At 70.7% G+C, this 57,671-nt stretch carries 47 protein-coding genes, 3 tRNA genes and 1 pseudogene (1 of these 51 running past the window's edge); 34 read left to right on the top strand and 17 right to left on the bottom strand.

Going from position 1 to position 57,671, the window contains the following annotated elements; genetic code table 11:
- The 4 genes and pseudogenes from CW362_RS22915 to CW362_RS22895 form a co-directional block, all read right to left on the bottom strand.
- Positions 1–715, bottom strand: a pseudogene (locus CW362_RS22915) (ABC transporter ATP-binding protein); its annotated part reaches 20 nt to the left of the window's first position; the annotation flags it as partial.
- Positions 691–1,743 (bottom strand): ABC transporter permease, encoded by a 1,053-nt coding sequence (locus tag CW362_RS22910; protein ID WP_240657978.1) that lies wholly within the window; start codon positions 1,741–1,743, stop codon positions 691–693. The pseudogene CW362_RS22915 and the gene CW362_RS22910, both read right to left, overlap by 25 nt.
- A 5-nt stretch (positions 1,744–1,748) precedes the next feature.
- Entirely contained in the window at positions 1,749–2,867 is a 1,119-nt protein-coding gene (locus CW362_RS22900; RefSeq protein WP_103551395.1) for an ABC transporter substrate-binding protein, read from the bottom strand.
- 485 nt (positions 2,868–3,352) lie between these two features.
- Entirely contained in the window at positions 3,353–4,555 is a 1,203-nt protein-coding gene (locus CW362_RS22895; protein ID WP_103551394.1) for an ROK family transcriptional regulator, read from the bottom strand.
- 577 nt (positions 4,556–5,132) lie between these two features.
- Here CW362_RS22895 and CW362_RS22890 point away from each other — a divergent pair.
- Positions 5,133–5,717, top strand: a complete 585-nt coding sequence (locus CW362_RS22890) for a biotin transporter BioY (protein ID WP_103551393.1) — start codon at positions 5,133–5,135, stop codon at positions 5,715–5,717.
- Positions 5,718–6,220: 503 nt separating this feature from the next.
- On the opposite strand, the gene CW362_RS22880 is transcribed toward CW362_RS22890, so the two are convergent.
- Positions 6,221–7,699 (bottom strand): amino acid permease, encoded by a 1,479-nt coding sequence (locus CW362_RS22880; protein WP_240657977.1) that lies wholly within the window; start codon positions 7,697–7,699, stop codon positions 6,221–6,223.
- Between the two features lie 260 nt (positions 7,700–7,959).
- Here CW362_RS22880 and CW362_RS22875 point away from each other — a divergent pair, with 260 nt between their 5' ends.
- Complete coding sequence (locus tag CW362_RS22875; RefSeq protein WP_103551391.1) at positions 7,960–8,448, top strand: ribose-5-phosphate isomerase; 489 nt, start codon at positions 7,960–7,962, stop codon at positions 8,446–8,448.
- 137 nt (positions 8,449–8,585) lie between these two features.
- Positions 8,586–9,395: an Fpg/Nei family DNA glycosylase gene (locus CW362_RS22870; RefSeq protein WP_103551390.1), complete on the top strand. Its 810-nt coding sequence runs from the start codon at positions 8,586–8,588 to the stop codon at positions 9,393–9,395.
- A 53-nt stretch (positions 9,396–9,448) separates the two neighbouring features.
- On the opposite strand, the gene CW362_RS22865 is transcribed toward CW362_RS22870, so the two are convergent.
- Entirely contained in the window at positions 9,449–10,678 is a 1,230-nt protein-coding gene (locus tag CW362_RS22865) for a GNAT family N-acetyltransferase (RefSeq protein ID WP_103551389.1), read from the bottom strand.
- A 170-nt stretch (positions 10,679–10,848) separates the two neighbouring features.
- On the opposite strand from CW362_RS22865, the gene CW362_RS22860 reads away from it, so the two are divergent.
- Entirely contained in the window at positions 10,849–12,021 is a 1,173-nt protein-coding gene (locus tag CW362_RS22860) for a PP2C family protein-serine/threonine phosphatase (RefSeq protein ID WP_103551388.1), read from the top strand.
- 60 nt (positions 12,022–12,081) lie between these two features.
- Entirely contained in the window at positions 12,082–12,537 is a 456-nt protein-coding gene (locus tag CW362_RS22855; RefSeq protein WP_240657976.1) for an HD domain-containing protein, read from the top strand.
- Between the two features lie 153 nt (positions 12,538–12,690).
- Here the strand turns inward: CW362_RS22855 and CW362_RS22850 are convergent, their stop codons facing one another.
- Positions 12,691–13,953 carry an acyltransferase family protein gene (locus CW362_RS22850; RefSeq protein WP_103551387.1) on the bottom strand — a complete coding sequence of 421 codons (1,263 nt, stop codon included), beginning with the start codon at positions 13,951–13,953 and terminating at the stop codon, positions 12,691–12,693.
- 644 nt (positions 13,954–14,597) lie between these two features.
- Here CW362_RS22850 and CW362_RS22845 point away from each other — a divergent pair.
- The gene (locus tag CW362_RS22845; RefSeq protein WP_103551386.1) at positions 14,598–14,792 is read left to right on the top strand and encodes a hypothetical protein; all 195 of its coding nucleotides are present in this window, start codon (positions 14,598–14,600) and stop codon (positions 14,790–14,792) included.
- A gap of 267 nt (positions 14,793–15,059) precedes the next feature.
- Here the strand turns inward: CW362_RS22845 and CW362_RS22840 are convergent.
- Positions 15,060–15,133: transfer RNA gene (locus CW362_RS22840), tRNA-Gly, on the bottom strand.
- Positions 15,134–15,284: 151 nt separating this feature from the next.
- On the opposite strand from CW362_RS22840, the gene CW362_RS22835 reads away from it, so the two are divergent.
- From CW362_RS22835 to clpX, 5 genes are all read left to right on the top strand, one after another.
- Positions 15,285–15,361: transfer RNA gene (locus tag CW362_RS22835), tRNA-Pro, on the top strand.
- A gap of 210 nt (positions 15,362–15,571) precedes the next feature.
- Entirely contained in the window at positions 15,572–16,948 is a 1,377-nt protein-coding gene (gene tig, locus CW362_RS22830) for a trigger factor (RefSeq protein WP_103551385.1), read from the top strand.
- A gap of 463 nt (positions 16,949–17,411) precedes the next feature.
- Complete coding sequence (locus tag CW362_RS22825) at positions 17,412–18,017, top strand: ATP-dependent Clp protease proteolytic subunit (RefSeq protein ID WP_162684185.1); 606 nt, start codon at positions 17,412–17,414, stop codon at positions 18,015–18,017.
- Between the two features lie 116 nt (positions 18,018–18,133).
- Entirely contained in the window at positions 18,134–18,814 is a 681-nt protein-coding gene (locus tag CW362_RS22820) for an ATP-dependent Clp protease proteolytic subunit (RefSeq protein WP_037618822.1), read from the top strand.
- Positions 18,815–18,974: 160 nt separating this feature from the next.
- Complete coding sequence (clpX, locus tag CW362_RS22815; protein WP_103551406.1) at positions 18,975–20,261, top strand: ATP-dependent Clp protease ATP-binding subunit ClpX; 1,287 nt, start codon at positions 18,975–18,977, stop codon at positions 20,259–20,261.
- 168 nt (positions 20,262–20,429) lie between these two features.
- Here clpX and CW362_RS22810 read toward each other — a convergent pair whose 3' ends face one another.
- Positions 20,430–21,398, bottom strand: coding sequence for a hypothetical protein (locus CW362_RS22810; RefSeq protein WP_103551383.1), 969 nt, complete (start codon positions 21,396–21,398; stop codon positions 20,430–20,432).
- 137 nt (positions 21,399–21,535) lie between these two features.
- Between CW362_RS22810 and CW362_RS22805 the strand changes: the two genes are divergently transcribed.
- The 11 genes from CW362_RS22805 (at position 21,536) to CW362_RS22755 (ending at position 37,711) form a co-directional block, all read left to right on the top strand.
- Complete coding sequence (locus CW362_RS22805; protein ID WP_103551382.1) at positions 21,536–24,160, top strand: valine--tRNA ligase; 2,625 nt, start codon at positions 21,536–21,538, stop codon at positions 24,158–24,160.
- 219 nt (positions 24,161–24,379) lie between these two features.
- A complete protein-coding gene (folC, locus tag CW362_RS22800; RefSeq protein ID WP_206301024.1) occupies positions 24,380–25,918 on the top strand; it encodes a bifunctional tetrahydrofolate synthase/dihydrofolate synthase in 1,539 nt (512 codons plus the stop codon).
- Positions 25,919–25,923: 5 nt separating this feature from the next.
- The gene (locus CW362_RS22795) at positions 25,924–26,289 is read left to right on the top strand and encodes a DUF4233 domain-containing protein (RefSeq protein ID WP_103551381.1); all 366 of its coding nucleotides are present in this window, start codon (positions 25,924–25,926) and stop codon (positions 26,287–26,289) included.
- Between the two features lie 229 nt (positions 26,290–26,518).
- Positions 26,519–26,932: a nucleoside-diphosphate kinase gene (gene ndk / locus CW362_RS22790; protein WP_045557536.1), complete on the top strand. Its 414-nt coding sequence runs from the start codon at positions 26,519–26,521 to the stop codon at positions 26,930–26,932.
- 440 nt (positions 26,933–27,372) lie between these two features.
- The gene (locus CW362_RS22785; protein ID WP_103551380.1) at positions 27,373–28,392 is read left to right on the top strand and encodes a rod shape-determining protein; all 1,020 of its coding nucleotides are present in this window, start codon (positions 27,373–27,375) and stop codon (positions 28,390–28,392) included.
- A 217-nt stretch (positions 28,393–28,609) separates the two neighbouring features.
- Positions 28,610–29,548: a rod shape-determining protein MreC gene (mreC, locus tag CW362_RS22780; protein ID WP_103551379.1), complete on the top strand. Its 939-nt coding sequence runs from the start codon at positions 28,610–28,612 to the stop codon at positions 29,546–29,548.
- 19 nt (positions 29,549–29,567) lie between these two features.
- Complete coding sequence (mreD, locus tag CW362_RS22775; RefSeq protein WP_103551378.1) at positions 29,568–30,239, top strand: rod shape-determining protein MreD; 672 nt, start codon at positions 29,568–29,570, stop codon at positions 30,237–30,239.
- A gap of 193 nt (positions 30,240–30,432) precedes the next feature.
- Positions 30,433–32,691 (top strand): penicillin-binding protein 2, encoded by a 2,259-nt coding sequence (mrdA, locus tag CW362_RS22770; RefSeq protein ID WP_103551377.1) that lies wholly within the window; start codon positions 30,433–30,435, stop codon positions 32,689–32,691.
- Positions 32,688–33,884 (top strand): rod shape-determining protein RodA, encoded by a 1,197-nt coding sequence (gene rodA / locus CW362_RS22765; protein ID WP_103551376.1) that lies wholly within the window; start codon positions 32,688–32,690, stop codon positions 33,882–33,884. The genes mrdA and rodA overlap by 4 nt, the downstream gene beginning before the upstream one ends.
- Before the next feature lie 138 nt (positions 33,885–34,022).
- Positions 34,023–35,564, top strand: coding sequence for a CYTH and CHAD domain-containing protein (locus CW362_RS22760; RefSeq protein ID WP_103551375.1), 1,542 nt, complete (start codon positions 34,023–34,025; stop codon positions 35,562–35,564).
- A 176-nt stretch (positions 35,565–35,740) separates the two neighbouring features.
- Entirely contained in the window at positions 35,741–37,711 is a 1,971-nt protein-coding gene (locus CW362_RS22755) for a TIGR03960 family B12-binding radical SAM protein (RefSeq protein ID WP_103551374.1), read from the top strand.
- Between the two features lie 487 nt (positions 37,712–38,198).
- Here CW362_RS22755 and CW362_RS43420 read toward each other — a convergent pair whose 3' ends face one another.
- The 3 genes from CW362_RS43420 to CW362_RS22740 form a co-directional block, all read right to left on the bottom strand.
- Positions 38,199–38,729, bottom strand: a complete 531-nt coding sequence (locus CW362_RS43420; RefSeq protein WP_162684184.1) for a hypothetical protein — start codon at positions 38,727–38,729, stop codon at positions 38,199–38,201.
- 20 nt (positions 38,730–38,749) lie between these two features.
- Positions 38,750–39,091 carry a PadR family transcriptional regulator gene (locus CW362_RS22745; protein ID WP_103551372.1) on the bottom strand — a complete coding sequence of 114 codons (342 nt, stop codon included), beginning with the start codon at positions 39,089–39,091 and terminating at the stop codon, positions 38,750–38,752.
- 187 nt (positions 39,092–39,278) lie between these two features.
- The gene (locus tag CW362_RS22740) at positions 39,279–40,667 is read right to left on the bottom strand and encodes an NAD(P)-binding domain-containing protein (RefSeq protein WP_103551371.1); all 1,389 of its coding nucleotides are present in this window, start codon (positions 40,665–40,667) and stop codon (positions 39,279–39,281) included.
- 228 nt (positions 40,668–40,895) lie between these two features.
- Between CW362_RS22740 and CW362_RS22735 the strand changes: the two genes are divergently transcribed.
- Positions 40,896–41,273 (top strand): ArsR/SmtB family transcription factor, encoded by a 378-nt coding sequence (locus CW362_RS22735; protein WP_103551370.1) that lies wholly within the window; start codon positions 40,896–40,898, stop codon positions 41,271–41,273.
- Positions 41,274–41,342: 69 nt separating this feature from the next.
- Here CW362_RS22735 and CW362_RS22730 read toward each other — a convergent pair whose 3' ends face one another.
- Together CW362_RS22730 and CW362_RS22725 are read right to left on the bottom strand one after the other, a co-directional pair.
- Positions 41,343–42,128: an aquaporin gene (locus CW362_RS22730; RefSeq protein WP_103551369.1), complete on the bottom strand. Its 786-nt coding sequence runs from the start codon at positions 42,126–42,128 to the stop codon at positions 41,343–41,345.
- Positions 42,129–42,171: 43 nt separating this feature from the next.
- Positions 42,172–42,486, bottom strand: coding sequence for an ArsR/SmtB family transcription factor (locus CW362_RS22725; RefSeq protein ID WP_103551368.1), 315 nt, complete (start codon positions 42,484–42,486; stop codon positions 42,172–42,174).
- Between the two features lie 135 nt (positions 42,487–42,621).
- Here CW362_RS22725 and CW362_RS22720 point away from each other — a divergent pair, with 135 nt between their 5' ends.
- Both CW362_RS22720 and CW362_RS22710 read left to right on the top strand, forming a co-directional pair.
- The gene (locus CW362_RS22720) at positions 42,622–43,047 is read left to right on the top strand and encodes an arsenate reductase ArsC (RefSeq protein ID WP_103551367.1); all 426 of its coding nucleotides are present in this window, start codon (positions 42,622–42,624) and stop codon (positions 43,045–43,047) included.
- A 286-nt stretch (positions 43,048–43,333) separates the two neighbouring features.
- Complete coding sequence (locus CW362_RS22710) at positions 43,334–43,777, top strand: GNAT family N-acetyltransferase (RefSeq protein ID WP_103551365.1); 444 nt, start codon at positions 43,334–43,336, stop codon at positions 43,775–43,777.
- 338 nt (positions 43,778–44,115) lie between these two features.
- On the opposite strand, the gene CW362_RS22705 is transcribed toward CW362_RS22710, so the two are convergent.
- Positions 44,116–44,586, bottom strand: a complete 471-nt coding sequence (locus tag CW362_RS22705; RefSeq protein WP_206301023.1) for a VOC family protein — start codon at positions 44,584–44,586, stop codon at positions 44,116–44,118.
- 300 nt (positions 44,587–44,886) lie between these two features.
- Positions 44,887–45,060: a hypothetical protein gene (locus CW362_RS43820; RefSeq protein ID WP_167455633.1), complete on the bottom strand. Its 174-nt coding sequence runs from the start codon at positions 45,058–45,060 to the stop codon at positions 44,887–44,889.
- Between the two features lie 149 nt (positions 45,061–45,209).
- On the opposite strand from CW362_RS43820, the gene CW362_RS22695 reads away from it, so the two are divergent.
- Positions 45,210–45,743, top strand: coding sequence for an amino acid permease (locus tag CW362_RS22695; RefSeq protein ID WP_240657975.1), 534 nt, complete (start codon positions 45,210–45,212; stop codon positions 45,741–45,743).
- 87 nt (positions 45,744–45,830) lie between these two features.
- Positions 45,831–45,907 (top strand) — tRNA-Cys (locus tag CW362_RS43415).
- A gap of 195 nt (positions 45,908–46,102) precedes the next feature.
- Here CW362_RS43415 and CW362_RS22690 read toward each other — a convergent pair.
- Complete coding sequence (locus CW362_RS22690; protein WP_103551363.1) at positions 46,103–46,852, bottom strand: collagen-like protein; 750 nt, start codon at positions 46,850–46,852, stop codon at positions 46,103–46,105.
- Positions 46,853–47,466: 614 nt separating this feature from the next.
- Between CW362_RS22690 and CW362_RS22685 the strand changes: the two genes are divergently transcribed.
- From CW362_RS22685 to obgE, 7 genes are all read left to right on the top strand, one after another.
- Positions 47,467–48,636, top strand: coding sequence for a tetratricopeptide repeat protein (locus CW362_RS22685; protein ID WP_240657974.1), 1,170 nt, complete (start codon positions 47,467–47,469; stop codon positions 48,634–48,636).
- Between the two features lie 86 nt (positions 48,637–48,722).
- Positions 48,723–49,940, top strand: a complete 1,218-nt coding sequence (locus tag CW362_RS22680; protein WP_103551362.1) for a hypothetical protein — start codon at positions 48,723–48,725, stop codon at positions 49,938–49,940.
- Positions 49,941–49,988: 48 nt separating this feature from the next.
- Positions 49,989–50,777, top strand: coding sequence for a TIGR03936 family radical SAM-associated protein (locus tag CW362_RS22675; RefSeq protein WP_103551361.1), 789 nt, complete (start codon positions 49,989–49,991; stop codon positions 50,775–50,777).
- A gap of 261 nt (positions 50,778–51,038) precedes the next feature.
- Positions 51,039–55,076, top strand: coding sequence for an Rne/Rng family ribonuclease (locus CW362_RS22670; protein ID WP_103551360.1), 4,038 nt, complete (start codon positions 51,039–51,041; stop codon positions 55,074–55,076).
- Positions 55,077–55,334: 258 nt separating this feature from the next.
- Positions 55,335–55,655 (top strand): 50S ribosomal protein L21, encoded by a 321-nt coding sequence (gene rplU / locus CW362_RS22665; protein ID WP_103551359.1) that lies wholly within the window; start codon positions 55,335–55,337, stop codon positions 55,653–55,655.
- Positions 55,656–55,671: 16 nt separating this feature from the next.
- Entirely contained in the window at positions 55,672–55,926 is a 255-nt protein-coding gene (gene rpmA / locus CW362_RS22660) for a 50S ribosomal protein L27 (RefSeq protein WP_030362615.1), read from the top strand.
- A 208-nt stretch (positions 55,927–56,134) separates the two neighbouring features.
- The gene (gene obgE, locus CW362_RS22655) at positions 56,135–57,571 is read left to right on the top strand and encodes a GTPase ObgE (RefSeq protein WP_103551358.1); all 1,437 of its coding nucleotides are present in this window, start codon (positions 56,135–56,137) and stop codon (positions 57,569–57,571) included.
- Positions 57,572–57,671 lie beyond the last annotated feature (100 nt).

The raw sequence follows: 57,671 nt of genomic DNA, 5'->3' as shown, positions 1-57,671 counted from the left end.
CGAGGGCGTTCAGCAGCCGTTCGCGGTATTCGCCGAGCAGGGGATCGCGGTACGAGCGCGGGTGCGGACGGTCGATGGACAGGTCGAGGCCGATGCGGCCGTGGTCGAGCACGAGCACCCGGTCGGCCAGCACGATCGCCTCGTCCACGTCGTGCGTGACGAGCAGCACGGACGGCCGGTGGCGTTCCCACAGTTCGCGCAGCAGCACGTGCATCCGGATCCGGGTGAGCGCGTCCAGCGCCCCGAACGGTTCGTCGGCCAGGAGCAGTTCGGGCTCGCGGACGAGGGAGCGGGCCAGGGCGGCGCGTTGTGCCTCGCCGCCGGACAGTTCATTGGGCCAGGCCCGTTCGCGCCCCGCGAGTCCCACCTCGGCGAGGGCGGAGCGGCCCCTCTCCGCGGCGTCCCGGCCGTCGGTGCCGAGCAGGACGTTGTCGAGGACGCGGCGCCAGGGGAGCAGCCGGGAGTCCTGGAAGACGACGGACACCCTTTCCGGGGCGGTGAGCTCCCCGCTGCCGGCGACGTCGTGATCGAGGCCGGCGATGGCGCGCAGCAGCGTGCTCTTGCCGGAGCCGCTGTGCCCCAGCAGGGCGGTGAACTGGCCCGCCGGAAGGTCGAGGTCGATGCCGTCGAGCACCGTGCGGCCCTCGAACGACCTGGTGAGCCCGCGCAGGCGGACCGTGTGGGAGCGGGTCAGCTGCTGAGTGTGCGTCGCCACGACAGCACCTTTCGTTCGACGAGACGAACCGCGCTGTCGGAGACGAGCCCGAAGATGCCGTAGACCAGCAGGCCGACGAGGATGATGTCGGTCCGGCCGTAGTTCTGGGCCTGGAACATCATGTAGCCGAGGCCGCTGGTGGCGTTGATCTGCTCCAGGACGACCAGGGAGAGCCAGGAGCCGGTCACCCCGAGCCGCAGTCCGACGAAGAAGCCGGGCAGCGCGCCGGGGATCACGATCTGACGGATGAAGCGGATCCTCGACAACCCCTGGACCTCGGCGAGTTCCACGAACCGGTTGTCGATGCCGGACAGGGCGGAGTGCAGGTTCAGGTAGATCGGGATGTAGACGACGATGGCGATGATCGCGATCTTGAAGGTCTCGCCGATGCCGAGCCAGAGGATGAACAGCGGGATCAGGCCGAGGGTCGGGATCGCCCGGTTGAGCTGTACGGTCCCGTCGATCAGCGCCTCCCCGACCCGGCTGAGCCCGGAGGCGAGGGCGAGGACGACACCGGCGGTCAGGCCGAACGCGAACCCGTACCCCGCGCGTTCCAGCGACGTCAGCACATCGGTGGGCAGGGTGCCGTCGGTCCACAGGTCACCGGTGGTCCTCAGCACCGTCCAGGGCGCGGGGATCGCGCCGGGATCCAGCTGTCCGGCGGCGGACGCGACGGCCCACAGGGCCAGGAACAGGGCCGGACCGACGATCCGGGAGGCGGGCAGCCGCCTGCCGGGCGCGAGGGTGCGGCGCCGGGTCCGGGGAGCCCGCCGGAACGGGCGGCCGCCGGCTCCGGCCCCGCCGGCCGTTCCCGCGCCGACCGCCTCCGCCGCGACCGGTACGGCCGGGGGCGGCTCGGTGCCGACGCCGGCGGGTGACGCGGCGGCGGAGGCCGGGGCGGTGTCGGCCGTGGTCGAGGTCGTGGTCGAGGTCGTGGCCGAGGCCGACGGGGGCGTGGTCCCGGCCGGGGGAGAGGCGGGCGCGGACCCGGTCGTGGACCGGTCCTCGGTCGAAGTCCTGCTCGTCACGGCCGTCACCTCCGGTATTCCGCGGGGACGGCCCTGGCCGCGATGGCCTCGAAGCGCCGGTCGAAGAGCGAGCCGACCTTGAACCTCTTCACGAAGCCGCCCTCCGCCAGCAGATCGGCGGTCTCCTGCTCCCACTTGACGGCCTCGTCCCAACTCGGCGGGAAGAGGGGCTTGTTGGCGAGCGCGGTGATCGACCGGGCCTGCGCGAGGGTCAGGTTCTGCGTCTTGACGTAGAACTCCTCGTTCCACTCGTCGGGGTGCTCGTACGCCCACACCTGGCCCTTCGCCCAGCGCGGGATGTACGCGGCGACCGCGGCCGCCTTCGCCCGGTCGGCCAGCACCGAGGTGGGCGCCCAGAGCAGGTTGAGCAGGTCCACCACGTCGGTGTCGATGGTGTGGGCGCCCTTGGACCCGTACTGCTTGAGATAGGCGGGTGCCTGGCTGTTGGCGAGCGGGGCTATGTCCACCTGCCCGGCCTGGAGCGCGGTGAGGAACTGGTTGCTGGTCAGCGGCACGAGGTTCACGTCGTCGTAGGACAGACCCGCCTGCTTCAGGGCGCGCAGCAGGACGACACCCTGCGCCTGTCCCTGGGAGAAGGCCAGTTTCTTCCCCTTGAAGCCCTGGACGTCCTTGATGTCGCTGCCGGGCTTGGTGGCGAACAGGTAGTTGGGCTTCCTGGTGATGTTGATCGCGACGATCTTCGCGTCGAAGCCCTGGAAGTGCGCCTGGATCGGCGGGATGCCCGCGTTGTTCCCGACCTCCAGGGACTTGGCGCGGAAGGCGTTGATGACGTCGGGCCCGGCGCCGATGTTCACCCAGTCGGACACGGTGAACGGCAGCCCGGCCAGCCCCGCCAGCTTGAACTGGAGTTCCTGGACGCCTTGGTACGAGGCGATCGAGAGCTTGGTGCCCTGCGGCACCTTGTCGGCCAGGGGCGCCGACAGGTCTCCCGCGGACCGGCTGTCGGCCGCGCCGGCGGCGGTGCAGCCGCTCAGCCCGGCCACGGCCGCGGCGCCGAGCAGGGAGGACAGGAACACGCGCCGGTCGACACCGGACGGGGAGGGGGAGAGGGAGGGAGAGGGGGACGAGGAGGCACGCGTTGACCGTGCGGACAGTGGTGGCATGGGAGGCTCCGGAGATTCCAGGGGCGGGAGAGCGCGCGGGGTTCCGGGCAGGGCGAAGCCGGAGGAGAGGCGGGCGCGCCGAAGAGGACACACGCCGGTGGCGTGCCGTAGAGGACACACGCCGGTGGCGTGCCGAAGGAGACGGGCCGACGGGGACGACGGCCGGACGGTCCGTGCCGCGCCGGCGTCGGACAGCCGGTCCCGCGTACGACGGATCAGTGCACCGAGGGATCAGCGCACCGGCGGATCAACGTCCCGGAGGATCGGCGACGAGGCGCCGACGACCACGCGTCCGTGACGGAACGTCGGTGACGGGGTGTCGGTGACGGCCGGTCAGTGACAGGCGGTCAGCAACAACGTGTGCGTGCGACCCGCATCAGGTCGACCACACGGCACTTGGTGAGCGGAACCTGCACCCGCGCGCTGCTCATGCACACGATGCTCCTGTCCGGGAAGGAACCCTGTCAACATTCCGACTTTCTGAATTAATTAGCCCCCGGTGGGGAGCCCGGAGAGCCCAGCGGATCGCGGTAGAGGACGTCGAGCACGACCGACCCGCCCGCCACGGCCAGCACCGAATCGGGGAAGCTGGTCGGGACGACCGCGGACGCCCGTTCCGGTCCCACCGCCTCGCGCAGCGCGCCGAGGCAGTCCTCCCGGTGTATGGCGCCTATCTCGGTGACGACGACCGTCTCCGGGTTGAGCACGTCGAGCAGCAGCCCCGCCGCCCGCCCGACCATCCGGGAACGCTCCGTCAGCAACTCCACGGCCAGTGGGTCCCCGGCGGCCGCGGCGAAGACCACGTGCATCGGGTTCGAGCCGTCCGTGACCCCCCGTTCCCGGGCCCGTCGGCACAGCGTCCGTTCGCTCAGCTCGGCCTGGAGGCACCCCGTCCGGCCGCAGTCGCACCGCTCCGCCCCGCCCGGCAGGGGCAGATGGGCGATCGCCCCGGCCTGCGAGCGGGGTCCGTAGTGCACCTGGTCGTGGGTGGCGAAGGCGGCGTCCACCACGTTGCCGGCGAAGAGATGCAGCACGCTCCGGCTGCCCCTGGCCCGCCCGAACAGCCGCTCCCCGTTGACCAACGCCCGCGCGTGGCCGTCCACGTGGACCGGCAGCCCCGTGCGGGCCCCGACGGCCTCCCGCACGTCCACGTCACGCCAGCCCAGCATCGGGTGCTCCACGATCGTGCCGGAGTCCGGGTCCACCCAGCCGCCGGCCGCCACGCCGATGCCGAGGGCGGTCCGGCCGGGGACGCCGGCGAGGAGAGCGGCGATCGCGTCGGCGGCGTTCGCGAGGACGGGGCCCGGTTCGGTGCCGTCGTGCCGCAGCCGCTTCTCGGCGAGGACCCGCCCGCGCAGGTCCAGCAGCGCGACGGTCGTGTACGGCACGGCCACGTGCACCCCGCCGACCACGAAACGGGAGTGGTCCAGGTCGACCGGGAGGTGCGGCCGCCCGACCCCGCCCGACCGGAGGGGAGCGGCGGCCTCCCGGATCAGACCCCGTTCGGTGAACCGGGCGCAGTAGTCGGTCACCGACGCGGGGGAGAGCCCGGTCAGCCGGGAGATGGTGCTGCGGGCGACCGGCCCGTGCTCCAGCACGGACCGCAGGATCACGCTGGCGCTCGCCCGGCGCCGGGCGAGGACGGGGGAAGGAGGGGACAGGGAAGGGGGTGCCACCGTACTGGCCATGGAAGTTCTTCCTCGGGAGCTGGTCCGGCCGAGCGCCGTCACGTACGCCCCGCCGCGGCGTGCGCGGCGTGCGTCTGGTGTGGTCCGCTGTGGTCTCGGCGAGCCGGATCCGCTCCGCCCCGCCTCAGGACGGGCGGCGACAGGTGGCCGTGCCCTGGCGTCGCAGGTCGACATAGCGACGCGACGCGAAGTTCAGGGCCTGGGGAACCATGCGGTGAAGGGTAGGGGGCCGACCGGGGGCGCCGCCAGATACGCCCAAGGACCGGACAGCCCCGGCACGTTCCCGCTCCGGCCGGTTCCGGACCGGTTCGGACGCTCGGTGGAGTCTTTGGTGAGTCCCCACAGTGCCGACCCCGGACCGCCCCGTAGCGGAAACGACTTCACCTCAGTGACCAGCATCACCCTTGAGCAGGTGTACCAGGCACTCTTTGTAAGGAGCCCACCATGGCGCTGATCCGCGCTTTGTCGAGCACTGACGGTGATCACCCGTAAGCCGCTGGGATAGCGTCGCCGTGTTCCGACCTGTCCTCCCCCCGGCCCCGTGGGCCAAGGGGCATCCCCGTTCGCCGGAGTCCTCATGAGCACCGCTGTCGCCACGCCCTCCCGCCCCGGTGAGGTCCTCGCCGACCTTCTTCCGGCCTCCCGCGTCCGTGACGCCGTCCTCGTGCTCGGCGGTGCCGCGCTCACCGGCCTTGCCGCCCAGATCTCGCTGCCCGTCCCGGGTTCCCCGGTGCCGGTGACCGGCCAGACCTTCGCCGCGCTGCTCGTCGGCACGGCGCTCGGCGCGCGCCGCGGCTTCCTGTCGCTCGCGGTGTACGCGCTGGTGGGCATGGCCGGCGTCCCGTGGTTCGCGGGGGGCGGCTCCGGTGCCTCGGCCCCGTCCTTCGGCTACATCCTCGGCATGCTGCTCGCGTCGACCGTCGTGGGCGCCCTGGCCCGCCGTGGCGCCGACCGCTCCGTGCTGCGCATGGCGGGCACGATGCTGCTCGGCGAGGCGATCATCTACGCGGTCGGCGTTCCCTACCTGGCCCTGGCCACTGGCATGTCGGCGAGCGCGGCCGTCGCGGCGGGCCTCACCCCGTTCCTGATCGGCGACGCCCTCAAGGCCGCCCTGGCGATGGGCATCCTGCCGGGCGCCTGGAAGCTCGTCGACAAGAAGTGACGCCATGCCGGTGGGGTCCTGGACCCCACCGGCCGGACGACGTCATCACCCAGCCGACGCTCGTGTCTCGTGTCCGAGCCGTCGTCGTTCTGCGCGAGAGGCTCGCCGGGCCGTTTTCTGGTCCCGCCCGGCGGGCCTTCACGCTTTCCCCACCCCGGCCGACACCGCCCGGCCACTCCGGCCGACACCGCCCCGGCCACTCCGGCCGACAACACCCCACCCCGACCTCCGGCCCCGGCCCCGATCCCGGCCCCGGCCCCTGGCCTCAGCCCTGGCCCATGACCTCCGGCCCCGGCCCCGGCCCCGGTCCACCGGTCCTACCCTCCGGGCCTCCGGCCCCCGGCCTCCAAAGCCGGCCCCCGGCCCAGGACCTGGGCCGGGGGCCGGTCGGCCGTCGTCACGCTTCGCGGTGGACGAGGGGAGGCGCGGGTGGGAGGAGAACGGGAGAGGGGCCCGCGGCGATCAGCCGCGGGCCCCTCTCCCGCTCAGGCGTCGGTGGCGGGTCAGGCGCCGACCTCGGCCCGGGTCTCCTCGGGAGAGCCGCTCTCGACCGGCTGCCCGGAGGAGCGGGCGCCCGCGCCGACGTTCTGCCGGACGAAGGCGATGACCAGCACGATCGCCGCGACGAGCAGCGACAGCAGCACGGTCTCCCGGCCGTCGTGTTCGGTGTCGGTCAGCATGTAGCCGAGCACGAAGACGATCATCGCGGCCGTCGCCCAGGTCAGGTACGGGTAGAGCCACATCCGCACGACGAGCTTCTCCGGCGCCTCGCGCTGGATGATCTTCCGCATCCGCAGCTGCGAGAAGCAGATGGCGAGCCACACGAACAGGGCCACCGCACCGGAGGAGTTGACCAGGAAGAGGAAGACCGAGTCCGGGAACTTGTAGTTGAAGAAGACGGCCACGAAGCCGAACGCGACCGAGACGAGGATGGCGGTCATCGGCACGCCGCGCCCCGTGGTGCGGGCGAACGCCTTGGGCGCGTCACCGCGCTGACCGAGCGAGAACGCCATCCGGGAGGCCGTGTAGAGGCCGGAGTTGAGGCAGGACAGCACGGACGTCAGCACGATGACGTTCATGATCTGACCGGCGTGCGCGATGCCGAGGGAGTCCAGGGCGGCGACGTACGAGCCCTTGTCCTTGATCGACGGGTCGTTCCAGGGCAGCAGGGCGACGACGACGAGGATCGAGCCCAGGTAGAAGACGGCGATGCGCCAGATGATGCTGTTGGTCGACTTGGTCACGGCGCGCTGCGGGTCCTCGGACTCGCCGGCGGCGAGCGTCGCGATCTCGCTTCCCATGAAGGAGAAGACGACCAGCAGCACGCCGGTGAGGATCGCGCCGGGGCCGTGCGGCAGGAAGCCGCCGTGACCGGTCAGGTTGTCCAGCCCGGCCTTCTGGGCCTCCACGCCCGGCAGCACTCCGAGGATCGCGAGGGCGCCGACCACGATGAACGCGCCGATCGCCACGACCTTGATCCCGGCGAACCAGAACTCGAACTCGCCGTAGGAGCCGACGGAGACCAGGTTGGTGGCCGTCAGCACCACCATCACGATGAGCGCCCAGCCCCACTGCGGTACGGCGGGCATCCATCCTTCGAGGATCTTGGCACCGGCGGTGGCCTCCACGGCCAGCACCACGACCCAGAAGAACCAGTACAGCCAGCCGATGGAGAAGCCCGCCCAGCGGCCGAGCGCCCGGTCGGCGTGCGCGGAGAACGAGCCCGAGGTCGGATTGGCGGCGGACATCTCGCCGAGCATCCGCATCACCAGCACCACGAGCGTGCCGACGAGGGCGTACGAGAGGAGGATGCCGGGGCCCGCGGTGGCGATGCCGGAGCTGGAGCCGACGAAGAGCCCGGCTCCGATGACACCGCCGATGGCGATCATCGACAGATGACGGTTCTTGAGTCCTGCCTGGAGGCCGCCACCGGGTTCTCCGGGGGCCTGTGCGGCCTTCGTGGGGGTCGGCTGCGAGGTCATGAAGGGGGATTCCTTTGCGCCGTATGAGCAGATCGCGGTACAGGGCGCCCGCCCCGTACGAGCGGTGTACGGGGCACGCGACGGTCCTTCGTGAGGACCGCTGTACAAGCGTGTCCAGTGAAACGGAGGTGGATGAGTTCGTGAACCTTCGAATCCATATTGTTACTTGAGGTTTTCTTGAGGTTCTGTAGGCTTGCTCACAGTTTTCTCGTGCGGGCCCCGGCGCGGCCCACGCGGGACGGCCGTGTCACACTCGGACCATGCGCGTGTATCTCGGATCCGACCATGCCGGTCTCGAACTGAAGAACCACCTCGTCGAGTGGCTCAAGGCCGCCGGCCACGAGCCCGTCGACTGCGGGCCCCACATCTACGACGCCCAGGACGACTACCCGCCGTTCTGCCTCCGCGCGGCGGAGCGCACCGTGGCCGACCCGGGTGCCTTCGGGATCGTCATCGGCGGCTCCGGCAACGGCGAGCAGATCGCCGCGAACAAGGTCGCCGGCGTACGGGCCGTGCTCGCCTGGAGCGAGCAGACCGCCGCGCTGGGCCGCGAGCACAACAACGCGAACGTCATCTCCGTCGGCGCCCGCATGCACACCCAGGAAGAGGCGACGAAGTTCGTCGAGACCTTCCTCGGCACGCCGTTCACCGGCGAGGAGCGCCACGTCCGCCGCATCGAGATGCTCGCGGACTACGAGACGACCCGGGAACTCCCGCCGATCCCGGCCCACCACCCGCAGCAGCCGTAGGACCGGCACCGATCGGACCGCGGGCCCACGGGCCCACGGGCCCACGGGCCCACGGGCCCGCGGGATCGACGGGCCGACGGGATCGACGAACCGGCGGGCCTCCGGGCCGCCGGGCGAGAGAGACAGCGGGAGGAACGGTGCCCGAGGGGCACACCATTCACCGGCTCGCGGAGGACTACCTCGCCGCGTTCGGTGGCCGCGGCGTCCGGGTCACCAGCCCCCAGGGCAAGTTCGGTGACGCCGCGGCCCTCCTCGACGGATCGGTCCTGACCGCGACGCAGGCCCACGGCAAGCACCTCTTCCTCGGGTTCGGTCCGGGACGGTGGGTCCACATCCACCTCGGTCTCTTCGGCAAGGTCGGATTCGGCGGCACACCCGCCCCGCCGCCCACGGACACCGTCCGGCTGCGCCTCGTGAACGAGACGGCGTACGTCGACCTCCGCGGCCCCACCACCTGCGCCCTGATCACGGACGACGAGAAGCGCGCGATACACGACCGCCTCGGTCCGGACCCGCTGCGCCCGGACGCCGATCCGTCGGCGGCCTACCGCCGGGTCTCCCGCAGCCGCACGACGATCGCCGCGCTGCTCATGGACCAGAAGGTCATCGCGGGCGTGGGCAACGTCTACCGCGCGGAGGTCCTCTTCCGGCACGGCATCGACCCGTACCGCGCGGGCAGGGACCTCGCCGCCGCGGAGTGGGACGCGATCTGGGCCGACCTCGTGGACCTCATGCGCGAGGGCGTCCGCAACAACCGCATCGACACGGTCCGGCCGGAACACACCCCCGAGGCGATGGGCCGCCCGCCGCGCGTGGACGACCACGGCGGCGAGGTCTACGTCTACCGCAGGGCCGATCTGCCCTGTCACATCTGTGGCGGCGAGATCAGCACCGCCGATCTCGCCGCCCGCAACCTCTTCTGGTGCCCGGCCTGCCAGAAGGCCTGAACCCCGCGAAGGAGCCGGGTCCTGGAACCTGTGACCCGCGAGGGCGCCGGGTCCTAGAACCCGTGCGGCAGCCAGGGCGCGAGCGTCGAGGTGAACGCCGTCGAGGCCTCCGCCAGCGCTCCTCCCCGCAGTTCACGCACCCTGCCCGCGGCCGCGAGCGAGGCCAGGGACACGCCGCCCAGATAGGCGGCCCCCAACTCCCGCACGGACAGGGCGAGATCAGGAGCGTCCTCGGTGCGGGCGCACACCGCGCCCTTGGCGTCGCCGGTGAGCCGCCAACGCCCCTCGTTCCAGGGGCAGAAGGAGTCCTCGACCTCGAACACCACGTCCACCGGGGCCTGGTAGGTCCGGGCCTCCAGCGCGGCCCCGACGTCGACGAGCCGTACGTGCAGCGAGTCCTTCGTCCGCAGCTGACAGCGGCGGATGTCGGAGACCATGTGCTGCCAGGCGTCGTCCACGGGCCGGCCCCGGGTCCGCAGCGTGGACGTCAGGTCGACGTCGAAGAGGAACCGCCACAGCGCGGCCCGCGCCGCCGGGTCCAGCCCCTCCAGGTCCACCATCGTCACCACCCCGTCGGACCCGGCCGGACCCCACTCCGGCTTGACCCGGAAGCGCGTGTACCCGACGACCTCGCCGTCCCGCTCGGCGACCACGCACTGCAACGGCGAGGCGCCGTTCCGCTCGTCCGCCGGGTCGAGGAGCATGAGCCGCTGCCAGCCGGGCTGCCGGGCCAGCATCCCGGGCCGCTCCGGCACGAGCCGCGCGTACACCGCCTCGCACGCGTCCAGCACCTCGGCCGGCGCCGCGTAGCGCAGCCGTACGCCGTCGGTCCCGGGGGGCACGGACAGCCGGACCCGGGCGGTGTCGATCTCCGCGCTGACCGACAGGCTCCCGATGCCGTAGCCGAACCGCCCGTAGATCCCCGGCTCCGACGCGACCAGGACGGCGAGCGGCTCGCTCCCGGCACGGATGTCGTCCAGCTGGCGGCGCATCATCGAGGTGAGCACCCCGCGCCGCCGGTGCGTGGCCGCGACGCTCACCATCGTGATCCCGGCCGCCGGTACCGAGGCGCCGCCGGGGACCGTGACACGGAAGGAGAAGGCCCCCGCCGTACCCACGCAGTTCTCCCCGTCCCACACCCCCAGCGAACGGTCGTACTCTGTGAGCGCGTTCCACAGTTCGCGCTCCTCGGACGACTCCGCCACACCTCCGAACGCGCGGATCAGGTTTTCGTACCATTCGTCCCAGTCGGCCTGCCGCAGTACGCGGACGTCAGTCGTCATAGCCCATGCCTACCAGGGCAATGCGGTACGAGCGAGGGAATTTCGCCCGGCCGCGACGGCCCCCGACCGGAATGTTCCGGTGCGGTTCTCTGTGAAGTTGAGCGCTCGGAGGGGGACAAGTGGGACCTCCCGTGCCAAGCGCCTGGTCCGATGGATAGGGTCCCGAACTAATGGCAGCAGGACGAGAGCGGCGCGCTGAAGCCGATACGTTCACGGCCCGGTTGAAGATGCAATGGCACCGGGCCCGCACAGCGCTGCGCAGATCCGCCGTCGACTACTTCCGCGGGGACGGTTCCGACTGGATCGCGCTGGCCGGACTGCTGATCATGATCCCGGTGATCGCCTCCACGACCCTGGTCAACTCGGTGTGGTGCTCGCCCGCCGCCCTGGTCCTGCCGATCGTGGCCGGCGGACTGCTGCTGCGGCCCGCCAGCCTGCTCGGGCTGTACGCGGCCGCCGCCACCGCGCTGATCGTGGAGTCCGTGAAGCTCGGCCCGTACACGGAGGGACCCTCCCGGGTCACGCCGGGCGTGGTCCTGGTCGTCGCGGCCTGCGGCTTCTTCGGACTGCTGATCGCGCAGTTCCGCAGCCGGGTGGGCGTGCCCTGGCGTCGCGGCGGCACCATGCTCTTCGACCTGCGCGAACGCATCCGCGTGCAGAGCAAGCTGCCGAAACTGCCGGTGGGCTGGCACCGCGAGATGGCGCTGCGCCCGGCGGGCGGCCAGTCCTTCTCCGGGGACTTCGTCGTGGCCGCCCGGACGAACGGCGGCCGGACCCTCGAAGTCGTCCTCACGGACGTCTCCGGCAAGGGAATGGACGCGGGCTCCCGCGCCCTGCTGCTGTCCGGGGCCTTCGGCGGCCTCCTCGGCTCGCTGCCGCCGCACGCCTTCCTGCCCGCCGCGAACGGCTATCTGCTGCGCCAGGACTGGGACGAGGGCTTCGCCACCTCGATCCACCTGGTGCTCGACCTCGACTCGGGCGACTACGAACTCTTCTCGGCCGGACACCCGCCGGGCCTCCAGCTCAGCGCGGGCAGCGGACGCTGGGAGGAGAAGGCCGCCGAGGGCCCCCTGCTGGGGGTGTACGACGGTGCCCAGTTCGACCCGGTGAAGGGATCGCTGCGGCCCGGGGACGTGCTCATGCTGTTCACGGACGGTCTGGTCGAGACCGCCGACCGGGACATCGTCGAGGGCATCGACCGGCTCACGGGGGAGGCCGACCGCTACGTCGCCGGAGGCTTCCACGGCGCCGCCTGGCACCTCATCGAGGCGGTGGCCAGGGACGTCAACGACGACCGGGCCCTCCTGCTCATCTGCCGCGACGGTCTGGCGCCGGTACGCTGACCGCGCCCCGCGGATTCCGGCGGCCGGGGCGGCGGCCCGTACCGAGGAGACACTGATCGCGTGACCCGACCTCTCCTGACCCTGGCCGAAGTCGAGGCGCTCGCCCGCGCGGCGCACGCGACCCAGACCGACAAGGCCGGCCGTCCGTACGCCGAGCACCTCCAGGCCGTCGCGGACGGCGTCCGGGAGCGCGGGGGCGACGACGACCAGATCGCCGCGGCCTGGCTGCACGACGCCGTCGAGGACGACGCCCTCTCCGAGGACTGGCTGGAGGAGGCCGCGCTGAGCCCCCGCACGAAGGACATCGTGCGGGCGCTCACCAAGGCGGACGGCGAGTCCCCGGAGTCGTACGCGCGACGCGTCCGCACCACCCGGGGCGCCCTGCTGGTCAAGGCCTCCGACCTGGCGCACAACTCCGACCCGCTCCGTCTCGCGGTCCTCGACGAGCTCACCCGGATCCGTCTGACGAGGAAGTACGCGACGATGCGGGCGCTGCTGGGGCTGCCGCCGGGCTGAGCGAGGACGTCCTCGGCCGCTTCCCGCCGCCCTCCTCGCCGGGTGCTCCCGGCCGGCGGCCCCCGGGCGGGCCGGTGCCGGGGGAGAGCGTGCCGACACGAGGTGAGGGCGGGCCCGGTTCTCCGGACCCGCCCTCACCCGTACGCCGGTCGGTCACGCGCGGCCCGTCGGCCGAGCGTCGGCCGGCCGTGCCGCGGTCGGCTGCGCGTCGGCCGGCCGAGCGTCGGCCTTCGCCCGGTCCCGGGCCACCTCCGTCGCGTCCCGCTTGAACGCCCATTCCATCCTCGGCTCCATCGAGAACCGGAAGATCCGCCGGACGGGCCGTGTGCACAGGGCGGTGACGAGCGCGGCCGCGACGACCGTCGCGAAGACCTCCCCGAGCGGCTCGCGCAGCCAGGACTGGTCGAACCACCCCGCGTACTCGCAGCCCTTGAAGACAAGGCCGTGCAGCAGGTAGCCGCACAGCGTGCCCGCGCCGAGCGCCGTGAACCAGAACCTGCGCCGCGGCACCCAGGCGAAGAAGCACGTGGTGAGCAGCAGCGAGCAGCAGTAGAGCGCGAGCGTCATGAGGACACCCGTCCACCAGGGGACCCCCAGCTCCTGTGCGCTGTCGCGGTGGAAGAACCAGGCGGCGTTCATCCGGGGGGCCGCCCAGTAGCCCACGACCAGCGCCGCGACCATGACGGGTACCGACAGCACGCGCACCTCACGGCGGCGTGCGAGCTGGAAGTGTTCGGGCTTCAGGCACAGGCCGAGGACGAAGAACGGCAGGTACTGCAACACCCGCTGGAGGTCCAGGTCGTCACCGATCTCCGGCGAGACGGACGCGGCCAGGCCGATGCACAGGGTCAGCGGAAGCGGCCGGCGGACCAGCTTCCACAGGGGGGTCGTCAGCCGCCAGACGAACAGCGCGGCCAGGAACCAGGTGAGGTACCAGGGGTCGAGCAGGCTGACCGTCAGGTCCGAGCCGCCGACCCAGCGGCTGAAGAGGGAGTACGCCGTCTCGAAGAGGACGTACGGCACGAGAACGCCGGTGACCAGCCGCTTCAGGCGGTCGGGGCGCATGTCGAAGTTACGGGAGAAGTAGCCGGAGATGACGATGAAGGCCGGCATGTGGAAGGCGTACACGACCATGTACAGCGCTTCCAGGAGCCGGCTCTGGCCCTTCAGCGGATCCCACACGTGACCCATGGCCACGAGCACGATCGCCAGGTACTTGGCGTTGTCGAAGAAGGGGTCGCGCTGTTCGGCGGGGCCGCCGGCCGGCGCGGCGCCGGTGGCGGCCGCCGCGGAGGTCCGGGGCGTGCGGGGGCCCGGTACCGCGTCCGCCGGGCCCGTCGGACGCGGGTCCGTCGGACGCGGGTCCGTCGGACGCGGTGATCCCTGGTGGTCGTGGAGTCGGAGCGAGTTGGTCACAGGCACTCCCGCCAAGAGCTCAGGGGGAAGGATCTGGACCTCGCTGCGTGTACGGGGGGCGTGGCGGCGTGGAACATCTGAGGCACCCTAGCGTCGTCTGTGCGTTCTCGTGAAACGCCCGATCTCATTCCTGCTTATCGCCTGCGCCTACCCCGGATTCGGAGATGTGTGCCTGTCGATTCGCACGACTTCCACGCATGGACTCCCTTGCCGATTACTGGTGTTATGTACCGTTCTGTGGTGATCAATCGGTGCATAACGCCCGCGGGCGACTCTGGGGGTATGTCATGGTTCAGTAGGTTTCGTTCGCCCGTGCCCCGCGTTCGCGGTGCACCCGCGGCGGTAATTCGAAATATCTGCGAACGAGATGTGTGGACACGGCAATCGGTGCCGTGAATTCGCCGTCCGGGCCCACCGTCGAATTGCGTTGCGGAGCAGTGCGGTTGACGTTTTTCCGTATGACCGGGCGGCGTGTGCCGGGTTGTTCCGGTGGGGTGCCGGGTCACTCACGGGGCTGTCCCCGGCCGATGATGCGTCACCTGTCGCATACGAATGGCCGGTTGGTGGCACGATGGTTCTGGCGGGGGTGTGCGGGGCTGACCCCCGGGCCGGGAGAGCGGACCGACCGTAGGGTGTGATCAGTTGTGGCCATTTCGCTGTCAGTGGTGCTGCTGTTGGCGATCATCCTCGTGGTGCTGATCCGAGGGGGATCCATCAAGCCGGGGCCCGCCATCGTCGCGGTGCTCTTCGGCTTCTTCCTCGCGTCGACCGGTATGGCCCCGTCCATCAACCGGTTCCTCGACTCGATAGCGCAGACCATCAACTCGATCAGCTTCTGAGCGGAACACGGCGAACGGTGCCCGCCTCCGGAGGCGGGCGCGCGGCGGGCGGCACGGCCGGCGCCGGGCGCGCGTCACCGGCTCCGCGCGCCGGTGGCGGACCCCTCCGCGCCCGGAAGGCCGCGCGGCTCCCCCCGGCCTTTGTGCCGGGGGCGGGAGCCGCGGGGGCCGGACGGGCACGCGGCGGGCGCGAAGGGCTGACCGGAGCCTCTGGACACGACAAAGGCCAGGCGGAGGATCTACCCTCTGACCTGGCCTTATGTCATGTGGAGCGGGCGACGGGAATCGAACCCGCGTAGCTAGTTTGGAAGACTAGTGCTCTACCATTGAGCTACGCCCGCACAGCGTGCGCCGCAGGTCAGCGACCGCGGCACAGAATGCATCGTAGCGGGTCGACGGCCCGCAATGCACACCCCATTCCCGCCCGCGTCGGAGCTCGCGAAATGCGGCGGTCGCACCGTCTGCGGGCATGTACCCTACGTGTCGCACCGACGGGGTGTGGCGCAGCTTGGTAGCGCGTCCGCTTTGGGAGCGGAAGGCCGTGGGTTCAAATCCCGCCACCCCGACCATCAGCAGGACCTGCGAAGGACCCTCGAAGGGCTCGCTCGGACAAGATCACCTTTTGGGGCGTGTACCGCCTGCGGTTACTATGCAAGCTGCGTGCCCGTATGTCTGCAGTGTTCGTCTCTCGGGGCAGCGGAATCCGCCCGGGGCTCTGCCCGGCCGGCAGCGGCACGCAGCAGAACCCCCCAAGAAGTCAGCCACAAGGAGACCGAACCGTGAAGAGCGCCGTGGAGACCCTGAACCCGACCCGGGTTCGGCTCACTGTCGAGGTGCCCTTCGAGGAGCTCAAGGACAGCCTCGACGCGGCGTACAAGAAGATCAACCAGCAGGTCACGGTGAAGGGCTTCCGGAAGGGCAAGATCCCGGCGCGCGTCATCGACCAGCGGTTCGGTCGCGGCGCCGTTCTCGAGGAGGCCGTCAACGACGCTCTCCCGAAGTTCTACACCGAAGCGGTCAACGAGGCTGAGCTGAACGTCCTCGGCCAGCCCGAGGTCGACATCACCGAGCTGAAGGACGGCGAGACGCTGAACTTCACCGCCGAGGTCGACGTCCGCCCGACCATCGAGATCCCGGACTACTCCGGCATCGAGGTCGAGGTCGACGCCGTCGAGGTCAGCGACGAGGACGTCGAGAAGGCCGTCTCCGACCTGCGCGAGCGCTTCGCGTCGACCTCCCCGGTCGAGCGCGCCGCCCAGGACGCCGACGTCGTCACCATCGACCTCGAGGCCAAGGTCGACGGCGAGGTCCTGGAGGACGGTGTCGCCAGCGGCGTCTCGTACACCATCGGCTCCGGCGAGCTGCTCGACGGCATCGACGAGGCCGTGAAGGGCCTGGAGGCCGGTGGCGAGGCCACCTTCACCTCCGAGCTCAAGGGCGGCTCCGCCGCCGGCAAGGAGGCCGAGGTCACCGTCAAGGTCACCCAGGTCGCCGCGCGTGAACTGCCCGAGCTGGACGACGAGTTCGCGCAGCTCGCCTCCGAGTTCGACACCCTCGACGAGCTGAAGGCGGACAGCCGCAAGCGCCTCGAGAACATGAAGCAGTACGACCAGGCCACGCAGGCCCAGGAGCGCGTCCTGGAGAAGCTGCTGGAGCTCGTCGAGGTGCCGGTCCCCGAGAAGCTCCTCGAGGACGAGATCAACACCCGCAAGCACAACCTCGAGCACCACCAGCTCGGCCAGATGGGCCTCGACCTCGCGAAGTACCTGGAGATCCAGGGCAAGACCGAGGAAGAGTTCGACGCCGAGACCAAGGAAGCCGCGGTCAAGGGCATCAAGACGCAGTTCGTCCTCGACGAGCTCGTCAACAAGGAGAAGCTGAACGTCAACCAGGAGGAGCTCACCGAGCACCTCATGCGGCGCGCGGCCTCCTCCGGCATGTCCCCCGACCAGTTCGCCCAGGCCGTCGTCGAGGGCGGCCAGGTCCCGATGCTCGTCGGCGAGGTCGCCCGCGGCAAGGCCCTCGCGGTCGTCGTCGAGGCCGCCACGGTCAAGGACACCAACGGCGAGATCGTCGACCTGGACGACGAGGAGGACGAGACGGCCGAGACCGTCGAGGCCACCGACGCCGAGGCCGAGGACGAGCCCGAGGCCTGATCGCCTCAGCAGTAGCCCGGACGGGCCCCCGGGGACTTTCGAGTCCCCGGGGGCCCGTCGGCTTGTCCGGGAGGAGCGACGGGACCTTCTCCCGCGGGCCCCGTCGGCCTACCCAGGGGTGCGGGGAACTGCGCGGGCGACCCCCACCGCCCCGCGGCCGCACTCGGATCCTCCCGCCCCCCGGCGGGTGCGGCCTTTCGAGGGTGCGGGCCACCGGCCGCCGCCCCCGGGAACGGGCCCGGGACCCTGGTGGAGCCGGCGCAGCGCATGCGCTCACAGCGAACAGTTCCCTCTGCGGGATTCCCCGGAGGGACCCGCGCGTTAGGGTCCATGAATACGAGGGCAGGGGAGTCTCCGGACGTCGTCGGGAGGCGGCGCGGAACCCGGGGTCCCAGGCCCTGCAGAAGACGTGAGACGGCCCGGCGCCGTCGTAAGACGAGCAGGTGGATACGTGACGAATCTGATGCCCACAGCTGCCGGCGACCCTATCGGTGGTGGCCTCGGCGACCAGGTCTACAACCGACTGCTCGGCGAGCGGATCATCTTCCTCGGCCAGGCGGTCGACGATGACATCGCCAACAAGATCACGGCGCAGCTGCTGCTCCTTGCCGCCGACCCGGACAAGGACATCTACCTCTACATCAACAGCCCCGGCGGATCGATCACGGCCGGCATGGCGATCTACGACACCATGCAGTTCATCAAGAACGACGTGGTGACGATCGCCATGGGCATGGCGGCCTCGATGGGGCAGTTCCTGCTCAGCGCGGGCACCCCCGGCAAGCGCTTCGCCCTGCCGAACGCCGAGATCCTGATCCACCAGCCCTCCGCGGGTCTCGCGGGCTCCGCGTCGGACATCAAGATCCACGCCGAGCGACTGCTGCACACCAAGAAGCGGATGGCGGAGCTGACCGCCTTCCACACCGGCCAGACGGTGGAGCAGGTCACCATCGACTCGGACCGCGACCGCTGGTTCGACCCGATCGAGGCCAAGGAGTACGGCCTCATCGACGACATCGTGCCTACCGCTGCCGGAATGCCGGGCGGTGGCGGTACCGGGGCGTCGTAAGCCCCTCCAGCGCCCCCGAGAGCGGCGCGGAGCCCCTTCCCGCCCCCGAGTGGCACCGGGCGCCCGGCGTGCTCTCAGCCGACCGCTCAGCCCTTTCAGGTTTTCCAGGAGACACAGTGAACGACTTCCCCGGCAGCGGCCTCTACGCCCGCACGCAGGCCGAGTACACCGGTCCTCGCGCGGAGTCCCGCTACGTCATCCCGCGCTTCGTCGAGCGCACCTCGCAGGGCGTGCGCGAGTACGACCCGTACGCGAAGCTGTTCGAGGAGCGCGTGATCTTCCTCGGCGTGCAGATCGACGACGCCTCCGCCAACGACGTCATGGCGCAGCTGCTGTGCCTGGAGTCGATGGACCCCGACCGCGACATCTCGGTCTACATCAACAGCCCCGGCGGCTCGTTCACGGCCCTCACGGCCATCTACGACACGATGCAGTTCGTGAAGCCGGACATCCAGACGGTCTGCATGGGCCAGGCCGCCTCGGCCGCCGCGATCCTGCTGGCCGCCGGTACCCCGGGCAAGCGCATGGCGCTCCCGAACGCCCGCGTGCTGATCCACCAGCCCTACAGCGAGACCGGACGCGGTCAGGTCTCGGACCTCGAGATCGCCGCGAACGAGATCCTCCGGATGCGCGGTCAGCTGGAGGACATGCTGGCCAAGCACTCGACCACGCCGATCGAGAAGATCCGCGAGGACATCGAGCGCGACAAGATCCTCACGGCCGAGGACGCGCTGGCGTACGGCCTGATCGACCAGATCATTTCCACCCGCAAGATGAACAACTCCGCGGTCGTGTGACGTATCGCTGTATCGTCTGCCGCCCCTTGGCGCGGTTCACGACAAAGTGAACCGCGCCAAGGGGGGCCCGAACGAGGGGCTCGGCAAGGTACCGTCGGACATAAGGCAGCACCAGGAGCCGCTGGATCCAGGCGGCTCCCAGGCGAAGGGGAAGCACACCGTGGCACGCATCGGTGACGGCGGCGATCTGCTCAAGTGCTCGTTCTGCGGCAAGAGCCAGAAGCAGGTCAAGAAGCTCATCGCAGGCCCCGGTGTGTACATCTGCGACGAGTGCATCGATCTCTGCAACGAGATCATCGAGGAGGAGCTCGCCGAGACGAGCGAGGTGCGCTGGGAGGAACTTCCCAAGCCCCGCGAGATCTACGAGTTCCTCGAGGGGTACGTGGTCGGCCAGGAGTCGGCCAAGAAGGCCCTCTCCGTCGCGGTGTACAACCACTACAAGCGCGTCCAGGCCGGCGAGAACGCCACGGGCCAGAACCGCGAGGACGCCATCGAGCTCGCGAAGTCCAACATCCTTCTGCTGGGCCCCACGGGCTCCGGCAAGACGCTCCTCGCCCAGACCCTCGCGCGCATGCTGAACGTCCCGTTCGCCATCGCCGACGCGACGGCGCTGACGGAGGCGGGATACGTCGGTGAGGACGTCGAGAACATCCTGCTGAAGCTGATCCAGGCCGCCGACTACGACGTCAAGAAGGCCGAGACCGGGATCATCTACATCGACGAGATCGACAAGGTCGCCCGGAAGAGCGAAAACCCGTCGATCACGCGCGACGTCTCCGGCGAGGGCGTGCAGCAGGCCCTGCTCAAGATCCTCGAGGGCACGACGGCCTCGGTGCCGCCGCAGGGCGGGCGCAAGCACCCGCACCAGGAGTTCATCCAGATCGACACGACGAACGTCCTGTTCATCGTGGGCGGTGCCTTCGCGGGCCTGGAGAAGCTCATCGAGTCCCGGGCGGGCGCGAAGGGCATCGGCTTCGGCGCGACGATCCGCTCCAAGCGCGAGTTGGAGTCCAAGGACCAGTTCGAGGCCGTCATGCCGGAGGACCTGGTCAAGTTCGGCATGATCCCCGAGTTCATCGGCCGTCTGCCCGTCATCACCTCGGTCCACAACCTGGACCGCGAGGCGCTCCTGCAGATCCTGGTCGAGCCCCGCAACGCCCTGGTCAAGCAGTACCAGCGCCTCTTCGAACTCGACGGCGTGGAGCTGGACTTCGAGCGCGAGGCGCTGGAGGCCATCGCCGACCAGGCCATCCTGCGCCAGACCGGCGCCCGCGGCCTGCGCGCCATCATGGAGGAAGTCCTCCAGGCCGTGATGTACGAGGTCCCGTCCCGCAAGGACGTGGCCCGCGTCGTCATCACCGCCGACGTCGTCCTGCGCAACGTCAACCCCACCCTGATCCCGAGGGACGCCCGCCGCGGCGGCCCGGGGGAGCAGAAGACGGCCTAGACGCCGCACCCGCGACGAAGGAGAGCCCGGCGACCGCTCGCCGGGCTCCCTCTTTTTCCGCCCGGTCCCGATCCGCCCCGTCGGGGCGCGGGACGACCGGGCCGCGTACGTGAGGGGGCCCGGCCGTCGGGCCGGGCCCCCTCGTGTCGAGCGCGTCCACGAGCGACGTCAGATCTTCTCGCGGACGTCCTTGCGCAGCTTCGCGGCGGTCTCGGCCGCGGCCTCGGGCGTGCTGCCCTTGCCGGCCATCATGCTCGCGAAGTCGATCGGCATCACCAGGCCGAGGGTGCTGTGGTCGCCCCAGATGCAGACCGGCATCGTGAACTCCTTGGGCCCGGCCGCCGCGCCCGAACCCGACGAGTCGTTCTTGACCTTGATCTCCTGGCACTTGAGGACGGCACCGTCCAGCGCGCTCGGGGTGTAGGCCTTCGGACTGCCGATGAACTCGCCGTCCTTGGTGCCTTCCTTCTCCTGCTCCTTCTTCATGCCGGCGAACATGTTGTCGACGGCCTTCTCCGGCTCGTCGATGGTTCCCCAGACACCGCCGAAGGTGATCTGCTTCATCGCGAGCGGGTTGCTCTTGTCGCCCGACTGGTACGCCGCGTTGACGTCCTTGGGGTTCTTCACACCCCAGCCCTCGGCGTCCTTCAGGTCGTCCTTGGTCATGCCGTCGTCGGCGCCGTCGGCGTTGTCGGCCTTCTTGTACTCGCCGCCGAGGACCGTCGCCGGCGTCGTCAGCTTGTGCGGGCCGTCGTCGGCGACGGAGCTGCTGCTGTTGCTGCCGCCGAGCACCAGATAAGCGCCCACCGCGATCGCCACCACCACGGCCGCGCCGCCGATGATCAGGGCCGTCTTCTTCTTGCCGCCGGTCGGCTCGGGCGGCATCGGGACCGTGCCGTAGGGGGGCTGCTGCCCGTAGGCGGGCTGCTGGCCGTACGGGGGAGTCTGCGGCGGGACACCCGGAGCCTGCTGGGGGTAGCCGTAGCCGGGGGCCGGGGGGGCCTGCTGGGGGTAGCCGTAGCCGGGCTGGGGGGCCGGCGGCTGCTGGCCGTAGGGGCCGGGCTGGCCACCCGGCTGGCCGTAGGGTCCGGGCTGCTGGGGCTGCCCGCCGTACGGGCCCGGCTGGTTGTAGCTCATTTCTGGGTTCCCCTTTAGATGCCTTATGTGTTCCTGACATCCTGACGCACAGGTCAGGCCCCCAGGTCCGCAGGGGGTACACCGTTACGAAGTAATCCCGTTTCGGGACATGGGCGTGACGCCCCTAAACTGATCCCGTGACCGAGAACGCTCAGCAGCAGCCATCAGCGCCCAGTACCGAACTGCCGACCCAGTACGCGCCGGCCGAGGTAGAGGGGAAGCTGTACGAGCGCTGGGTAGAACGGAGTTACTTCGCCGCCGACGCGAAGAGCGAGAAGCCTCCGTACACCATCGTCATCCCGCCGCCGAACGTCACCGGAAGCCTGCACCTCGGGCACGCCTTCCAGCACACGCTGATGGACGCGCTGACGCGCCGTAAGCGCATGCAGGGGTACGAGGCGCTCTGGCTCCCCGGCATGGACCACGCCGGCATCGCCACGCAGAACAAGGTCGAGCAGCAGCTCGCCGAAGAGGGCAAGTCCCGCCACGACCTGGGCCGCGAGGAGTTCGTCGAGCGGGTCTGGCAGTGGAAGGAAGAGTACGGCGGCAAGATCCTCGGCCAGATGCGCCGGCTCGGGGACGGCGTGGACTGGGACCGTGAGCGGTTCACCATGGACGAGGGCCTGTCCAAGGCCGTCCAGACCATCTTCAAGAAGCTGTACGACGACGAGCTGATCTACCGCGCCGAGCGCATCATCAACTGGTGTCCGCGCTGTCTCACCGCCATCTCGGACATCGAGGTCGAGTACCAGGAGGACGACGGCGAGCTCGTCTCCATCAAGTACGGGGAGGGCGACGAGACCCTCGTCGTGGCCACCACCCGTGCCGAGACCATGCTCGGTGACACCGCCGTCGCCGTCCACCCGGACGACGAGCGCTACAAGCACCTCGTGGGCAAGCGGATCAAGCTGCCGCTGACCGACCGCTCCATCCCCGTCGTCGCGGACACCCACGTCGACCCCGAGTTCGGCACCGGTGCCGTCAAGGTCACCCCCGCCCACGACCCGAACGACTTCGCGATCGGCCAGCGCCACGGCCTGGAGTCGATCACGGTCATGGACGAGCGTGCCGTCATCACGGTCCACGGCCCCTTCCAGGGACTCGACCGCTTCGAGGCCCGTTCCGCCATCGTCGGCGCACTGCGCTCGCAGGGCCGGATCGTCGCCGAGAAGCGCCCCTACGTCCACTCCGTGGGCCACTGCTCGCGCTGTAGGACGACGGTCGAGCCGCGCCTGTCGATGCAGTGGTGGGTCAAGGTCGCCCCGCTGGCGCAGGCCGCCGGTGACGCGGTCCGCGACGGCCGGGTCGCCATCCACCCCGCCGACATGTCGAAGCGCTACTTCGACTGGGTCGACAACATGCACGACTGGTGCATCTCGCGCCAGTTGTGGTGGGGCCACCGCATCCCGGTCTGGTACGGGCCGGAGGGGCAGGTCGTCTGCGTCGGTCCCGACGAGGAGCCGCCGACCGGTGAGGGCTGGACGCAGGACACCGACGTCCTCGACACCTGGTTCTCCTCCGGCCTGTGGCCGTTCTCCACCCTCGGCTGGCCGGAGAACACCCCCGACCTGCAGAAGTTCTATCCGACGGACGTCCTGCTCACCGGCCACGACATCATCTTCTTCTGGGTCGCCCGGATGATGATGTTCGGCCTGTACGCGATGGACGGCGAGGTCCCGTTCAAGACCATCGCCCTCACCGGCCTGGTCCGCGACGAGCGCGGCAAGAAGATGTCGAAGTCCTTCGGCAACGTCGTCGACCCGCTCGACTGGATGGACAAGTACGGCTCCGACGCCGTCCGCTTCACCCTCGCCAAGGGCGCCAACCCCGGTACCGACGTGCCGATCGGCGAGGACTGGGTCCAGGCCTCCCGGAACTTCGCCAATAAGATCTGGAACGCCACCCGCTTCGCGCTGATGAACGGCGCGACGGTCGAGGGTCCGCTGCCCGAGCCGGAAGAGCTGTCGGCGACCGACCGCTGGATCCTCTCCCGGCTCAACGAGACCATCGCCGAAGTCGACGCGTTCTACGAGGACTTCCAGTTCGCGAAGCTCTCCGACGCCCTCTACCACTTCGCGTGGGACGAGGTCTTCGACTGGTACGTCGAGCTGTCCAAGACCACGTTCATGGCGGGCGGCGAGCCCGCGAAGGTCTCCGGCCGGGTCCTCGGCGAGGTCCTGGACGTCACCCTCCGCCTCCTCCACCCGATCGTCCCCTTCGTCACCGAGACGCTGTGGACGACGCTGACCGGCGGCGAGTCCGTCGTCGTCGCCGACTGGCCGAAGGACAGCGGCTTCCGCGACAAGGCCGCCGAGCAGGAGATCGAGCAGCTCCAGCAGGTCATCACGGAGGTCCGCCGCTTCCGTGCCGACCAGGGCCTCCAGCCCGGTCAGCGGGTCCCGGCCCGGCTGACCCTCGACGGGACCGCCCTGGCCCCGCACGAGGCGGCCATCCGCCAGCTGCTGCGGCTCCAGCCGGAGGGCGAGGGCTTCTCGGCCACGGCGACCCTGCCGGTCGCGGGCGCCTCGGTCGCGCTCGACCTGTCGGGCACGATCGACGTCGCCGCGGAGCGCAAGCGTCTGGCCAAGGACCTCGCCGCAGCCGAGAAGGAGAAGGCCCAGGCGAACGCCAAGCTCGGCAACGAGGCGTTCCTCGCCAAGGCCCCGGACAACGTCGTGGACAAGATCCGCGGCCGGCTCGCCAAGGCGGACGAGGACATCGCCCGCATCCAGACCCAGCTGGAGCGCCTGCCCGAGGCGTAGCCGCTCGCACCGAGGCAGGTGAAGGCCCCCGGAACCATCCCGTTCCGGGGGCCTTCCCCGTACCCGCCAGACCTTCTTCGCCCCCTCCGCCCCTGCCCGACCCGTACCCGGGGGCCGGGGGCAGCGACCCCGTGACGGGACGGGTAGGGGCGGAGGGGGCGAAAAACCCCATGGGGCCCCACACGCCCCCACACCCCGCCGTCTCCGTAGACTGGCCCCGTGAGTGACCTCCCCCCGCACGACAGCAGCGCGTCCGACGAGCCGGAAGACCGTGACCCGCACGGCCTCTTCGAGGAGATCGTGGCGAACGAGACCGAGCGCGACCCCGACCTCGCGGTGATCGAGGCCGGCAGCCGCACCCTGCGCACCCAGGGCGGCGGCGGTCACCAGGCCGACGTACCCGCGCGGCCCGCCGACCCCGAGGTCGACAAGGCGCTGCGCGAGGTGGAGGCCGAACTCGCCACCCGCTGGGGCGAGACCAAGCTGGAGCCGTCCGTCAGCAGGATCGCGGCGCTGATGGACGTCCTCGGCGAGCCGCAGCGCGCGTACCCCTCGATCCACATCACGGGCACCAACGGCAAGACCTCCACCGCCCGCATGGTCGAGGCGCTGCTCGGCGCCTTCGACCTGCGCACCGGCCGTTACACCAGCCCCCACGTGCAGTCGATCACCGAGCGGATCAGCCTGGACGGGGCGCCGATTCCCGCCGAGAGCTTCGTCGAGACGTACAACGACATCAAGCCCTACGTCGAGATGGTCGACGGACAGCAGGAGTACCGGCTCTCCTTCTTCGAGGTGCTCACCGGCATGGCGTACGCGGCCTTCGCCGACGCGCCCGTGGACGTCGCCGTCGTCGAGGTCGGCATGGGCGGCAGCTGGGACGCCACCAACGTGATCGACGGGGACGTCGCCGTCGTGACCCCCATCGACCTCGACCACACCGACCGGCTCGGTGAGACGCACGCCGAGATCGCCGCCGAGAAGGCGGGCATCGTCAAGCAGGACGCCACCGTCATCCTCGCCCAGCAGCCGGTCGACGCGGCCCAGGTGCTGCTGAAGAAGGCCGTCGAGGTCGACGCGACGGTGGCCCGCGAGGGACTCGAGTTCGGGGTCGTGTCACGGCAGATCGCGGTCGGCGGGCAGCTGCTGACCCTGCGCGGCCTCGGCGGGGAGTACGAGGAGGTCTTCCTGCCGCTGCACGGTGCCTACCAGGCGCACAACGCCGCCGTGGCGCTCGCCGCGGTCGAGGCGTTCTTCGGCGTCGGCTCGGCGCACGCCCAGCGGCTCGACATCGACACCGTGCGCAAGGCGTTCGCCTCGGTCACCTCGCCGGGCCGGCTGGAGATCGTGCGCCGCTCGCCCACCGTGGTGCTCGACGCCGCGCACAACCCCGCCGGTGCCCGCGCCACCGCCGAGGCGGTGAGCGAGGTCTTCGACTTCAGCCGCCTGATCGGGGTCGTCGGCGTGAGCGGCGACAAGAACGTGCGCGGAGTGCTCGAGGCCTTCGAGCCGATCTTCGCCGAGGTCGTCGTGACCCAGAACTCCAGCCATCGCGCGATGGACGCGGACGAACTCGCCGGGATCGCCGTCGAGGTCTTCGGCGAGGACCGGGTACAGGTCGAACCGCGCCTGGACGACGCCCTGGAGGCCGCGATCACGCTCGCCGAGGAAGAGGGTGAGTACGCGGGCGGGGGCGTACTGGTCACCGGATCCGTCATCACGGTCGGCGAGGTCCGACTGCTCCTGGGGAGGGGCTGACCCACGTGCGTACGCTCTGTGCTTCCACGCTGATCGGCGAGTTCTTCGTCATCGGTTTCGCCGGGCTCGTCGCCATGAAGGAACCCGATCTGTCCACGGCCACGGTCTGGACGGTCTGCGGGGTCCTGATGGCGCTGAGCGTGCTGCTGTGCGGCATGATCACGCGGCCCGGCGGTGTCCAGCTCGGCTGGGCGCTGCAGATCCTGCTGATCGCCGGCGGCGTCTTCGTGCCGTCGATGTTCATCCTGGGCGCGGCCTTCGCCGCCCTGTGGTGGGCCTCGGTCCACTACGGCCGGAAGATCGACGAGGCCAAGGCCAGGTTCGCCGCGCAGGCGCAGGCGCAGACCGAGCCCGGCGGCAACCCGGCCTGAGGCGGCGACCCGGTCCGGGGCGGAACCCGGCCCGAGGCGGCGGCCCCGGACCGGCCGGGGCCGTTCCGGGGCGGGCGGACAGCGGCCCGCCCGGTCCGTGGGGCGCGCGAGCGCGCAGCACCGGCGGGCGGAGGCGTGCCCCCGTACCACCTGACGCTGTGCGACGGCCACCCGGACACGCCCTGTAGCCTCGGTCATCCGCACAAGTGTGACCCGAAGGAGCTTTCCCGTGAGCCAGCGCACCCTCGTCCTTCTCAAGCCCGACGCCGTCCGTCGCGGCCTGACCGGCGAGATCATCAGCCGTATCGAGCGCAAGGCCGGCTGGCAGATCACCGCGCTGGAGCTGCGGACCCTGGACCAGGACACGCTGGAGCAGCACTACGGCGAGCACAAGGGCAAGCCCTTCTACGAGCCGCTGGTGGCCTTCATGGCCTCCGGTCCGGTCGTGGCCCTGATCGTCGAGGGCGAGCGGGTCATCGAGGGCGTGCGCGCCCTGGCCGGCCCGACCGACCCGATCGCCGCCGCCCCCGGTTCCATCCGCGGCGACTACGGCGTGATCGTCCGCGAGAACCTGATCCACGCCTCCGACTCCGAGGAGTCCGCCGAGCGCGAGGTGAAGATCTTCTTCCCCGGCCGCGCCTGAGCGCACGGACGACGGTTCCGCTCGGCGTCCGTGCGCACGGACGGTCACGGTCTCGCGTACGGACGGCCTCGCCGAGATCACGGGCGGCCTCTCCGGGGCCGCCCGTGACCGTCTCCGGAGCCTGTCGGGCAGTACATTTTCAAAGAATTTTCTGAGGCTGCGTCAGTGCGGCTTCGACAGTCTGACCTGGGACGGCCGTGAAAAATCCGGCCGTCCCGTGGCATATGCGTGCTGATCGAGGGAACGGGTGACCCCGATGGCGCGTCTCCACGAGCGAGTCGCTCCGCCATCTGCCGACAATGGCCAGGACCATCGCGCAGTGTTCGTGCAGGCGCGTCTACGATGGGAGCGTTCACGTCGCTGCACCAACCTCGCGCCGTCCCTAAAAAGCCGTCAAAGCACGCTTTGGGAAGGCCAGACGAATCCTGATGGGGAACTCAATGTCGTTCATCGGCCGTGACATGGCTGTCGACCTCGGGACCGCCAACACGCTGGTGTACGTCAGGGGTCGAGGGATCGTACTCAACGAGCCTTCCGTCGTCGCGATCAACACCAACACCGGCGGGATCCTCGCGGTGGGCGCGGAAGCCAAGAAGATGATCGGCCGGACGCCGGGCAACATCGTCGCCGTGCGCCCGTTGAAGGACGGCGTCATCGCCGACTTCGAGATCACCGAGCGCATGCTCCGCTACTTCATCCTGAAGATCCACAAGCGGCGCTACCTCGCCCGCCCCCGTGTCGTCGTCTGTGTGCCCTCGGGCATCACGGGCGTCGAGCGCCGTGCCGTCATCGAGGCGTCGTCCCAGGCCGGCGCCCGACAGGTGCACATCATCGAGGAGCCCATGGCCGCGGCCATCGGCGCCGGCCTGCCGGTCCACGAGGCGACGGGCAACATGGTGGTGGACATCGGCGGCGGCACCACGGAGGTCGCGGTCATCTCGCTCGGCGGCATCGTCACCGCCCAGTCCATCCGCGTCGCGGGTGACGAGCTGGACAACGCGATCATCCAGCACATCAAGAAGGAGTACAGCCTCCTCCTCGGTGAGCGGACGGCCGAGCAGATCAAGATCACGATCGGTTCGGCGTACGACCTCGACACTGACGAGCACACCGAAATCCGCGGCCGGGACCTGGTCTCCGGTCTGCCCAAGACGGTCGTCATCTCCGCCGCGGAGGTCCGCAAGGCGATCGAGGAGCCGGTCAACGCGATCGTCGACGCCGTGAAGACGACGCTCGACAAGTGTCCGCCCGAGCTCTCCGGCGACGTGATGGACCGGGGCATCGTCCTGACCGGTGGCGGAGCCCTGTTGCGTGGCCTGGACGAGCGGCTGCGCCGTGAGACCGGCATGCCGATCCACATCGCGGAGGACCCGCTCGACAGCGTGGCGCTCGGCTCCGGCAAGTGCGTCGAGGAGTTCGAGGCGCTCCAGCAGGTCCTGGACGCCCAGCCCCGCAGATGACGTAACACTTCGATTCCGCCGTACGAGATCACCCCTTCTCGTGCGGCGGATCGTTGGTATGGAGGCATAAACTCCTGCGACATAGAGTCATAACCTCCCCCAAAACAGCCACACCGTCTCACCCCCCCACCCCAGCCTCATCGCACCGTGGACGTCCTTTTCGCCCGGGGTGCGCCCCTGTTGACCCAATACGACGAGGAAGGCACGGCCGCCGCACGTGAGGGACACACGAGAGAGCCGGCTGCTCCTGGTGCTGCTGATCGCCATCGCGTTCGCACTGATCACGGTGGACATCCGCGGCGGGCAGGACTCACCGGTCGACGGTGCCCGCCAGGCCGCCGCGACGGTCTTCGGCCCGATCGAGAACGGGGTGTCGTCCGCGGTCGACCCCGTCGGCAACGCGATCTCCGCGGTCCGCGACTCGGACGACCGGCACAGCCGCATCGCCCAACTGGAGCACGACAACGCGGCGTTGAAGGCGAAGCTCGGCAGCGACGACCGCAACCGGAGCCGCCTCAGGCAGCTCGACAAGATGATCAAGGTGGCGGGCGAGGGCCAGTACGGCATCAAGGGCGCCGAAGTGATCGCCATAGGCGCAGCCCAGGGCTTCTCCTGGACCGTCACCATCGACGTCGGCGCCAACGACGGCATCCGGCGCGACATGACCGTCCTGAACGGCGACGGACTGGTCGGCCGCGTCACCACCGTCGGCCCGGACACCGCGACCGTGCTCCTCGCCAACGACCCCGACTTCACCGTCGGCACCCGCATGGAGTCGACCGACGAACTCGGCTTCGCCGCGGGGCAGGGCGACCGCCCGCTGCGCGTCGAACTCCTCAACGCCAAGGCGAAGATCAAGAAGGGCGACCGGCTGGTCACCTTCGGCTCGCAGTCCGACAAGCCGTTCGTGCCCGGCGTCCCCGTCGGCGTCGTCTCCCGGGTCGACCCCTCCGGCGGCGACCTGACCCGCACGATCTACGTGACGCCGTTCGTCTCGTTCACCAAGCTCGACATCGTCGGTGTCGTCGTCGGGGCGCCCAAGAGCGACCCCCGCGACACCGTGCTGCCCCCGAAACCCAAGCCGACGCCCACGCCGACCGTGACCGTGACGGCCACCCCCTCGGCGAGCGCCCCCGACCTCGGCCAGCAGCAGTAAGCAGGAGGAGCCGAATCCCATGCGTTTCAACCGGATGCTGCTCTCCGTCACCCTGGTGGTCGTCGCCCTGGTGATCCAGGTGAGCGTTCTCGCCCGACTCCATCTCCCGGGCGCCGTCCCCGACCTGGTGCTGCTGACCGTGCTCGCCCTCGCCCTGGTCTACGGCCACGTCGGCGGCGCGCTCATCGGCTTCGGTGCGGGCCTGCTCTCCGACCTCGCCCCGCCCGCCGACCACGCCGCCGGACGCTACGCCCTCGTGCTCTGCGTCGTCGGCTACCTCGCCGGCCTGGCCAGACCCGAGAACGGCCGGCTCAAGTCGGCCACCGGCCCCATGGCCGTGGTCGTCGCCGCCGCGATCGGCTCCACCGTGCTGTACGCGGGCGTCGGCGCACTCGTCGGCGACACCGCCGCCCGCCACGTCGGACTCAGCAGCCTGCTCATCACGGCCACCCTCTACGACCTGCTGCTCGCGCCCTTCGTCGTCCCGGTGCTGATGGCGCTGGCCCGGCGGGCCGAGAACGATCCGCTCTCCGACGGCGGTCCGTCCGCCAAGACGGCCGACGTCTCCTCCGGCTGGCTGTCCTCCGGCACCGGCCTGCGCATCGGCAGCCAGCGCGGCGGACTGCGCGTGAAGGCGGCCAAGGCACGGGTCGCCCGCGCCGGACGCATCAAGGGGGTCAAGCGCCTGTGACCACAGCGACGAGCCCCGCCCCGCGGCCGGCTCAAGCGCCCCGGGCAGCACGGCACTTGACCGGCCGCGGTGTCACCGCGCACAGGTTCGCCGTGTATTCGTACGACTCGTACACACACTGAGAGGGGGAGGCAGCAGCAGTGACCGCCCACCCGTCGCCCACCACCACCCTTCCAGCGGATGGGCTGCGCCCATGACCAATATTCCTGAGACCGGCCGGACCCCACGGGTCCAGATCCGTCTCGTCGTCATCCAGATTCTCGTGCTCTCCCTCCTCGGCACCCTCGGCGGACGGCTCTGGTTCCTCCAGATCCGCAACGGCGACGAGTACGCCAAGGAAGCCTCCGGCAACCACGTCCAGCAGGTCGTCCAGCCCGCCGTGCGCGGCTCGATCCTCGACGCGCGGGGCGTGCCGATCGCCGACAACGAGACCCGGCTCGTGGTCTCCGCCTCGCGCACGGACCTGATGAAGATGGCCGACGACGGCAAGGGCGTCCTCACCAAGCTCGCCGGCGTCCTCGGCCTCAAGCCGAAGGACGTCATCCAGAAGGTCCGCCTCTGCGACGCCAAGACGCCGCAGCCCTGCTGGAACGGCTCGCCCTACCAGCCGATCCCCATCACCGACAAGGCCACCGCCCGGCAGGCCCTGCAGATCCGCGAGCGCTCCGAGGACTTCCCCGGCATCACCGCCGAACCGGAGGCCGTGCGCCGCTACGCCGCCCCCGGCAAGGCCAACACCGCGCAGGTGCTCGGCTACCTCTCGCCCGTCACCGACGACGAGATCACCAAGGCCAAGGACACCGACTCGCCCTACCTGCGCTCCGACCAGGTCGGCCGCTCCGGCCTGGAGCGGCAGTACGACAAGGCCCTGCGCGGCAAGGCCGGCGTCACCCGCTACGAGGTCGACAACCTCGGCCGGGTCATCGGCAAGGCCAAGAGCGACAAGGCCGAACCCGGCGCCAACCTCGTCACCAGCATCGACGCCCGCGTCCAGCGCGTCGCCGAGTACGAGCTGGACTACGCGATGAAGGTCGCCCGGACCCAGTTCGACAAGATCACCGGCGAGAACTACAAGGCCGACTCCGGCGCCGTCGTGGTCATGGAGGCCAAGACCGGCCGCGTGGTCGCCATGGCGTCCGCCCCGACGTACGACCCGAACGCCTGGGTCGGCGGCATCTCCGGCAAGGACTACACCGCCCTCACCGGCAAGAAGTCCAACTACCCGCTGCTGAACCGCGCCATACAGGGTCAGTCGGCGCCCGGATCGACGTTCAAGGTGGTCTCCACCGCCGCCGCGGTCCAGGCCGGATACCCGTTCGACGGGCACTACCCGTGCACCAGCTCGTACTCCGTCGGCAGCCAGGTCTTCAAGAACTTCGAAGGGGAGAGCTTCGGCCCGATCTCGCTCGGCCGCGCGCTGGAGGTCTCCTGCGACACCGTCTTCTACGGACTCGCCGACAACGAGTGGAAGAAGGACGGCGGCATCAACCCGAAGAAGAAGCCCAAGGACTACTTCTACAAGACGGCCCACCAGTTCGGACTCGGCCAGGAGACCGGCGTCGACCTCCCCAACGAGGTCACCGGCCGCGTCCCGGACCGCACCTGGAAGCAGAACTACTGGAAGGCCAACAAGGACGCCTGGTGCAAGTCCGGCAAGAAGGGCGGCACCTACGTCCAGCAGATCGAGTACGAGAACTGCCTCGAGGGCAACAAGATGCGCGAGGGCGACTCGATCAACTACTCCATCGGACAGGGTGACACCCTCGTCACCCCCATCCAGGAAGCCGTCATCTACTCCGCGGTCTCCAACGGCGGCACCATGTACACGCCGACCATCGGCAAGGCGATCGTCAGCGCCGACGGCAGCACCGTCCAGGAGATCAAGCCCAAGGTCAGCGGCAAGCTCCCGGTCAGCAAGGCCACGCTCAAGGGCATGAACGAAGCCTTCGCGGGCGTCGTCACCCGCGGTACCGCCGCCTGGAAGTTCGGCGGCTGGCCCCAGGACAAGATCCCGCTGCACGCCAAGACCGGTACCGCCGAGGTCTACGGCAAGCAGACGACGTCGTGGCTCGCCACGTACTCCAAGGACTACGCGATCATCATGACGATCTCCCAGGCCGGTACCGGTTCGGGAGCGTCCGGTGAGGCCGTGCGCAAGATCTACAACGCGCTCTACGGCGTCGCCGCCGACGGCAGCATCGACAAGAAGAACGCCCTCCTGCCCACCCCGCAGAAGGGCCTGCCGAAGATCCAGACCGACGGCACGATCGAGTCCGGCCGCATCTCCAAGGACCCGGCCAAGGACCAGCAGGCCAGCCAGGCCCCCAAGGACGCCACCCCCGGCCCGGACCAGCCCGCCGGCACCACCGCCTCGCCCACCGGCGGCAACCGCGTCACCCGAAGGCGTACGGCCCGCCCGCCGAAGGGGCGGGGGAAGAGGATCCTGACATGACCGGAGCCAACAACTTCTCCGTCTCCGGGTACGGACCCGAGCGCGCGGGCTGGACACGCCTGTTCGCCCGCGACTCGATCGCCCGCAGGCTCGACTGGCCGATACTGCTGTCGGCCGTCGCGCTCTCGGCGATCGGATCGGCCCTCGTCTACTCGGCCACCCGCAACCGCACCGAGATCAACCAGGGCGACCCGTACTTCTTCCTCATCCGCCATCTGATGAACGCCGGCATCGGCTTCGCCCTGATGATCGGCACGATCTGGCTCGGCCACCGCACCCTGCGCACGGCCGTGCCGATCCTGTACGGGATCTCGGTCTTCATGATCCTGCTGGTGCTGACCCCGCTCGGCGCCACGATCAACGGCCAGCGCAACTGGCTCGTCGCGGGCGGACTGTCGCTCCAGCCCGCCGAGTTCATCAAGATCACGATCATCCTGGGCATGGCCATGCTGCTGGCCACCCGGGTGGACGCCGGCGACAAGACGTACCCCGACCACCGCACGGTGGTACAGGCACTGGGCCTCGCGGCCGTCCCGATGATGATCGTGCTGCTCATGCCCGACCTCGGCACGATCATGGTCGCGGTCGTCATCGTGCTCGGCGTGCTCCTCTCCTCCGGCGCCTCCAACCGCTGGGTGTTCGGCCTCATCGGCGCGGGCGCCCTCGGCGCGGTCGCCGCCTGGCGCCTGCACGTCCTCGACGAGTACCAGATCAACCGCTTCGCGGCCTTCGCCAACCCCGACCTCGACCCGGCCGGCGTCGGCTACAACACCAACCAGGCCCGTATCGCCATCGGTTCCGGCGGCCTCTTCGGCACCGGCCTCGGCCACGGCTCGCAGACCACCGGCCAGTTCGTGCCCGAGCAGCAGACCGACTTCGTCTTCACGGTCGCGGGCGAGGAACTGGGCTTCGTGGGCGCGGGCCTGATCCTGCTGCTCCTCGGCGTCATCCTCTGGCGCGCCTGCCGCATCGCCCGCGAGACGACCGAGCTGTACGGCACGATCGTCGCCGCCGGAATCATCGCCTGGTTCGCGTTCCAGTCCTTCGAGAACGTCGGCATGACCCTGGGAATCATGCCGGTCGCCGGTCTGCCGCTCCCGTTCGTGTCCTACGGAGGATCCTCCATGTTCGCGGTCTGGGTCGCGATCGGCCTCCTGCAATCGATCAGGGTGCAGCGCCCGATGTCGGCCTAGGCGACCCCCCGGACGGAGGCCGGGTGTCACCCCGGAGAACACGAGGTGACACCCGGTCCGACCGGAAAGGAAGACCTCCGGCCAAACCGGGCCGGTCGGCTACTGCCCACGGCCCGCAAACACGTCTAGATTCGGTTCATGGCGGACACGAAGCGCGAGATCGAGCGTAAGTACGAAGGCCCCGCCGCCGAGGGCGGAACCGAGATGCCGGACCTGAGCGGCGTCCCGGGCGTCGCGGGCGTCGTCGACAAGGGCGTCGCCGAACTCGACGCCACCTACTACGACACCCCCGACCAACGCCTCGCCGCCGCCTCCCTCACCCTGCGCCGCCGCACCGGTGGCGACGACGCCGGCTGGCACCTCAAGCTCCCCGTCTCCGAGGGCGTGCGCGACGAGATCCGGGCCCCCCTCTCCGACACCGTGCCCCGCGTGCTCACGGGCCTCGTCCGCTCTCGCGTCCGCGACGCCGAACTCGTCCCCCTCGTACGCCTGCGCTCGGCCCGCGACGTCCGCCACCTCGTCGACGACTCCGGCGCCCTGCTCGCCGAGGTCAGCCTCGACCGCGTCCGCGCGGACCGGATCGGCGCGGGCGACGGCACCGCGGCCTGGACCGAGATCGAGGTGGAACTCGCCGACGACGGCGACCCCGCCTTCCTCGACAAGGTCGAGAAGAAACTCCGCAAGGCCGGACTGAAACGCTCCGCCTCGCCCTCCAAACTGGCGAAGGCGCTGGGCGCGACCAGGACCGGGAAGCGAGCCGGGAAGCCCGCCGAGGAGCCCACCGGGAAGCCCGCTCCCGAGAAGGAGCCGGCCGGCGCGGGCGACCACGTCCTCGCCTACCTCCGCGCCCAGTACGACGCCATCGTCGAACTCGATCCCGCCGTCCGCCGCGACCTCCCCGACTCCGTGCACAGCATGCGCGTCGCCACCCGCCGGATGCGCAGCACCTTCCGCTCGTACCGGAAGGTCCTCGACCGAACCGTCACCGACCCGATCGGCGACGAGCTGAAATGGCTGGCCGGCGAACTCGGCGTCGACCGCGACCAGGAAGTCCTCACCGAGCGGCTCACCGAGTCCCTCGGCGAACTGCCCCGCACCCTGCTCTCCGGCCCCGTCCGCGCCCGGCTGCGCACCTGGGCGAACGCCCGCCGCGGCGGCTCCCGGCGCCGCCTGATCGCCGTCCTGGACGGCAAGCGGTACATGGCGCTGCTCACCGCGCTCGACGCGCTCGTGACCGACCCGCCGCTGCTCGAGGCGGCCGGGGGCGACCCCGGGAAGGTGATCGCGAAGGCCGTCCGCAAGGACTTCGGAAAGGTCTCCGACCTCGTCGAGCAGGCCCTCGACCGGCCACCGGGCACCGACCGCGACCACGCGATGCACGAGGCCCGCAAGAAGGCCAAGCGCACCCGCTACGCCGCCGAGGCCGCGGCCCCGGCCCTGGGCGCACCGGCCACCGGCCTGGTCAAGTCGATGAAGTCGCTGCAGAGCCTCCTCGGCGACCACCAGGACAGTGTGATGACCCGGGAGACCCTGCGGGAACTGGCGACCCTGGCCCACGCGGCGGGGGAGAGCTCGTTCACCTACGGGGTGCTCTACGGCCGCGAGGAGCAGCGCGCCGCAGCGGCCGAGGCGGCCCTGCCGGAGGCCTGGGAGAAGATCGCGGCGCAGACCACGGTCTGACGGCGTCGCCGCAGGTCACGGGCGGGACCGGAGCCTCGGCGCCCGCCCGGCGGCGCGGCACCGGAGGCGGGGACCGGGAGGCGGCGGGAGCCCGGTGTCCGTCCGGCGGTGCGGCGAGCCCCTCCGATCGCGTTACGCTAGATGGTCATCCCCATCAGCTCACGAAGGTTCGCGAGATGCCTGCCGAAACCGCCGTGTCGGTCTTCCCACAGCTCGAAGCTCTGCTCCCGCATGTGCAGAAGCCGATCCAGTACGTCGGCGGAGAACTCAACTCCACGGTCAAGCCCTGGGAGTCCTGTGACGTCCGCTGGGCCCTGATGTACCCCGACGCCTACGAGGTCGGCCTGCCCAACCAGGGCGTCATGATCCTCTACGAGGTGCTGAACGAGCGCGAGGGCGTCCTCGCCGAGCGCACGTACAGCGTCTGGCCGGACCTCGAGGAACTGATGCGCGAGCACCGGGTCCCGCAGTTCACCGTGGACAGCCACCGCCCGGTGAAGGCCTTCGACGTGTTCGGCCTGTCCTTCTCCACGGAGCTGGGCTACACGAACATGCTGACCGCCCTGGACCTGGCGGGCATCCCGCTGGAGTCCAAGGACCGCACGCTCGACGACCCGATCGTCCTCGCGGGCGGCCACGCGGCCTTCAACCCCGAGCCGATCGCCGACTTCATCGACGCGGCGATCATCGGCGACGGCGAGCAGGCCGTGCTCGACATGACCGAGATCATCCGCGCCTGGAAGGCGGAGGGCCGCCCCGGAGGCCGCGAGGAGGTCCTCTTCCGCCTCGCGAAGACGGGCAGCGTCTACGTCCCCGCCTTCTACGACGTCGAGTACCTCCCCGACGGCCGCATCGGCCGCGTGGTCCCGAACAAGTCGGGCGTCCCGTGGCGCGTGTCCAAGCACACGGTCATGGACCTCGACGAGTGGCCCTACCCGAAGCAGCCCCTCGTGCCCCTGGCCGAGACGGTCCACGAGCGCATGTCCGTGGAGATCTTCCGCGGCTGCACGCGCGGCTGCCGCTTCTGCCAGGCGGGCATGATCACCCGCCCGGTGCGCGAGCGCTCCATCACGGGCATCGGCGAGATGGTCGAGAAGGGCCTGAAGGCCACGGGCTTCGAGGAGGTGGGCCTGCTGTCCCTCTCCTCGGCCGACCACTCGGAGATCGGCGACATCGCCAAGGGCCTGGCGGACCGCTACGAGGAAGACAAGATCGGCCTCTCCCTCCCCTCCACCCGCGTGGACGCCTTCAACGTCGACCTCGCGAACGAGCTGACCCGCAACGGCCGCCGCTCGGGCCTGACCTTCGCCCCCGAGGGCGGCTCCGAGCGCATGCGCAAGGTCATCAACAAGATGGTCTCGGAGGAGGACCTCATCCGGACCGTCTCCACCGCCTACGGCAACGGCTGGCGCCAGGTGAAGCTGTACTTCATGTGCGGCCTGCCGACGGAGACGGACGAGGACGTCATGCAGATCGCCGACATGGCGATGAACGTGATCGCCGAGGGCCGCAAGGTCTCCGGCCAGAACGACATCCGCTGCACGGTGTCCATCGGCGGCTTCGTGCCCAAGCCCCACACCCCCTTCCAGTGGGCGCCGCAGCTCTCCGCCGAGGACACGGACGCCCGCCTGGAGAAGCTCCGCGACAAGATCCGCGGTGACAAGAAGTACGGCCGCTCGATCGGCTTCCGCTACCACGACGGCAAGCCGGGCATCGTCGAGGGCCTGCTCTCCCGCGGCGACCGCCGCATCGGCTCCGTCATCCGCGCCGTCTACGAGGACGGCGGCCGCTTCGACGGCTGGCGCGAGCACTTCTCCTACGACCGCTGGATGGCCTGCGCCGACAAGGCCCTGGCCCCCTTCGGCGTCGACGTCGACTGGTACACCACCCGCGAGCGCACCTACGAGGAGGTCCTCCCCTGGGACCACCTCGACTCGGGCCTCGACAAGGACTGGCTCTGGGAGGACTGGCAGGACTCCCTCGACGAGACCGAGGTCGAGGACTGCCGCTGGACACCGTGCTTCGACTGCGGCGTCTGTCCGCAGATGGACACCAGCATCCAGATCGGCCCCACCGGTAAGAAGCTCCTGCCGCTGACGGTCAAGAACGCAGCTCCGGCGCCGGCGTCGAGCGGCCACTCTCACTGACGTGAGCGGGGCACTCGATCGGGTGGCTCAGGCTCTGGCGGGGGCGAGCGAGGACGAGGTTGGCGTTGCGCTGTCCGCGGCCGGCATCTCGGTCCCGCGCCCGTCGGTGCCGTCAGCACCCCTCCGGACGCCCCTGCCGGGCCCTGAGGCTTCGCTGCACATCGTTTCCGAGGTGGAGTGGGTCTGAGGCCCAGATCGGCTTCTGCGTGACGTGAACGACCGCGAGCCCCCTTCCCTGACTGGGAAGGGGGCTCGTCGGCGAGTGGGCCCACAAGTGACGTTGGGACCGCCTGCGTAGCTGAGTCAGGGAGTCATCAAACCGGTTCGGCCGGCGGCGTGACGCCAGAACCCGCCCTCGCGGAGGCAGGCGATGGCTTTAGGGGCAGCACGCTGATATCTGCATGTGCCGCATTTCGAGGGTCCACTGGTCTGGCTGCGCAACGGCGCCCGCCTTGCGGCGTCAATCGAGGATCCGTCGACCCCATGGCTACGCTGTTGTCGAACTGTCAAGCGACTCCATCAAGAGTCGCCCCTGCCTATGGTCCAAGGTGACGCGGAAATGCTCGCGAACGAGGACCTGTTCGCATGGAATGATCCAGCGCACATGCCTTGCATCTACGATCTCTTCAAGGCATTCCGTTAGGGCGCGCAAAGTGGTGGTGAACGACCCCAGCCCGTAGATCTGGTAGTTTCCTGCTCGCTTCCTGGCCATCCTCGCGGCAACAGGCGGCATGCATAAAGCCGTTACCGCGTGGAGTACGCGGAAGCATCGCCAGCGGTAGACGTCGCGCCTGACCTGCAATCGCATCCTGGGTACCGCATAGCAGAGAATGCCCAGAGCCTTTAAGAGCTTGGACAGCTTTCCGGGCACCGTGTCCAGCCCTGCGGCCCATTCCTCTTTGTAGCGCTCGGTACGTTCGTGGTCGCCGACAAATCGAGCACCCCACCGGACGATCTTGACGGCGATCCATGGTGCTACTTCGCCGAACTCCGCGAGGAGTAACGGTACGACAATCACTGTCGCGATGGTCCACGGGTTCATTCGCTGGCCCCCAATGCGCCCCTCAGCCCAGGCAGCAGGCGTCGTGCCGAACGTGCTGCACGTGTTGAGTGACGCTCTGCCAGCAAGCTTCTTGCCGCAATCAACCCATCGGGGCTGAGGCGGTAGAGGCGCTTTCGGGGCCTGCCTTCGATGGCGGATTCTTCCCAGCGGCTTGCCACCCACCCTGCTTCTTCGAGGCGTGCCAGGATCGGGTAGATGCTTCCCGTTGGCCTCCCGCACTCCTTGGACAGCGCGAAGCCGTGCAGTTCGGCATCAGCTCCCACGAGTTCCTTCAGAACGTCGAGCAGAGCCGGGGTGATCCTTCCAGGACTCTCCATGCCCTAACTCTACATATGCTTAGTTAGGATCGCTACCCCCGGCCGAACGCTGAACGGGCTTCGCGCTGAGGCGAGATGAAGCCCCATCAGGTGATTTGCGGGGCGGGCAGAGCGGGTCGAACCGAGCGGGGCCGCGACCGATCCCCCGATCCCGTCGCGGCCCCGTGTCTAGGGGTGTTGAGGGTGGTTACGAGCCGCAGCAGCCGCCCGCCGGCGCTTCCTGCGTGGCGGTGTTCGCGCCGAGCTGGATGAGTTGCGGTGCCGGGGCGCAGCAGCCGCCCTCGGCCTGGTCCGCTTCGGGGGCGTCGAAGAGTCCTGCTCCGCCGCAGACTCCGGTTTCGGGGAGGGTGAGTTCGACGCGGTCGGCGGAGTCGATGTCGCCTGCGATGGCGGCGACGACGGAGCGGACCTGTTCATAGCCGGTCATGGCGAGGAAGGTCGGGGCGCGGCCGTAGGACTTCATGCCGACCAGGTAGATGCCGTGTTCGGGGTGGGCGAGTTCGCGGTGGCCGTGCGGGTAGACGGTGCCGCACGAGTGCTGGTTGGGGTCGATCAGCGGCGCGAGTTCGATCGGCGCCTGAAGGCGCTCGTCCAGGCCGAGGCGGATCTCGGACAGGAACGACAGGTCCGGGCGGAAGCCGGTCAGGACGATCAGCTCGTCCACCGGTTCCAGGCGAGTGCCGTCCTCGGCGACGAGGACCAGGCGGCCGGCGTCGTCACGCTCGATCTCATCGGTGCGGAAACCCGTGACGGCGTCCGCGTATCCGTCGTCCACTGCGGCCTTGGCGGCCAGACCGAGTGCGCCGCGGGCCGGGAGCTGGTCGCTGGTGCCGCCGCCGAAGGTCGAGCCGGAGATGCCGCGGCGCAGAATCCACACGGCCTTGGTGCCCGTGCCGTCGTCGGCCTTGGCCAGGTCGGCGAGGTAGGCCAGCGCGGTGAAGGCGGATGCCCCGGAGCCGATCACGGCGGTGCGCTTTCCGACGTGCCGGGTACGTACGGCCGGGTCCTTCAGGTCGGGGACGCGGTAGGTGATCCTGTCGGCGGCTGCACGCTCGCCGAGTGCGGGCAGGCCGCTGCCGCCGGCGGGGCTGGGGGTGGTCCAGGTGCCGGATGCGTCGATGACCGCTCGGGCGAACAGCCGCTCCTCGCGGCCGTCCGTGTGCTCGACGTGGACGACGAACGGCTGTGACTCGCGGTCGGCGTCGACGATCCGGTCTCGGCCGGTCCGGGACGCGCCGGTCACCCGTGCTCCGGTGCGGACCCGGTCACCGAGGACATCGGCGAGCGGCTGGAGGTACTGCCCGGCCCAGTCCCCGCCCGACGGGTAGGAAGCCGGGTCCGGCTTGGTCCACCCGGTCGGTGCGAGCAGCTTCTCCGCTGCCGGATCGGTGACCTCGCCCCAGGTGGAGAACAGCCGCACGTGCGACCACTCCCGCACCGCTGCACCGGCCCTCGGACCGGCTTCCAGGACCAGCGGCTCGATGCCGCGGTCGACCAGGTGGGCGGCGGCGGCCAGACCGGCGGGTCCGGCTCCGATCACGACGACGGGCAGCTCAGCGGGGACGGGCGCGTTCACAGCGACTCCTTGCTTGTTTCGACGTTTGTCGATGGCTTGCGCGGCCAGCATGGCACTTGCTTCGATCAACGTCAACATAGACATTCATCGAAGTAGCAAGATGGGCGATGCGGAGTGCGAAGCGAAGTGATCACTGGCGGGTGGTCGGGCGTGCGCGCGGCGGGCCCCTGTCGTCCGCGAGTGGTCGACCCCCGCGGCCCTTGGTTCGACGTATGTCAACATAGATGCATGTCGAACACGAACGTGCTGCCGCTGATCGAGCCCGAGCCTGCCGCCGCCGCGGCGCCGTGCTGCCCGCCGCTCACGGAGCGCCCTTTCAGCGCCGATGAGGCCGAGACGGCCGCGCGGATGTTCAAGGCGCTGGGCGACCCGGTACGGCTCCGTCTGTTCTCCGCCGTGGCTTCCCACGAGGGCGGCGAGGCGTGCGTGTGCGACATCTCCGACGTCGGGGTCTCTCAGCCGACCGTCTCCCACCACCTGAAGAAGCTCAAGGAGGCCGGGCTGCTCACCTCCGAGCGGCGCGGCACGTGGGTCTACTACCGGGTTGAGCCCTCGGTACTGGCGGCGATGGGCAAGCTGCTGGCCTTCGGGCCGGCTGCGGCCTGACGCCCGGCCCGGTGCGGCGGCCGGGTACTGCCCTGCCGCCGCCGATCATCACCACCCGGGCCACCCGTGTCAGGCGGAGGCTTTCCGGCCGGACTGGAAGATGAGGGCCACCAGCGCGAGCCCCACCGCGGCGCCGATCAACTGCATGGCGATGAAGCCCGGCACCGAGCCGGGGGCGATGCCCGCGAACGTGTCGGTGAAGGCGCGGCCGATCGTCACCGCCGGGTTGGCGAACGACGTGGACGACGTGAACCAGTACGCGGCACCGATGTAGGAGGCGACCGCCACGGGCGCGAAGCGAAGACGGTCGGTGCGGGCCAGGCCGAAGACGAGCAGGATCAGCCCCGCCGTCGCGACCACCTCACCGAGCAGCAGGTTCCCGCTGGAACGGTCGTGGGTGGACCACTTCACCAGCGGTGCGCCGAACATCGCATCGGCCAGGAAAGAGCCCGCGATCGCACCGGCGATCTGCGCGGGAACGTAGACGGCCAGCTCCCGCGCGCTCACGCCGGCGCCGCCCCGCCGGGCGGTCCACCACTCGGCCAGGGTGACCGCCGGGTTGAAGTGCGCGCCGGACACCGGGCCGAACAGAGTGATCAGGACGCCGAGGCCGAAGACGGTGGCCGTGGAGTTGGCGAGCAGTTGAAGACCTACGTCCTTGGTCAGTTCCGTGGCCTGGATACCGGAGCCGACCACGATCGCCACGAGCGCCGCCGTGCCGACGAGTTCGGCCAGCGCCTTGGCGATCAGTGGAGGAGCCTGGGGCGGGGTGGCACCTGGGGCGGGCTGCGGTCCGGTGACCGGGGGTGCGGGGGGCTCGGCTCTGTCGTGCTCAGCGGCCTCGGTGGCGCTCAACAGGTCTCCTCGATGCGTGCGGATGGCGAAGGGTGCGGCGGACTCAGGGGCAGGAGCGCTTGGTGTCGTTCTCCGCGGTGACACGCGCGGTCTCCGCGAGGTCGGCGAACTGACCGGCCAGCGAGGCGATGACCTCTGGCTTGAGCCGGTAGTACGTGAACCGGCCGCACGGTTCTGTCTCCACGACCCCGGCCTCCCGCAGCACCTTCAGGTGGTTGGAGAGGTTGGTCTGCCTGGCCCCCGTCTCCTCCATCAGGTGCGTGGTGCAGAGCGTCTCCTTGGCGAGCAGGGTGACGATCTGGAGCCTCAGCGGGTCGGCCAGTACCCGGATCAGATCAGTGTCGACTGACGTCAGCATGGGCTGATACTGTCACATCAGTCTGAACTGATACCAGTCCGGGCTGATCTCAAGTGGCAGTCTCCCGGCGTCTCGTCGGCGACGACCCGCAGGGGCCCGCTCGGTCCGCTCGGTCCGCTCGCGAAGGAAGAACCGATGTCCTCCAGCCCGCTCGCCTCCGTGCTGTTCGTCTGCGTTCACAACGCCGGCCGTTCTCAGATGGCCGCCGGATTCCTCTCCCACCTCGCGGGCGACCGGGTCGAGGTCCGCTCCGCCGGCTCGATTCCGGGCGACCGGGTCAACCCGGCCGCGGTCGAGGCCATGAGTGAGGTCGGCGTCGACATCTCCGAGGCCGAGCCGAAGATCCTCACCACCGAGGCAGTCCAGGCGTCCGACTACGTCATCACCATGGGCTGTGGCGACGCGTGCCCCATCTTCCCGGGCAAGAAGTACCTGGACTGGGCGCTGGAGGACCCGGCGGGCAAGGGCGTCGAGTCGGTCCGCCCGATCCGGGACGAGATCAAGGTCCGCATCGAGGCCCTGATCGCCGAGATCGACGCTGCCGCGAAGGCCGAGGACTGAGTCGGGCTTCATGGGCCTCGCTCCGGCGCGGCCCATGAGGTGACGTTCTGGTCTGCCGCAGACGGACACGGCCATGCGAATCGGTCCGACGGGCTGGAAGGTGCTGCCGCTGACGGTCGAGAACGCGGGTCCGGCGCCGGCCACGAGCGGCCACTGGCGTTCGATGGTGCGTGAGTTGGTGGGGAGGCGCGTCCGCACGTCGGCCGCCGGTCGTGGCGCGGTCGAGGGAACGCCTCGCCTGCGGACCGAGGCGGAAACCCGATGTGGCCGGGGCTAGGGTGCCGACATGAAGATCTTGGATCTGAACCCCGGTGACCTGCGGCTCGGCCTGATACTGCCCGTCCTGCGCGAGTTGCGTCCGCACCTCACCGAGGACCTCTTCCGCGAGGTGTACGAGGAGGGGTACGCGCAAGGGCTGCGCTTCACCGCCGCGTTCAGCGACGACGGAACGTGCGTGGGTGTGGCCGGATGGCGTGTCATCGTGAACACCAGCGCGGTGCGCAAGCTGTACGTGGACGACCTGGTCACCGCGGAGACCGCTCGATCGGGCGGGGTGGGCCGCGCCCTCCTCTCGTACCTGGAGGAGCGGGCGCGGGAGACGGGGTGCCGGAGGCTGGACCTGGACTCGGGTACACAGCGGGTGGAGGCCCATCGCTTCTACCTGCGGGAGCGGATGGGCATCAACTCCTTCCACTTCAGCAAGAAGATCGAAGGCGCCGCGCAGGCGTGATCGGCCTGGCCGGGATCCTGCGGTGCAGCACCACAAACCGTGCCGCTCTCGTGGACGAGGCGGCGGCTGCGCTGTCCGCCAGGACGACCTGACGGGTGGTCCGACGCAAGCCCGTGACGAGAAGGGCGTCTTCCGCGATCCGGTCGGCGGATCCACCACCCGCCGGTGTGCCGCCCGGACGTCCTCCTCGACCAGGTGGTCGCTGCGCCGGCTGCCGTCGACGTTCCGGTTCCCCGTCCGTCGGGCCTTCGAACCCCCTCCCGTCCGGCTGTCCGGGAGGGGGCCCTCGGCGTGGCCGACGGCCGCACGGCGACGGTGTACGCGCGGAGCGGGCGGGGTCAGGCCGGGGTGTCGGCGTCCTGCGTGGAGGCCGCGAACGCCTCGGGGCCCTGCTCCGCCGCCGCGGGGTCCATCCACATGACCTGCCAGCCGTGGCCGTCGAGGTCGTAGAAGCTGCGTGAGTACATGAAGCCGTAGTCCTCGGCGTCGTCCACCTCGGTGCCGCCCGCCGCGAGCGCGGTGGCGCTGACCGCGTCGACCTCGTCGCGGGACGACACGCTGAAGCAGTACAGCGCCAACGTGTGCGTGGTGGGATCGGCCATCGGCAGTTTCGCGAACTCCGCGAACTTCTCGCGGGTGAGCAGCATGACGAAGGCGTCCTCGCCGACCAGCATGCAGGCGGCGGTCTCGTCGGTGAACTTCGGGTTGAAGCCGAACCCGAGCTTGGCGAAGAACGCCTTGCTGAGCTCGAGGTCCGCCACGGGGAGGTTCACGAACAGCATGCGGCCGGGGTGTGCGGGGTGCGTCATGGTGGGTCTCCAGTCGGTGGCTCGGTGGCGTACGTCCTGGTAGACCGGCCCGGTCGGCGGAACTCATCGGTGCGTCCCGATCGGGATGCGGTCGCGGCTCGGTGTGTCCCGACGGGGACGCGGTCGCGGCGCCGGTCGAGTCCACGGCCTCGGTCCGGGGATCCGGCTCCGTACCTCCTCGGCTCCGGGTGGAGACGGCCCGCCCGGCCGCTCACGTGCCGTGCGCGTGCGTGTTCCTGCCCGGCCGGGACCTCGCGCTCCGCCTGCCGTACCGGGGCGTGCGCACGGTGACGAGACCTGTCAGCGCTTGAAGGAGCCCTTGGCCTGTTCCTTCGTGCCGCGCAATCTGCCCCGTGCCTCGAGGGCGGCGCCCTTCGCCGCGAGAGTTTCCTTGTGCATCGCGTGGGCCGCCTTCCGCACGGTCTTTCCGACGACCTGCTCGGCCTTCGCCTTGGCCCGTTCTCCGGCACTCATCTTCGTACCTCCGCGGAATCCCACCGGCCGGGTTCCCTTGTCGTGGGACGGAAAACCGAGGGGACACGTCGGCAGTGGTGGAGGGGAGCCGGCCGAGCCCCTTCCCGCGGGGAGGGGCTCTTCGTCCGTTCCGTGCCGCGCGGGCGATCGTGATCGCGTTCTTCGGCGCCGGGACCGTGGTGATGGCCTCGTGCTCGCGGATCGTCTTCGCGATGGCGCGTGACGGGCGGTTCCCCGCCCACCGGCTGATGCGCCGGGTCGACCCGCGCACGCACACGCCGATCCCCGCGACGATCCTGATCTTCGTCATGGGCGTCGCCCTGATGGTGGCGCTGCCGGGCGACGCGCTGCTCCAGCTGATCACGGCGAGCACCATCATTCCGGCGCTCGTCTACGGTGCGACGATCGTCCTGTACCTCGCGGTGCGCCGCCGACTGGACCGCAACAAGGGTGCCTTCGACCTCGGACGGTTCGAGCTGCCGGTCGCGATCTGCGCGCTGGTGTGGACGGTGGCGTCCCTGGTCATGCTGGTCTCGCCGTCGGAGGCGCTCGTTCCCTCGCTGATCGTCGTGGGGCTGATCGTCGCGGGCGGGCTGTTCTTCGCCGGGCTGCTGCTGTTCAACCGTCAGGCGCTGGAGAGCGAGCCGGGAATGCCGGTGTCCTCGGGCACGGACGGGGGGTAGTCCGCTCCTGGTGACCCGGCAGGGAGGGGCGCCGGTCGTGGCCCCGCCGCTATTTCGAGTGCCCTGACCGTCGGCGGCGCTACCATGGGCGTCGTTCAGGTGCGCAGGTTGCGGCTACTTCTCCTGCAACGAGAGCGACGCGGGTTCGAATCCCGCCCCGGCCCCGGCCGGTGTTGTCCAGCGGCCCAAGATGCTACGTCGCCGCCACCGACTCCGATCTCTGAACGCTCGGACCGAGCCGCCCGTCCCGGGACATCCGGGTGGGCGGCTCCGTCGTGCGTGCAGGGTGTCCGAGAGGGGTGTCCGTGAGGGCGCCGATCGTCGGTCGTCGGCCCTCTGCGCCCCCTCGTGCGTGCCGGTCATACGCCGCCGTTGACGGCGTCGGGCGTCGGCTGCCGGGCGACGAGGATCCAGGGCTTGGGACGGCCCGTGCGGTCGGCGCAGTTCAGGGTCGCGGGGTGGGTGGTGGTGAACGCGACACAGGCGGCTTCCCAGACCTGGCCCGTGGTGGTGATGACGTCGAACTTGATGCGCTTCACCGTGGTGGACCGGTTGTGCGCGTTGACGGTGACGTCGCAGGGCAGCCCGGCCGCGCCGCCGGCGGGATAGCCGGGACGGCCGCTGAGGTCGGTCCACAGGACGATCTGCTGTTCACCGGTGCGCTGGTCGCGGATGCCCGCGTACGTCCTTCCGCCCGTCAGCGCGAGACGGATCTCGAAGTCCGTCGATTCCTGCGCGGCGTCGATCCCGACGCAGGGGCCCGTCGGGCCGGTTTCGCCCTGGGGGCCGGTGGCGCCGGTCGGGCCGGGCAGGCCCTGCGGCCCGGTGGGTCCGGTCGCGCCCCTCGGGCCCCGTGGACCTCTGCACCCCCTCGGGCCGTCGGCGGGTTCGCTCGTGGGGACCTGCTCCTCGACGCGGCGCGGCCTGCACCTGTCGCCGCCGTCCGGAGCCGCCGTCGTACGGTCGGACGTGGCCAGGTCCGCCGGTGTCGCGGGGCCGACCACCCCCGACGCCATCACCAGCGTCAGTGACGTGACCACACCCGCCCTCTTGAACCGGCCGCGGGCCGGCGGGCCCGGCAGGCAGGCGGTCCGGGACTCGGGATTCATACGGGGCACTCCTCGAATCGATCGGTGGAATTTTCCTGAAGCCGATCGTGAGCTTGACCCGTTGGCGCCGGTCGGACCGGCGCATTCCAGAGAAACGCGCCATGTATATCATCAAATCAGCCCAATTGGTGACTGTCTGGTGACGCTTGCTCAATTGTCGCCCGGTGATCCGACGTTGGACCTGCCGTGCCCGGTCGGATGCGCGTGGGCGGCTTCGGCGAGCGGGACGCGGGGGAGGGGTGTCCGGGAGAGCGGCCGGCGTCCCGCCGGACACCCCTCGTGCGTGTCGGGCCGTCGGCCGGTGGCGGGCCGACGGCCCCGACGGAGTGCGTTCCTGGGCTCGGGATCCATCTGCGGGTACTCCTCCGTCGATCGGCGGGGAACCCCCCGAAGCCGATCGCGGGCTTCACCCGGCGGCACCAGGAAGATCGTCACACTCCACCGAAACGCACCCCGAACATCATCTGATCAGTCCGATCGGGACACTCTCGCGGCGAGGCAATTGCCCGACCCGGACGCGCAGTTGGCCCGCCTGCGGCCGATCGGGCGCTGTTTCGGCACCCGGTCCCGTGCGGAGCGCCTCCAGGCGTCCGGCGTGTGCCACATTGGCCGCCGTGAAGCCGCAGACCATCTGCCTCTGCATGATCGTCAAGAACGAGTCGCGGGTCATCGAACGCTGTCTCGGCTCGGTCCGCCACCTGATCGACACCTGGATGATCTCCGACACCGGCTCGACGGACGGCACCCAGGACCTGATCCGCGCGGCACTCGCCGGCGTCCCGGGCGAACTCCACGAGGAGCCCTGGGTCGACTTCGGCCACAACCGCACCCGGAACATCCGCCGCGCCCGCGGCAGGGCCGACTTCCTGCTCACGGTCGACGCCGACCACGTGCTGCGCCAGGACGCCCCGCTGCCGTCGCTGACGGCGACCTCGTACATGCTGCGCTACGACACCCCGGGCACCCAGCACCGCTTCAAGCACCTGATGCGCGGGGACCGGGACTGGCGCTACGAGGGCGTCACCCACGAGTACCCGTGCACCGACGGGCCCGACGCCCAGGAGAACCTGGACGCGCTGGTGATCGAGGACCACGCCGACGGCGGCTGCCGCGCCGACAAGTTCGAACGCGACGCCCGCCTGCTGCGGGGCGAGCTGGAGCGCGACCCCGCCAACACCCGTACGGTCTTCTACCTCGCCAACACCGAACGCGACCTCGGGAACGCCGAGGAGGCGATCGCGCTGTACGAGCGGCGCGCGGCGATGGGCGGCTGGCCGGAGGAGGTCTACGTCTCGCTCCTGGAGGCCGGTGTCCTCAAGGCCGAGAGGGCCGGGGACTGGCCGGGGGCGATGGACGCGTTCTCCCGCGCCTGGGAGGTGCGTCCGCAACGCCTCGAGGCCTGCTACGAACTGGCCTCCCGGCTGCGGGTCCTGGGCCGGTACCGCACCGCGCACGCCCTGCTCGACGCCGCCCTCGACCGGCCCGAACCCGACGATCTGCTGTTCACCCGGAGCTGGGTGTACCGCTGGGGCCTGCTCTTCGAGTACTCGATCACCGCCTACTGGGTGGGCGACCACGCGGGCTCGGTCCGGGCCTGCGACCGGCTGCTGGCCCTGCCCGACCTGCCCGAGGCGGTCCGGCGCCAGACCGGGATCAACCGCGAGTTCTCCGTCCGGCGCCTCGTCACCGTCCCCCCGCCGGCCCCCGTTCCCGACGGGCCGAGGGCGTCCCGGCCGGGCGGGAGCGGCGACGGGCGGCGGGCCGGGAGCCCGGGGGAGGGGTGACGGCCGTACCACCGGGGCCGGCGTGTCGTGTCCGTCAGGTGCCGGCACGTCGCATCCATCGGGGCCGCCGGTGCGTCTACGCAGGTATGGATCTGGAAAAACCGTCCGCAGCCCGGCCCGCCGCGCAGGCCGAGGGATGTCTCGCCGTCGCGATCCGCGTTCCGGTGCGGATCGTGGTGCTCGTCCTCGTCGTGCCGGTACGGATGGTGTGGGACGCGCTCGTCGTGAGCGGAAGGTTTCTTCAGAACACGCTGTTCCGGCCGCTCGGGCGGGCCCTCGGCTGGGTGGCGCGGGCGCTGTTCGTCTGGCCCTGGGTGGCGCTGTGGCGGTACGTCGTCCTGCCGGTCGCCGAGGCGCTGGCCCGGCTCGGGCACGTGCTGCTCGTCGTCCCCGCGGTCTGGCTGTACCGCACGGTCCTGACCCCGCTCGGCCACGCCCTCGCCTGGACGGCCCGCAGGACCGGCGCCCTGCTCGCCCTGGTGCTCACGGGAGTCCTGACCGCGTTCAAGTGGTTCGTCGGCGGCGTCCTGACCGTGCTCGACCGGATCCTCGGCGGTGTCGAGGCCGTGTGCGGCTGGGTGTACGCGCGGCTGCTCACGCCGGTCGGGCGCGCCGTGGCCTGGGTGTTCAAGGGCGTCGGCATGGTCCTCGCGGCCGTCGCGTTCGGGGCGTACACCGCCGTCGCCTGGCTGGTCCGGTATCTGCTCGTGGTTCCCGCCGTGTGGCTGTACACGTGGGTGCTCACCCCGGTCGGCAGGGCGATCGCCTTCCTCGCCGGGTGGTTCGCGCGGATCGTACGGATGGTCTTCACGGGCATCGGGACCGCTCTCCACCGGACCGCCCGTGTCCTGCTGGTGCTTCCCGCCCTCGCGGTGTGGCGGTGGGTCCTCGTGCCCGTCGGACGGGCCCTCGCCGTCGTGGCCAGGGAGATCGGCGAGGCCCTCGGGCACGCGTGGCGGATCGCCGGGTACGTCTCGCTCGCCGTCGGACGCTTCCTCGCGCGTCTTTTCCGGTGGACCTTCGTGGAACCGGCGCGCTGGGCCTACCGGACCGTGCTGACACCGGTCGGGCACGCCGTGCGCGATCTGGTGCTCAGGCCCGCGGCCGAGGCGGCGCGCGCGGCCGGGCGGACGGCACGGCAGGCCTTGGAGGCCGCCCGGGACAGCGCCCGGCAGGCCCGCGCCGACTTCCGGCGGATGCTCTTCGGAACCCCCGCGGAACCACAGCCGGTCGCCCGGCGGGAACCAGCGGCCGGTGAGACACGTACTCTAGGTAGCAGTACGACCGCACTCATGAAGGACTGAGCGACACTGGGCAAGCGACAGCCCGAAGGCCCGCCGCCCGCACCCGCGGTGCAGCGCATCCGACTGCGCTACACCAAGCGCGGCCGCCTCCGGTTCACCAGCCACCGTGACTTCCAGCGCGCCTTCGAGCGTGCCCTGCGCCGTGCCGCCGTACCCATGGCGTACTCGGCGGGGTTCACGCCCCATCCGAAGGTGTCGTACGCCAATGCCGCACCCACCGGCACGGGCAGTGAGGCGGAGTACCTGGAGATCGCGCTCACCGACAGGCGCGACCCCGAGAAACTGCGCGAGCTCCTCGACGAGTCGATGCCCCAGGGGCTCGACATCACCGAGGCGGTCGAGGCCCGCGTCTCGGGTCTCGCCGACCGGCTCACCGCCTCCGTGTGGGAGATGCGTCTCGACGGCGTGGACCCGGCGGAAGCGGAGCGCGCGGTGGAGGCCTTCAACGCGGCCGAGACCGTCGAGGTCAGCCGCAAGACCAAGAACGGCATGCGGACGTTCGACGCCCGCGGTGCCGTGGCGAGCCTCGGGACGGCCCCCGAGACGCACAGTCCCCAGGCTGATAGGCCGACCGACCAGCCCTGTGCGATACTGCGGCTGGTTGTTCGGCACGTGACGCCTGCCGTTCGACCCGACGACGTCCTGTCCGGTCTTCGCGCCGTGGCCGACCTGGCGCCGCCGGTCGCCGCTGCGGTGACCAGGCTGGCGCAGGGGCTGTTCGATGAAGAGACCGGCACGGTGACCGACCCGCTCGCGCCCGACCGCGAGGCAGTCGCAGCCGCCCCGGCCGATCGCGCAGGGGCCGCCGAGACCGCCGCCGCGAAGGCGTCGGCGTAAGGAAGGTCCCGCGTAAGGACAGATGTCGTAGCGCCGCCCTCGTATCCGGGAGCCACCTGGGTCGGGCAGCGCACCGACCTTAAGACTTTCGCCAGGCCGTACGCACACATGGTGTACGGAACCGGCGAGACAGGACACAGAGAGCTCCCGTGCGGCGCCCGCGCCCCGGACGGCGGCACCGCGCACCGCGCGAGCCGCGGACGTCACCGGCATCGCCGGACCGGGTGCGGCGCCCGGGAGCCTGACGGGAGATCCACCCGCATGCTCGAGCCGACCGAACCCACCGAGGGTTCCGACAACAACAACACCCCCAGCGACACCCTGCCGCCGCGGCGCCGCCGCCGCGCCGCGTCGCGCCCCGCCGGTCCGCCGACCGCCGCCTCCGAGGCCGCGGCCGAGACCACCGCGCCGGCCATACCGGCCGTCGCGTCCGCCGACCTCGTGGCGGAGGAAGCCCCCGCGGGGGACGTGACCTCCGCGGACACCGAGGCCGAGGAGACGGACGAGACCGAAGAGGTCGCGGTCGAGGAGACCGAGGAGGCTCCGGCCGAGGCCGAGGCCGCCGTCACCACCGAAGACGCCGCACCGCGCCGTACGCGCCGCCGTGCCACCCGCCGGGCCTCCGCGCCCGCCGGTGCGCCCGCCGTGGCCGAGACCGCCGAGGCCGAGGCCGCAGTGGCCGAGACCGTGGCGCCCGCCGCCGCTGTCGCCGAGCCCGAGAGCCGGACCGTCGAGGAGACCCCGGCCGCCGCCGCGGAGGAGACCGCCCCCGCCGGCCGTCCCCGTCGTCGCGCCACCCGTCGCGCCTCCGCCCCCGCCGGTGCGCCCGCCGCGGCCGAGTCCGTCGAGGTCGTGACGACCGCCGCCGAGCAGGCCGCCGCCCCCGCCACCACGGAGGCCGAGCCCGAAGCGCCCGCCGCCGAGGAGGCCGCCCCGCGCCGCACGACCCGCCGTCGCGCCACCCGTCGTGCCTCCGCCCCCGCCGGCGCGCCCGAGGGCGACGGTGCCGACGAGCGCGCGGAGACGCCCGCGAGCGGCGAGAGCAAGCCCGAGGAGCCCGCGCAGCCGGCGGCCGTCGAGGCCGAGGCCGCGCAGACCGAGGCCGCGCAGGGTGAGGACGGCGGTCCGCGTCGTGCCCGCCGCCGCGCCACCCGCAAGGCCGCCGTCGGCTTCTCGGCGCCCACGCAGAAGGACACCGAGGAGTCCTCGCGGCGCCCCGCCCGTCCGGCCGTCGCCGTGTTCCAGGCGCCGGTCTTCACCGAGCCGATGTTCCAGACGCCCGAGCGGGCCGCTGCCGCGGCCGCCGCAGAGGCGGCTGAGGCCGCCGAGGCCGCTGAGGCCGCCGAGCCGGCCGAGACCCCCCAGGAGCCGGCCGCCCCCCGCAGGCGCCGCCGTCGCCGGGGCTTCGAGGACGAGCCGGGAACCGTGGCCGAGGAGCCGCAGGAGTCCGTCGAGGACACCGAGCCCGCCGAGGACCTGGAATCCGCCGAGGACGCGGAGGACGCCGTCGAGGGCGACGAGGGCGAGGAGGAGTCCGCGGGCTCCCGTCGCCGCCGCCGTCGCGGTGGCCGTCGTCGCCGCCGGGGCGAGTCCGCCGAGTCGGACGGCGAGTCCGCCGAGGAGGAGTACGCCGCCGAGCAGGCCGTCCAGGACGCCGAGGACACTGCCGAGCAGGTCGAGGAGGACGCCGAGGAGGCGGAGGAGCGCGAGGAGCCGGGCGGTTCCAGCAGCAGCCGTCGCCGGCGCCGTCGCCGTCGTCGCGCCGGTGACTCCGGTGGCGACGCCGAGCAGCCCGGCGAGAACGACCCCGAGCGCACCGTCGTCAAGGTCCGCGAGCCGCGCGGCCGGCGCGAGGAGCAGCCCTCGGACGAGGTGCAGTCCATCAAGGGCTCGACCCGCCTGGAGGCGAAGAAGCAGCGCCGCCGTGAGGGCCGCGAGCAGGGCCGCCGCCGTGTTCCGATCATCACCGAGGCGGAGTTCCTGGCCCGCCGCGAGGCCGTCGAGCGGGTGATGGTCGTCCGCCAGAGCGGCGAGCGCACCCAGATCGGCGTCCTCGAGGACAACGTGCTCGTCGAGCACTACGTCAACAAGGAGCAGGCGACCTCGTACGTCGGCAACGTCTACCTGGGCAAGGTCCAGAACGTGCTGCCGTCGATGGAGGCGGCCTTCATCGACATCGGCAAGGGCCGCAACGCGGTGCTCTACGCCGGCGAGGTCAACTTCGAGGCGCTCGGCATGGCCAACGGGCCGCGCCGCATCGAGTCCGCCCTCAAGTCCGGCCAGTCCGTCCTGGTGCAGGTCACCAAGGACCCGATCGGCCACAAGGGCGCCCGTCTGACCAGCCAGGTCTCCCTCCCGGGCCGGTACCTGGTGTACGTGCCCGAGGGCTCGATGACCGGCATCAGCCGCAAGCTGCCCGACACCGAGCGCGCGCGTCTGAAGACCATCCTCAAGAAGATCGTCCCCGAGGACGCGGGCGTCATCGTGCGCACCGCCGCCGAGGGCGCGAGCGAGGACGAGCTGCGCCGTGACGTCGAGCGCCTGCAGGCGCAGTGGGAGGACATCCAGAAGAAGGCGAAGAGCGGCAACGCCCCGACCCTGCTCTACGGCGAGCCGGACATGACCGTCCGGGTCGTCCGCGACATCTTCAACGAGGACTTCTCCAAGGTCATCGTCAGCGGCGACGAGGCGTGGGAGACCATCCACGGCTACGTCTCGCACGTGGCGCCCGACCTGACCGACCGGCTGTCGAAGTGGACCTCCGAGGTCGACGTCTTCGCCACCTACCGGATCGACGAGCAGTTGATGAAGGCGCTGGACCGCAAGGTCTGGCTGCCCAGCGGCGGCTCGCTGGTGATCGACAAGACCGAGGCCATGATCGTGGTCGACGTCAACACCGGAAAGTTCACCGGCCAGGGCGGCAACCTCGAGGAGACCGTCACCAGGAACAACCTGGAGGCGGCCGAGGAGATCGTGCGCCAGCTGCGGCTGCGCGACCTCGGCGGCATCGTCGTCATCGACTTCATCGACATGGTCCTGGAGTCCAACCGCGACCTGGTGCTGCGGCGCCTGCTGGAGTGCCTGGGCCGCGACCGCACGAAGCACCAGGTGGCCGAGGTGACCTCGCTGGGCCTCGTGCAGATGACCCGCAAGCGGGTCGGCCAGGGCCTGCTGGAGTCCTTCTCCGAGACCTGCGTCCACTGCAACGGCCGTGGCGTCATCGTGCACATGGAGCAGCCGACCTCCATCGGTGGCGGCGGCAAGCGCAAGAAGCGCGGCCGTGGCGGCGCCGAGCAGGTCCACGAGCACGACCACGAGCTCACGCACGAGCCGGCCGAGGAGCCGGAGGCGGAGACCGAGGCCGAGGTGGCCGCCGAGGTCGCCGCGCCCGTCGCACTGGTCGAGACCGAGTTCCAGCCGGACGAGGAGCTGTACGGCAGCGCCGCCGAGGCGGAGGCCGCGGCCACCCGTGGCCGTTCGCGTCGCCGTGCCTCCCGGCGCGCGTCCGCTCCGGCGGGTGCGCCGAGGACCGAGGAGCGCGCTCCCCGGACCCGGCGCGAGGAGCGCGCCGAGCGGGCCGCCGCCCGGTCCCGCGAGGCCGCCGAGGCCGAGCCGTTCGCGGTCGAGGACCCGGTCGTCGAGGCGCCGGCCGCCGAGCAGCCGGTCGCCGAGGCCCCGGCCGAGACCGTCGAGGCCCCCGCGGCCGCCGTGGCGGAGGCCGAGGCCGCTCCCGCGGGCCGTACGCGCCGTCGTGCGACCCGCAAGGTGTCGGCGCCGGCGGGTTCGCCCAAGTCGGCCGAGGAAGCCGTCGTGACGGTCACGGAGCCGGTCGCGGCGCCCGCCGCCGAGGCTCCGGCGTCCACCGTCGCCGAGGTCGAGGCGACGCCCGAGCCGGTGGCCGAGGCCCCCGCCGAGAGCGCCGCGCCGGCCCGTCCGCGCCGCCGTGCCGTGCGCAAGGCCACCGCGCCCACCGCGTCCGCGGAGGCGGCCGTCGTGGTCGTCCCGTCGGCCGCCGCGGAACCGGCCGCCGAGGCAGCCGAGCCGGTCGCCGAGGTCGAGGCCGACGCCGACGCCGAGGCACCGGCCGCCAAGAAGGCGGCGGCCCGCAAGACGGCCAAGAAGGTGACGGCGAAGAAGGCCGCCACCAAGAAGACCGTCGCCGCGAAGAAGACGGCCGCGAAGAAGACCACGGCCAAGAAGGCGACCGCGAAGAAGGCGGCCGTCAAGTCCACGGCGAAGAAGACCGCGGCGGCTGAGCAGACGCTCTCCACCGTCACGGCGTCCACCGACGAGGGCTGAGGCTCCGCACGGTGTCCCCGGCCCGCGTATCGAGCGGGCCGGGGACACCGCGTGACCGGTGGCACACCCGCGGGGCCCGGCCTGGTTTGACCCTTTCGGTCGCGGCCCCGTAACCTTGACCGTCGGCGTGTCCCCTGACGCGCCGCATCCCCGTAAACCTCTTCCTCCCGGACACCCCGGTGGCCGGGAGAGGCCTTCCGTGTTCGTTCCCGGTCGGCTGGACTGCGGGGTTCCGTTCCGAGCGAAAGAGAGATCCGCGTGTACGCCATCGTGCGCAGCGGTGGTCGCCAGCACAAGGTTGCTGTCGGCGACATCGTCGAGGTTGACAAGATTTCCACCGCCAAGGTTGGCGACACGGTCGAGCTCTCGACCCTGCTCGTCGTCGACGGCGAAGCCGTGACGAGCGACCCCTGGGTCCTTGCCGGCATCAAGGTCCAGGCCGAGGTCGTGGACCACCACAAGGGCGCGAAGATCGACATCCTTCGCTACAAGAACAAGACCGGCTACCGCCGTCGTCAGGGCCACCGCCAGCAGTACACGGCGATCAAGGTCACTGAGATCCCCGCGGCTGCGAAGTAAGGGTAGGGACTGAGACATGGCACACAAGAAGGGCGCATCGTCCACTCGGAACGGTCGCGACTCCAACGCTCAGCGGCTCGGTGTGAAGCGCTTCGGCGGTCAGACCGTCAACGCCGGTGAGATTCTGGTCCGCCAGCGTGGCACCCACTTCCACCCCGGCACCGGTGTCGGCCGTGGCAAGGACGACACGCTGTTCGCGCTGGACGCCGGTGCGGTCGAGTTCGGCACCCACCGTGGCCGCAAGGTCGTGAACATCGTTCCGGTCGCCTGATCGAGTCCCGTCGAGGCTGATCCGGTCCCCTCTCGGACGGGATCGAACGCCTCGGGGCCCAGGCTCCGCAGAACAGAGTTCCTCGCGAGGCGGACCTCACTTCCCCCAGGGGAAGCGGGTCCGCCTTTCGCGTGTTACGCAAGAGACATTCGGTACGTACTGATGCGGCCGAAGAACCGAAGTAACCGAAGTGCTGGAGGCACCCCACATGACCACCTTCGTGGACCGCGTCGAGCTGCACGTCGCCGCGGGTAGCGGAGGCCACGGCTGTGCCTCCGTGCACCGGGAGAAGTTCAAGCCGCTCGGCGGCCCGGACGGCGGCAACGGCGGCCGTGGCGGTGACGTGACCCTGGTCGTCGACCAGTCCGTCACCACGCTGCTCGACTACCACCACTCGCCGCACCGCAAGGCCACCAACGGCAAGCCCGGCGAGGGCGGCAACCGCTCCGGCAAGGACGGCCAGGACCTGGTCCTGCCCGTGCCGGACGGCACCGTCGTGCTCGACAAGGCGGGCAACGTCCTCGCGGACCTCGTCGGACACGGCACCTCGTACGTCGCCGCCGAGGGCGGCCGCGGCGGCCTCGGCAACGCGGCGCTGGCCTCGGCCCGCCGCAAGGCGCCCGGTTTCGCGCTGCTCGGCGTGCCCGGGGACCTCCAGGACATCGTCCTGGAGCTGAAGACCGTCGCCGACGTGGCCCTCGTCGGCTACCCGAGCGCCGGCAAGTCCTCGCTCATCTCGGTCCTGTCCGCCGCCAAGCCGAAGATCGCGGACTACCCCTTCACGACCCTCGTCCCGAACCTGGGCGTGGTCACCGCCGGCGAGACCGTCTACACCATCGCGGACGTGCCCGGCCTCATCCCCGGCGCCAGCCAGGGCAAGGGCCTCGGTCTGGAGTTCCTGCGCCACGTCGAGCGGTGCAGCGTGCTCGTCCACGTCCTGGACACCGCCACGCTCGAATCCGAGCGCGACCCGGTCTCCGACCTCGACATCATCGAGGAGGAGCTCAAGCAGTACGGCGGCCTCGACAACCGTCCGCGCATGGTCGTCCTCAACAAGATCGACGTGCCGGACGGCAAGGACCTGGCGGAGATGGTGCGCCCGGACCTGGAGGCCCGCGGCTACCGCGTCTTCGAGGTGTCCGCGGTCGCCCACACGGGCCTGAAGGAGCTGTCCTTCGCGCTCGCCGACACGGTCGCGAAGTCGCGGGCCGCGAAGCCCAAGGAGGAGGCGACGCGGATCGTCATCCGTCCGAAGGCGGTCGACGACGCCGGCTTCACCGTGACGCAGGAGGAGGACGGCCTCTTCCGCGTGCGGGGCGAGAAGCCCGAGCGCTGGGTGCGCCAGACCGACTTCAACAACGACGAGGCCGTCGGCTACCTCGCCGACCGGCTCAACCGCCTCGGCGTCGAGGCCGAGCTGATGAAGGCGGGCGCCCGCGCCGGCGACGGCGTCGCGATCGGCCCCGAGGAGAACGCGGTCGTCTTCGACTGGGAGCCCACCGTCATGGCCGGTGCGGAGATGCTGGGCCGCCGCGGTGAGGACCACCGCTTCGACGCTCCGCGCCCCGCGACCCAGCGTCGCCGGGACAAGCAGGCCGAGCGGGACGAGTCGGAGAAGGCGTACGACGACTTCGAGCCGTTCTAGGCACTGCCCGGTTCACTCGATACCGCGGTGACGACATGAGAGGGCGGGCCGGAGGTTTTCCTCCGGCCCGCCCTCTCGTGTCCGGGTGGCGTGATCAGCC

Origin of the sequence: Streptomyces populi, from assembly GCF_002911015.1 — a bacterium.
GTDB classification, from domain to species: domain Bacteria; phylum Actinomycetota; class Actinomycetes; order Streptomycetales; family Streptomycetaceae; genus Streptomyces; species Streptomyces populi.
Note: the sequence above shows the minus strand (reverse complement) of the source record. Positions and strands in the feature narration are given on the sequence as shown.

Excerpts from the sequence above, each read along its gene's own strand:
- CW362_RS22760 (WP_103551375.1), top strand. The coding sequence starts at position 34,023 with ATGGCGGACACGAAGCGCGAGATCGAGCGTAAGTACGAAGGCCCCGCC.
- obgE (WP_103551358.1), top strand. The coding sequence starts at position 56,135 with ATGACCACCTTCGTGGACCGCGTCGAGCTGCACGTCGCCGCGGGTAGC.
- CW362_RS22745 (WP_103551372.1), bottom strand. The coding sequence starts at position 39,091 with ATGGAGAGTCCTGGAAGGATCACCCCGGCTCTGCTCGACGTTCTGAAG.
- rodA (WP_103551376.1), top strand. The coding sequence starts at position 32,688 with ATGACCGGAGCCAACAACTTCTCCGTCTCCGGGTACGGACCCGAGCGC.
- CW362_RS22705 (WP_206301023.1), bottom strand. The coding sequence starts at position 44,586 with ATGACGCACCCCGCACACCCCGGCCGCATGCTGTTCGTGAACCTCCCC.
- CW362_RS22785 (WP_103551380.1), top strand. The coding sequence starts at position 27,373 with ATGTCGTTCATCGGCCGTGACATGGCTGTCGACCTCGGGACCGCCAAC.
- CW362_RS22875 (WP_103551391.1), top strand. The coding sequence starts at position 7,960 with ATGCGCGTGTATCTCGGATCCGACCATGCCGGTCTCGAACTGAAGAAC.
- rpmA (WP_030362615.1), top strand. The coding sequence starts at position 55,672 with ATGGCACACAAGAAGGGCGCATCGTCCACTCGGAACGGTCGCGACTCC.
- CW362_RS22735 (WP_103551370.1), top strand. The coding sequence starts at position 40,896 with ATGTCGAACACGAACGTGCTGCCGCTGATCGAGCCCGAGCCTGCCGCC.
- mrdA (WP_103551377.1), top strand. The coding sequence starts at position 30,433 with ATGACCAATATTCCTGAGACCGGCCGGACCCCACGGGTCCAGATCCGT.
- CW362_RS22895 (WP_103551394.1), bottom strand. The coding sequence starts at position 4,555 with ATGGCCAGTACGGTGGCACCCCCTTCCCTGTCCCCTCCTTCCCCCGTC.
- CW362_RS22890 (WP_103551393.1), top strand. The coding sequence starts at position 5,133 with ATGAGCACCGCTGTCGCCACGCCCTCCCGCCCCGGTGAGGTCCTCGCC.
- CW362_RS22865 (WP_103551389.1), bottom strand. The coding sequence starts at position 10,678 with ATGACGACTGACGTCCGCGTACTGCGGCAGGCCGACTGGGACGAATGG.
- mreD (WP_103551378.1), top strand. The coding sequence starts at position 29,568 with ATGCGTTTCAACCGGATGCTGCTCTCCGTCACCCTGGTGGTCGTCGCC.
- CW362_RS22690 (WP_103551363.1), bottom strand. The coding sequence starts at position 46,852 with ATGAATCCCGAGTCCCGGACCGCCTGCCTGCCGGGCCCGCCGGCCCGC.
- CW362_RS22680 (WP_103551362.1), top strand. The coding sequence starts at position 48,723 with ATGGATCTGGAAAAACCGTCCGCAGCCCGGCCCGCCGCGCAGGCCGAG.
- CW362_RS43820 (WP_167455633.1), bottom strand. The coding sequence starts at position 45,060 with ATGAGTGCCGGAGAACGGGCCAAGGCGAAGGCCGAGCAGGTCGTCGGA.
- CW362_RS22825 (WP_162684185.1), top strand. The coding sequence starts at position 17,412 with ATGCCCACAGCTGCCGGCGACCCTATCGGTGGTGGCCTCGGCGACCAG.
- CW362_RS22810 (WP_103551383.1), bottom strand. The coding sequence starts at position 21,398 with ATGAGCTACAACCAGCCGGGCCCGTACGGCGGGCAGCCCCAGCAGCCC.
- CW362_RS22670 (WP_103551360.1), top strand. The coding sequence starts at position 51,039 with ATGCTCGAGCCGACCGAACCCACCGAGGGTTCCGACAACAACAACACC.
- CW362_RS22900 (WP_103551395.1), bottom strand. The coding sequence starts at position 2,867 with ATGCCACCACTGTCCGCACGGTCAACGCGTGCCTCCTCGTCCCCCTCT.
- CW362_RS22755 (WP_103551374.1), top strand. The coding sequence starts at position 35,741 with ATGCCTGCCGAAACCGCCGTGTCGGTCTTCCCACAGCTCGAAGCTCTG.
- CW362_RS22880 (WP_240657977.1), bottom strand. The coding sequence starts at position 7,699 with ATGACCTCGCAGCCGACCCCCACGAAGGCCGCACAGGCCCCCGGAGAA.
- CW362_RS22710 (WP_103551365.1), top strand. The coding sequence starts at position 43,334 with ATGAAGATCTTGGATCTGAACCCCGGTGACCTGCGGCTCGGCCTGATA.
- CW362_RS22860 (WP_103551388.1), top strand. The coding sequence starts at position 10,849 with ATGGCAGCAGGACGAGAGCGGCGCGCTGAAGCCGATACGTTCACGGCC.
- CW362_RS22720 (WP_103551367.1), top strand. The coding sequence starts at position 42,622 with ATGTCCTCCAGCCCGCTCGCCTCCGTGCTGTTCGTCTGCGTTCACAAC.
- CW362_RS22725 (WP_103551368.1), bottom strand. The coding sequence starts at position 42,486 with ATGCTGACGTCAGTCGACACTGATCTGATCCGGGTACTGGCCGACCCG.